The following is a 55234-nucleotide window of genomic DNA, read 5'->3' on the forward strand; positions in this document are numbered from 1 at the left end:
GGCGGGCGGGGTGCGGCGGGGCCGGTGGGGGTCGCCGGGCGGGCGGGTCACCGCTGGGCCCCGGGCGAGGGGCTGCCGGACGCGGTGGCGGGCGGCGCGGGGGCCAGGTCGATGCCGGGGTCGGCGGGGCCGGGGCTCGGCGACGGGGAGGACGGGCCGGAGGCGGCGGGGCGCTGCCAGGGCTCGGTGCTGCTGCGCGGCACCGGCGGGTTGTCCTCGGCCGGCTTGGGCTTGCCGGTGACGCTGCCGTCGGCGCCGAGGAAGACCGGGTCGCCGCCGGGGACCATGCCGAGTTCGCGGGCGCGCTGCTCCAGCGCGTCGGGGGCGGACTGGGCGGCGATGTCCTGCTGCAGGGACTGCTGCTGGTCGGTGGCCTCGGTGGTCTGCCTCTTCAGCCGGGACAGCGTGAACGAGCCTTCGTTGAGGGCGGTGTTGAGCATCAGCAGGCCGAGCAGCCCGGCCGACAGCAGGGTGACCACCAGCACCGCGAACGGGGTGCGCCCCCGCATCGAGCGCGCCCCGGGGCGGACGGTGATCCGCGCCCTGCCCCCCTGCCCGGGGACGCGCCCCCGGGTCCGCTCGCCGGCCACCGGCACCGCTCCACTCCCCTTCGATCCGCTGCTCCCGGCGGCTGGCTACCTCCGGGTCTCTCTGATCCTCTCCGCCACGCGCAGCCGTACGGGCGCGGCGCGCCGGTTCTCCTCGATCTCCTCCTCGGTGGCCAGTTCGGCACCGCGGGTGAGCAGTTTCAGCCAGGGCTGGAGCTCCTCGGGGATCACCGGCAGGCCCGGCGGGGCGGTCGAGGTGGCCCCGGCCTGGAAGTACTGCTTGACCAGGCGGTCCTCCAGCGACTGGTAGGACATCACCACGATCCGGCCGCCCACCGCGAGGGCGTCCAGTGCGCCGGGGATGGCCCGGTCGAGGACCTCCAGTTCGCCGTTGACCTCGATCCGCAGCGCCTGGAAGGTCCGCTTCGCCGGGTTGCCGCCGGTGCGCCGGGTGGCGGCCGGGATGGCGTTGCGGACCAACTCCACCAGACGCGCGCTGGTGGTGAACGGTTCCTTCTCGCGTTCCCGCAGCACCGCGGAGGCGATCTTCCCGGCGAACCGCTCCTCGCCGTACACCTTGAGGATCCGGGCCAGGTCGCCGTGGCTGTAGGTGTTGAGGACCTCGGCGGCGGAGATGCCGCGGGTCTGGTCCATCCGCATGTCGAGCGGGGCGTCCTGGGCGTAGGCGAAGCCGCGGTCGGCCTCGTCCAGCTGCATCGAGGACACCCCGAGGTCGAAGAGCACGCCCTGCACGGCGGGGATGCCGAGGTCGTCGAGGACGCGCGGGATCTCGTCGTACACGGCGTGCACCAGGGTGGCGCGGTCGCCGAAGCGGGCCAGCCGCTCGCCGGACAGCTTCAGCGCCTGCGGGTCGCGGTCGACGGCGACCAGGCGGACCTCGGGGAAGCGGGTCAGCAGCGCCTCGCTGTGGCCGCCGAGGCCCAGGGTGGCGTCCACCACCACCGCGCCGGGTGCGGAGATCGCCGGGGCGAGGGCGTCCAGGCAGCGCTCCAGCATCACCGGGATGTGCCGGGGGGTGGGGCTGTCGGTACTCATACGGGGGCGGGGCCTTCCTCAGGTGCAGGGTGTGCCCGGCCATTCTCGCCTACCGGCCCGCCGGTTCCGCACGCCGCCCGTGGTCCCCGCCCGCTCGCTCGGGGGAAGGAGCGACCGCCCGGCGCCGGGGAAGGTGCGCCAGGTGGGCACGGAGCGGGAGGAGGCCGCGGGCTGCGTGCGGGCCGGTGGCCCGGCGCGGAGGGCGGCCGGGCGCCCGGTTGCCGGGTGCCGTCCGCCGTGCTCCACTGCGCGGCCAGACTATCGCCCACGCCTCGCCAGTCAACGCTCCGCGACGGCGCACCACCCGGCCGGCCCTATCGGTTTGCGCAGGTCGGGCCGGTACTGCGGGCCGTGGGCGGACGGGGCGCGGACCGCTCGCGGCGCGCCGGTCGAACCGGGTCGAAGCCGTCCGAACGGGGTGCGGGACCGGCGGGTAAAGGCTTGCGCAGGTGGGCCCCGCGGACGGCGCGCCGCCACTACCGTCGTCGCCATGGCACCTGTACCCGGCTCCGACCGGCCGTCCGAGACCGACCGCTTCGTGGCGGCCAACCGCGCCTACGCCGAGACCTTCCGGGACGGCGGCATGGACGCCCGCCCGGTGCGGAAGGTCGCGGTGGTGGCGTGCATGGACGCCCGGCTCGACCTGTTCGCCGCGCTGGGCCTGGAGCTCGGCGACGCGCACATCATCCGCAACGCGGGCGGTGTGGTCACCGACGACACGATCCGCTCGCTGACCGTCAGTCAGCGCGCCCTGGGCACCCGCACCGTGGTGCTGATCCACCACACCGGCTGCGGCCTGCTCGGCCTGACCGAGGACTTCCGGCACGACCTGGAGCGCGAGGTCGGCCAGCGCCCGCAGTGGGCGGTGGAGGCCTTCACCGACCTGGACGCCGACGTCCGGCAGTCCGTGCAGCGGGTCCGCACCTCGCCGTTCCTGCCGCACCGCGACCAGGTCCGCGGCTTCGTCTTCGACGTCCACACCGGGCTGCTCCGCGAGATCCGCTGAAACCGTCCGGGCCCCGCCCTCGTCCCAAACCGGGACAGCCTTCGCGTTGTCGCCCGGCCGGGTGACTTCTGGCCGCCGGACAAGGAAGAATGCGCCAAGTATTCGGGGTGGGCCGGGCTCGAACCAGCCGCCCGGCGACTGTTGCACATGGGAGCGTACGGGTGACGACCATCAACGGACAGGGCACGGAGCAGCCGGAGTCGGGCCGCTACGAGCACCGGGAGCCGGTCGGGCTGGCGGAGCTTACGGCGGTGGTCGAGCGGGTCCGGGCGTCCGTCGAGAGCGTGATCGAGGGCAAGCCGGAGGCGGTCCGGATCGCGCTGACGGTGCTGCTCGCCGAGGGCCACCTGCTGCTGGAGGACGTGCCCGGCGTCGGCAAGACCATGCTCGCCAAGGCGCTGGCCCGCTCGGTGGACTGCACGGTGCGCCGCATCCAGTTCACCCCGGACCTGCTGCCGTCGGACGTCACCGGCACCAACGTCTTCGACCAGCACCAGCGGGACTTCGAGTTCCGGCCCGGCGCGATCTTCGCGCAGATCGTGGTCGGCGACGAGATCAACCGGGCCTCGCCGAAGACCCAGTCCGCGCTGCTGGAGTCGATGGAGGAGCGCCAGGTCACCATCGACGGCACCTCCTACGAGCTGCCCTCGCCGTTCATGGTGATCGCCACCCAGAACCCGGTCGAGATGGAGGGCACCTACGCCCTGCCGGAGGCCCAGCGCGACCGCTTCATGGCCCGCATCTCGATCGGCTACCCCAGCCCCGAGGCCGAGTACGCGATGCTCGACCTGCACTCGGCCGCCAACCCGCTGGACGACCTGCAGCCGGTCGCGCACGCCGCCGACCTGCTCAAGCTGATCGAGGTGGTCAAGGGCGTGTACGTCTCCGACCCGGTCCGCCGGTACGCCGTCGACCTGGTCGCCGCCACCCGCAACACCCCCGAACTGCGGCTCGGCGCCTCGCCCCGGGCCACCCTGCACCTGGTCCGCGCGGCCCGCGCGCACGCCGCCCTGGACGGCCGCGACTACGTGCTGCCGGACGACATCCAGGCGCTGGCCGTACCGGTGCTGGCGCACCGTCTGCTGCCCACCTCGGAGACCCAGTTGAGCCGCCGCACGGTGGAGAACGTGGTGCTCGACCTGGTGTCCCGACTGCCGATCCCGCGTCCGCAGGGCCGCTGAGGTGGCGGGCCCCGCCCGGCCCTCCGGGCTGCGCGCCGCCCTGAACGGGCTGACCACCCGGGGGCGTTCGTTCCTGGCCGCCGGCCTGACCGCCGCGCTCTGCGCGTACCTGTTCGGCCAGGACGCGCTGTTCCAGGTCGGCGTGCTGCTGGCGGTGCTGCCGGTGGCGTCCGCGCTGCTGCTGGTGCGCACCCGCTACCGGGTCGCCTCCGGCCGCCGGCTCAGCCCGCAGCGGGCCTCGGCCGGCCAGGAGGCCCGGGTGCACCTGCGGCTGGACAACGTCTCCCGGGTGCCCACCGGCCTGCTGCTGCTGGAGGACAAGGTCCCGTACGTGCTGGGCCCCCGCCCGCGGTTCGTGCTGGACCGGGTCGAGCCGCGCGGCTTCCGCGAGGTGTCCTACCGGGTCCGCTCCGACCTGCGCGGCCGCTACCCGCTCGGCCCGCTGCAGCTGCGGCTGTCCGACCCGTTCGGGATGTGCGAGCTGACCCGCTCGTTCAGCGCCGCCGACGTGCTCACCGTCGTCCCGCAGGTCCAGGCCCTGCCGCCGGTGCGGCTGCCCGGCGAGTCCGCCGGGCAGGGCGAGTCCAACGCGCACGCGCTGGCGCTGGCCGGCGACGACGACGTGATCCCCCGCGAGTACCGGCACGGCGACGACCTGCGCCGGGTGCACTGGAAGTCCACCGCCCGCTACGGCGAGCTGATGGTCCGCCGGGAGGAGCAGCCGCTGCGCGCCCGCGCCACCGTGCTGCTGGACACCCGGGAGACCGCGCACCGCGGCTCCGGGCCGGCGTCCTCGTTCGAGTGGGCGGTGTCCGCCGCCGCCTCGATCACCGCCGACCTGGTGCAGCGCGGCTACCAGACCCGGCTGCTCACCGACACCGGCCGCGCCCACCCGCAGCACGGTGCGAACGCCACCACCGCCGCCGAGTCGATCGGCGTGCTGCTGGACGCCCTCGCCGTGGTCGAGCACTCCGACGGCGGCACCCTGGCCCGCGCCGAGGAGGTGCTGCGCCTCGGCGGCGAGGGCCTGCTGGTGGCGATCGTCGGCGACCTGGACGACGAGCAGGCCGACCGCCTGGTCCGACTGCGCCGCCGGGCCGGCGGCGCAGTCGCCCTGCTGCTGGACACCGGCACCTGGGCGGGTCTTCGGCACCTGTTCCCGGACGCCTCCGACGAGCAGGCCGACTCGCTGGCCGGCCGGCTGCGCGACGCCGGCTGGACCGTCCTGCCGGTCCGGGCCGGCGACTCGCTGCCCGCGCTGTGGCGGGCCGCCGACCGCACCCAGAACTCCGTTCCCTACCGAGACGAGGTCGGCGCGTGACCACCCGGGCCAAGTTGACGCTCTGCGCGGCCCTGGCGACCGCCCTGGCGGCGCTGTGCCTGTCCCCGCTGTTCAAGGACTCCTTCGCGCTGGCCCCGCACGGCCTGCTGATGGTCGTCGCCGCGGCCGGCGCCGGCGCGGGCCTGCGCGCCCTGCCGCTGCCCCGCGCCCTGGTGCTGCCGCTCCAGCTGCTCGTGGTGCTGTACGTGCTGATGCTGACCACCGTGCAGTCCTCGATGAGCATCGGCATCCTGCCCGGCCCGGGCGCGCTCGACGCCGTCTCCCGGCTGCTCGCCGACGGCGGCAGCGACATCCAGGAGTACGCGATCCCGGCCCCCACCACCGACGGCCTGCGGCTGATCGTGGTCGGCGCGGTCGCCCTGGTCGCGGTGCTGGTCGACGCCCTCGCCGTCACCTACCGCCGGGCCGCCGCCGCGGGCCTGCCGCTGCTCGCCCTGTACTCGGTGGGCTGCGGCCTGGCCGGCTCGCCGGGCGGCATGTGGCTGTGGTTCCTGTTCGCGGCGGCCGGCTACCTGATCCTGCTGTACACCGAGGGCCAGGACCGGCTCACCCGCTGGGGCCGGGTCTTCCACGGCACCGGCCGCTCCGCGGTGGCGCTGTCCAACGGCGGCCGCCGGGTCGGCCTGATCGCGCTGGCCGCCGCCATCGTGCTGCCGGCCCTGGCGCCCGCCGCCGGCTCGGGCCTGTTCGACGGCTTCGGCGGCCGGGGCGGCGGCAGCGGGACCGGCAGCGGCGCGGGCGACGAGCGGTCGCTGAACCTGGTCGTCGCGCTCACCGCCAACCTGCGCTCCGGCGACGACACCGAGCTGCTGCGCTTCTCCACCAACGCCACCGACGCCGACCAGCTCTACCTGCGGGTCGCCTCGCTCAGCGAGTTCAACGGCGAGGAGTGGAAGCCCGGCGGCCAGTCCGCGGAGCCGCTGCCGACCACGCTGCCCTACCCCGAGGGCCTGGCCACCAGCGTCGGCACCAGCCAGATCCGCACCAACGTCAAGATCTCCGACCGGCTCGGCACCACCTGGCTGCCGATGCCGTACCCGGTGTCCTGGGTCGAGCTGCCGTCCACCACGAACTGGCGCTTCGACCGCAGCGGCCGCACCGTCAGCGGCGTCAACGGCCAGAAGACCAACGGCCTCTCGTACGCCGTCGGCTCGGTCACCGTCAACGCCACCGCCGCGCAGCTCCGCTCGGCCGGTCCGGCGCCCGCCGAGATCGCCAACCACTACCTGTCGCTGCCGAACAACCTGCCCGCCGTGGTCGGCGACACCGCCCGGACCGTCACCGCCGGCCTCGCCAACCCGTACGACCAGGCGGTCGCCCTCCAGCAGTACTTCACCAAGGGCGACTTCACGTACAACACGAAGATCGAGCCGCGCACCGGGCCGGACGCCATCGCCAAGTTCCTCCAGGACCGCGAGGGCTTCTGCGTGCACTTCGCCGCCACCATGGCCGCGATGTCCCGCTCGCTCGGCATCCCGTCCCGGGTCGCCATCGGCTTCACCCCCGGCACCGGCGACTCCACCAACCGCGTGGTCCGCAGCTCGAACTACCACGCCTGGCCGGAGCTGTACTTCGCCGGCCTCGGCTGGATGCGCTTCGAGCCCACCCCCAACCGGGGCACCGTCCCGCTGTACTCCGTCCCGCAGGTCGCCAACCCCACGCAGCCCAGCGCCCAGCCGAGCGCCTCCGCGACCGACAGCCGGCCCTCCGCCGGCCCGTCCGCCTCCAGCGCCTGCAGCCCGCAGCAGCACCGGATCGGCGACTGCGACGACGAGGCCGCGGTCGTCGAGCACCGCACCACCGCCACCGCCTGGTGGCAGACCTGGCCCGCGCTGCTCCTCGCCGCCGGCCTGGTCCTGCTGCTCGCCGTGCTGGCCACCCCGATGCTGCTGCGCCGCCGGCTGCGCCGCCGCCGTCTCGGCGCCGGCCGCCACGGCCCCGGCGCGGACGGGCCCCGGCTCACCGACGAGCAGGTGCTCGCCGCCTGGGCCGAACTCGTGGACTCCGCCTGGGACCTGGGCCTGCCCCCGGACGAGGCCCGGACCCCCCGGAACGCCGCCCGCCGGCTCGCCGAGGACGCCCACCTCGCCCCCGCCGCCGCGGAGGCCGCCGGCCGGGTCGCGCTCGCCACCGAACGCGTCATGTACGCCCGCGAGTCGGAGCCGTCCCCGCACCTCGGCAGCGACGTCCGCACCGCCCGCGAGGGCCTGCTCACCCAGGCCACCCGGGGCCGCCGCCTGCGCGCCCTGTTCCTGCCCGCCTCCACCGTCCGCCTCTGGTGGCGCACCCAGGACCGGGTCGCCGCGGCCCGCGAGCGGATGGCGGAGCGGTCGGCCAGGGTCCGCGCGACCCTCACCCGCCCGTTCCGCCGCGCACCCAAGGACTGACCCGCAGAGCGGGCCCGCGAAGGGATCCGCCCGGCGAGGAAACGGCCTCGCCGGGCGGACCGCCCGGCGAGGCCGCAGGGACGCACCCGCAGACGGAAAGATCCGCCCGGCGAGGGAAGTACCCTCCTCGGGCGGATCCGGTCGGTTTCCGATCGCGCTGCTACAGGCCGCTCTGCTCGTCGCGGCGCCGCTGCCAGCGCTGTTCCATTCGATCCATGACGCCGGTCTTCCGGCGAGGCGCTGCCGCCTGCCGTGGACCGTGTCCGGCCGGGCCTCGTCGCCACGCGGTCACCGCGAGGACCGCACAGCCCAGCATCACCAGGAACCCGACCACGCTGACCCAGATGACCTGCGCGACCAGGCCTCCCATGAGCAGCGCGACGCCCACCACGAAGCCCGCCACGGCCAGGTATACCCGCCGACGGGTGTAGGTGCGCAGGCCGGTTCCCTCAAGCGCTGACGCGAACTTGGGATCTTCGGCGTACAGCGCTCGCTCCATCTGCTCGAGCAGTCGCTGCTCGTGCTCCGAGAGCGGCACGGAGTCCTCCTACTCGTCGGTCGCGGGGCGACCGGTCCGCCACCCCTGGCTCGGGCCTGTGTGGTCCATATGCCCCACCGGTCTGGCCGTCATGCTTACCGGCTTTACCCAGATCATACGGTCCACGGGCCCGGTTCGGCGTGGTCAATCAGGCGTGGCTCGGGCCACCACGAGGTGGGCCCGCACCTGTGCAACGAGCGGACCCCCCACTTGGTGCCCCTGCTGTGCCGGAGGGTGATCAGACCGCTTCGGCGAGCAGGTGGAGCTGGGTGGCGACGGCGTGGAACGCGGGCTGCTCGGCGGCGGCCAGTTCCAGCTTGAGCAGCGCGTCGAGCGCGCCCGGCTCGGTGTCGACCAGCACGCCGGGGACGAGGTCGGCGAAGACCCGGATGCCGTGCACGGAGGTGACCCGCAGGCCGGCGTCGGCGGCCAGGGCGTCGAGCTGGTCGCCGGTGAAGCGGCGGGGCATCGGGTCGCCGGCGCCCCAGCGGCCGTCGGGGGCGTCCAGCGCGGTGCGGGCGTCGGCGAACTGGCCGGCCACCGCGCGGGCCAGCACGGCGCCGTTGCGGTTGGCGGCGAGCAGGCTGACCAGGCCGCCCTTGCCGAGGGTGCCGACCAGGTGGCCGAGCGCCTCGGCGGGGTCGTCGACGACCTCCAGGACGCCGTGGCAGAGCACCGCGTCGACCGAGCCGGCCGGGACCAGCTCGGGCAGCGTCTGGGTGTCGCCCTGGACGGCGCGCACCAGGTCGGTGACGCCGGCCTCGGCGGCCCGCCGCTCCAGCGCGAACAGGGCGTCGGGGCTGGGGTCGACCACGGTCACCCGGTGGCCGAGCCTGGCGACGGGCACGGCGAAGTTGCCGGTCCCGCCGCCGGTGTCGACGACGTCCAGGACCGGCTGTCCGAGCTCGGCGGAGCGCCGCTCCAGCGCCGACCGCAGCACCTCCCACACCACGGCGGTACGCAGCGCACTGCGGGGACGAGTCGGATACAAGGCGGCACCCCTCTTGGCAGGTCTTCCACGGCGGGAACCCCACCACCCTATCCGGCCGGACCGGGCGGGCCGGGAGCGGCGCAGCGCCGGGCTCAGGGGTGCAGGGCCAGGATCCGCTCCACGATCCGCAGGTACAGGGCGGTGTTGCGGATCAGGTCGTCCGCGTCGCGCTCGCCGGCAGCGCCGGTGATGCCGGCCTCCGCGGCGGCCCGGCGGCGGGCTCCGGCGGCGAAGTAGGCGGCCCACTCGGCGAGTTCGGGGGCGACTTCGGGCAGCAGCTCCCAGGCCGGGCGGATCGCGTGGCGGCGGCGCGGGCTGCTCGGCCGGCCGCGGACGGCGAGCACGGCGGCGGTGGCGCGCAGCGCGGCGAGGTGGGCGGTGGCGTAGCGCTCGAGCGGATCCTGCCTGCTGCGGGCGTGCACCAGGGTGCGGTGCGCGTGGCGGAGCAGTTCGAGTGCGTGCGGCGGGGCGGCGACCCGCCGCAGCACCGGGTGGGCCTCGGCGCCGCGCGCGGAGGGCAGGGTGGGTTGATCGACGGCAGGGCGGGCGACAGGCTCAGGACGACTGATGGTCATGGGTCTCCCCCGTTCACTCCGGACCTTGCCCGGGCCGGTCGGCCCGCGCATGCCTCCATCGTGAACGGGGGGTCTGACAATTCCGGACCGTTCGTGTCCGTCCGGGTCGTCCCCACGGCCGCTCCCCCGGTAGGGGCTGGGCTCCGCCGCCCCGTGTCGGCGGTGCCCGGCCCCCGTCCTGCGGCCGTTGGTCGCGCCCAGGGCCTGTGGTGCGGGCCGCCGGTCCCCCGTCGACGGCGGCCTGCCCCGGGCGCTTCGGGCGGCTCCACCGCGGGGGCCTTCCCGTTGCCCACTACTGTGCCGGTGCGCGGTGACAGCGGGAATCCGTGCGGGTACTCAACCGGGGATCTGAGTACGGATACTCAGACGCCCCCGCCGGTGGGCGGGGACGGGTACGGTGGCGGTTCCCGTCCGAGGTCCGGACGGGCCGGGTGCTGCGAGGGGGCTGGGGTGGAGGCCGTTCCGCTGATCTTCACCAGCGGCTGGGCGAGCGGGATCAACGCCTACGCCGTGGTGCTGCTGCTGGGGCTGTTCGGCCGCTTCGGCGGGGCGGACGCGGTGCCGCCGGTGCTGGAGCGCACCGACGTGCTGGTCGCCGCGGCGGTGCTGTTCCTGTGCGAGGCGGTGCTCGACAAGATCCCGTACGTGGACAGCCTGTGGGACGTGGTGCACACCGTGGTCCGCCCGATCGCCGGCGCGACCGTGGGCGCGCTGCTGGCGGCGCACGACCCGGGCTCGCTGGGCGAGGTCGCGGCCGGCGCGGTCGGCGGCACGACGGCGCTGCTCAGCCACGGCATCAAGGCGGGGCTGCGGATGGCCGTGAACACCTCGCCGGAGCCGGCCTCCAACATCGCGGTCAGCCTGGCCGAGGACCTCTCGGTGGCGGGCCTGGTGTCCCTGGCGGTCTTCCACCCCTGGCTGGCGGCCTCGGCCGCGGCCGTCCTGCTGCTGCTCGGGGCGCTGCTGGTGTGGTTCGCGGTCTCCCGCATCCGGCGGTTCTGGCTACGCCGCAGGGAGCGCAGGCTGGCCCGGGAGGCGGCGCGGGCGGCGGCGGCCTGAGCGGGCCGCCCCGCGCGCCCCGGAGGCCGTGGGCGGCCGCCGGGTGAGGGCCGCATAGGATCTTCTGCCATGGCTCGGATCATCGTCGTCGGCGCAGGCATGGGCGGTCTGGCCGCCGCGTCCAGGCTGGCCACCCTCGGGCACCGGGTGACGGTGCTGGAGGCGGCCGGGACGTACGGCGGGCAGGTGGGGGCGTACCGGCGCGAGGGCTTCGGCTTCGACACCGGGCCCGGACTGCTGGCGCTGCCCGCGGTGTACCGGGACCTGGCGCTGAAGACCGGGCGCGAACCGCTGGAGCAGCTGGTCGGGCTGCGGCCGGTGGACCCGGAGAGCCGGCACCTGTTCGCGGACGGCACCGAGCTGGTGCTGCCGAACGCCTCCCGCGGCGGCGTCGGGCAGGCGCTGGACGCGGCGTTCGGCGCGGGCTCCGGCGAGCGCTGGAACGACATGGTCAACCGGGGCCGCACCGTCTGGGAGGCCACCCGCCGCCCGCTGCTGGAGGAGCCCCGCCCGGCCGTCGACCCCGCCGACCCGTACCCGGCGCCGCCGCGCCGCGGCCTGGCCCGGCTGCTGCCGCGCGGCCGCCACACGCTGGCCGACGTCGCCGCCCGCGAACTGGCCGGCGCGCCCGGCCCGACCGCGCTGCTCGCCGAGTACGCGCTGCGGTACGGCCTGGACCCGCTGGCCGCGCCCGCCTCGGCGACCGTCCTGCCGTACATGGAGCAGTCGTTCGGCGTCTGGTACGTGGCCGGCGGCCTGCGGGCGCTCGCCGACGCGGTGTTCGCGCGGTGCGGGCAGCGCGGGGTGGAGTTCCGCTTCGACACCCCCGTGCGGGCGCTGGAGCGCGCCGGCGGGCGGGTCACCGGCGTCCGCACCGACGGCGGGGTGCTGGACGCGGACGCGGTGCTGTCGGCCGTCCCCGGCCTGGGCGTCGCGGAGCCCGCCGAGCCCGCGCCGGGCCGCTTCACGGTGCTGCTCGCCCTGGACGGCGCCCGCCCCGCCGGCACCGCGCACCGCACCGTGCTGCACGGTGCGGACGTCGCCGCCGAGGCCCGCGCGGTCTTCGCCGACCGCACCCTGCCGGACCGCCCCACCGTGCAGCTGCTCCGCCCCGACGACCCGTCCCTCGTCCCCGGTCCGGACTGCGAGGCGGCCGTGCTGACCGTCACCGTCCCCGCCGGGCTCACCCTGACGGACACCCAGCAGGACGCCTACGCCGAGCGGCTGCTGTCCCGGCTGGCCGCCGCGGGCATCGACCTGCGGGACCGGCTGCGCTGGCGGGAGACCCGGCTGACCGCGTCCGTCCCGGCGCCCGCGCTGGCCGGCGGCCGGCTCGCCCAGGCCAACGAGCCGGGCGAGCCCGGCCTGTACCTGATCGGCGCGCACGCCCACCCCGGCGGCGGACTGGCCCGGGTCGGGATGTCCGCCTCGATCACCGCCGGCCTGCTCGGCCCGGCCTGACGGACCCTCAGTACTGCTGCTGGTAGTACCCGTTGTGCTGCTGCTCGCCCGGCTGCTGCGGAATGTACGGCTGCGCGTACTGCTCGGGCTGCGCGTACTGCTGCTGCGGGTACTGGTAGACCGGCTGGCCGTACTGGTCGTAGCCGATCAGCTGCGGCTGCGGCTGCTGCACCGGCTGGGCGTACGGGTCCTGGTAGCCCTGGTACGCCTGCTGCTGGTGGCCGTAGTCCGGCTGCTGGTAGTAGTACTGCTGCTGGTCGGGCTGCGGCTGCTGCGGGACGACCGGCTCCTCGGCGTAGATGCCCGCGTCGAGTTCCTGGAACTCCTGGTACGCGTACGGCTGTTCCACCACCGGCTCGTCCTCGACCGGGCCGACCTCACCGACCTTCGGAGCCGCCGCGGCGACCGCCGTCGCGGCCGTCGCGCCGCCGGTGGCCGCGGCCAGCAGCGGGACCTTCGCCAACGGGCCGGGCAGGCCGCCGTCCGCGCGCCGCAGCGACCAGCCCACCGGGCGGCCGCGCTTGACGGACGCGGTGACCACCGCCTGCCCCACCGCGAACGCCCCGGCACCCGCGACGATCACCGGCAGGGAGGACTGCGTCATCCCCGCCACCACCCCGAGGAACCCCGCCAGGGCCAGCGCCCGCCAGTGCAGCGCGGCCCGGTTCTGCAGCAGCAGTTCGGCCACCAGCCAGACCGCGACCAGCGCCAACGCGCCATAGAGGAACAGGTGTCCGATGCCCATCCCCGCAACCTCCAGACGCCACCATCACCGCGCGGTTGCGGGCGACTGTACAGCCTCCGGGCAAACACCACCTCATCCCTGCCGGGCCCGACCCGGCAGGCCCTCCCCCACCACGGCCCGCCCGCCCCGGACCGCACACCGGGCGCCCCGGACCCCCGAAGCCGACGCCGGCCCCGACAAGCCCCTTCCCACCCCGGACAGCAAGCCACAGGGCCCCGATCCGGCAGGACGCCACCCACCCCGGACAGCAAGCCACAGGGCCCCGGCGAAACTCTCCCCGCGGCAGCCCTCCCGGCCGCAGGCCGAGCGCCCGGGCCCCGCCCGCAGGGCCGTCAGCGCTTGTGGAGGCCGAGGTTCTGGTAGATCTCCAGCGTCGCGGTGCTGTGGTTGAGGGTGATGAAGTGCAGCCCGGGGGCGCCCTCCGCGAGGAGCCGCTCGGCCATGGCGGTGGCGTGCTCCAGGCCGACGGCGCGGAGCTCGGCGGGGTTGTCGGCGGCGGCCTCCAGGCGGCGCCGGAACTCCGGCGGGAAGTCGGAGCCGGACAGCTGCGGGAAGCGGACGAGCTGGCGGATGTTGGTGACCGGCATGATCTCCGGGATGATCGGCGTCTCGCAGCCGGCCGCGGCGACCCGGTCGCGCAGCCGCAGGTAGTCCTCGACCTCGAAGAACATCTGGGTGATCGCGTAGTCCGCGCCGGCCCGGCACTTGGCGACGAAGTGCCGGATGTCCTCGTCCCACTCGGTGGAGCGCGGGTGCATCTGCGGGAACGCGGCCACGCCGACGCAGAAGTCGCCGATGCTCTTGATGAGTTCGACGAGTTCGTAGGCGTAGCTGACGCCCTCGGGGTGCCGGACCCATTCGCCCATCGGGTCGCCGGGCGGGTCGCCGCGCACGGCGAGCACGTTGCGGACGCCCTCGTCGGCGTACTGGCCGATGATGTTGCGCAGTTCGGCCACCGAGTGGTCGACGGCGGTGAGGTGGGCGACGGGGGTGAGGGTGGTCTCGGTGGCGATCCGGCCGACCAGGTTGACGGTGCGGCCGCGGGAGGATCCGCCGGCGCCGTACGTCATGCAGACGAAGTTGGGGTCGAGCGCCTCGACGCGGCGGATCGCGTCCCAGAGTTTGCGCTCGCCCTCCTCGTTGCGGGGCGGCATGAACTCGAACGAGAAGGAGCGGTCGCCTGCCGCCAGCAGGTCGCGCACGGTCTGCGCGCGGTCGCTTCTGGTGGAGGGAATCCCGAGTGCCATGCAGGCAGGTTAGCCGTCGGCGGCGCGGCCCGGACAAACGACGTCCAGGGACTGAGACAGTGGTTGAGATTTTCGGGCGCCGCCCGGCGGACCGCCCGGGGCGGCGGCGGACCGGGGCACCCAACTGGGGGCGTTAGTCTGACTGTCAGCCCATCTAACCGGAGTCTCAGGTGCCCTCCTCCACCCGTCTTCCCCGCAACCCCGTCGACGCGGAGGACGTGCGCGACCGCGTCAACGCCGCGCTCAGCGCGTTCATGGCCGAACGGACCGCCCTGCTCTCCGGCATCTCCGACCAGCTCGGTCCGGTCGCCGACGCGCTGCGCGAGTTCCTGCTCGACGGCGGCAAGCGGCTGCGTCCGGCGTTCTGCTACTGGGGCTGGCGCGCGGCCGGCGGCGGCGACGACGAGCCCGGCATCGAGCGGGCCGCGGCGGCACTGGAACTGCTCCAGGCCAGCGCCCTGGTGCACGACGACCTGATGGACCGCAGCGACACCCGCCGCGGCCTGCCGGCCGTGCACCGCCGGTTCGAGAACCTGCACCGGGCCAGCGGCTGGCGCGGCGACCGCGAGCAGTACGGCGCGTCCGCGGCGGTGCTGCTCGGCGACCTGCTGCTGATCTGGTGCGACGAGCTGTTCCAGCGCTCCGGGCTGCCGGCCGCCGGGGTCGCCGCCGCCAAGCCCGCGTTCGACCTGATGCGCACCGAGGTCATGCTCGGCCAGTACCTGGACGTGCTGGAGCCGGTCGCCGGCGACTCCACCGACGCGGACGCGCCGGACCGGGCCCGCACCGTGCTGCACTACAAGTCCGCGAAGTACACCATCGAGCGCCCGCTCCAGGTCGGCGCGCTGCTGGCCGGCGCCGGCCCGGACCTGGTCGAGGCGCTCGGCAACTTCGGTCTCCCGCTGGGCGAGGCGTTCCAGCTCCGCGACGACCTGCTCGGCGTGTTCGGCGACCCGGCGGTCACCGGCAAGCCGGCCGGCGACGACCTGCGCGAGGGCAAGCGCACCCTGCTGGTCGCGCACGCGATGCGCGGCCTGTCGGAGCTCGACGCCGAGCGGCTGGACACCCGGCTCGGCGCCCCCGACCTCGATCCGGCCGAGATCGCCGAACTGCGCGACCTGGTCTCCGCCAGCGGCGCCCCGGCGCTCGTCGAGGCCCGCATCGACCAGTTGCTCACCGAGGCGCTGGCCGCCCTGCACGCGGCCCCGATCGCGGACGGCCCGACCCGCGAGGTGCTCCGGGCGCTGGCGGACGCGGCGACGGTGCGCAAGTACTGACGGGCCGTCAGCGGCCCCACCGGCGCCGGGAGGCCAGCGCGGCCAGTCCGGCGCCGGCGGCGTTCAGCAGGACGTCGTCCACCGACGACACCCGGTCCAGCCACAGCACGTACTGGGCGGTCTCGACCAGCACCGAGCAGGCCGCGCCGAGCGCCAGCACCCGCCACGCCGAGGCCAGCGCGGGGAACCGGAGCGGCGCGACGTAGCCGAGGGCGGCGAACACCAGCAGGTTGCCGATGATCTGCACCGTCGCGGTGACCGGGGTGCCGTGGGTGAGGATCTCCCACAGGTCGTGCAGCGGCAGCAGGCTGACCCGGCGGGGCGCGGTGCCCGCCCCCGGGCCCGGCAGCATGATCATCCAGACCCACGGCACCGTCCCGTGCACCATGACGGCCAGCGCGGCCGGCCGCCGCCACGCCCCGGCCCCCGGACGGCGGCGGGCCGCCAGCCACACCAGGGCGGCGGACAGCGGCAGGGCGGCCAGCGACCAGAACACCACGCCGTTGACGGTGCCCAGCCACGGCTGCCAGCCGGCGCGGTGGTGCAGCGGCCGCTGCGCCACGAGGGCGACGGCCGCCGCGAGGAGCGCGACGGGGACCAGCAGCGCCGTGCGGCGGGCGGTGGGGTTCATGCCTCCAGGAGGGCGCCGGGGCCCCGTTCGGTTCCCGGCGGCGCCACTCCCACCGGCCGCTACCGCAGGCGGGCGGCCAGCTGCGCGGCGGCCGCGCCCGGGTCCTCGGCGGCGGTCAGGGCGCGGACGACCACGATCCGGGTCGCCCCGGCGTCCAGGACCTGGTCGAGGTTGCCGAGGTCGATGCCGCCGATCGCGAACCACGGCCGGGCCGGGTTCCGGCCGGCCGCGTGGCGGACCAGGTCGAGGCCGGGGGCGTGGCGGCCGGGCTTGGTCGGGGTGGGCCAGACCGGGCCGGTGCAGAAGTAGTCGACGCCGGGCTCGGCGATCGCCGCGTCCACCTCGGCCTCGGCGTGGCAGGAGCGCCCGATCAGCACGTCCTCGCCGAGGATGGCGCGGGCGACCCGCACCGGCAGGTCGTCCTGCCCGAGGTGCAGCACGTCCGGCCGGGCGCCGTACGCGACGTCGGCGCGGTCGTTGACGGCCAGCAGCTTGCCGTGCCGCTTCGCCGCGTCGGCGAACACCTCCAGGAACTCGAGTTCCTGGCGGGCCTCCAGGTTCTTGTCCCGGAGCTGGACGATGTCGACGCCGCCGGCCAGCACCGCGTCCAGGAAGTCGGCCAGGTCGCCCTGCTCGCGGCGGGCGTCGGTGCAGAGGTAGAGCTTCGCGTCGGCGAGCTGCTGACGGGCCGTCACAGCGCCATGGCCTGGGCGCGGCGCTTGACCTCGGTACCGCGGTTCTCGCGCAGCGCCTGGATCGGGCTGCCGGGCAGCGACGGGTCCTCGGTGAACATCCACTCCAGGATCTCCTCGTCGGAGAAGCCGCAGTCACGGAGCACCGTGAGGGTGCCGACCAGGTGCTTGACCGGGCCGTCGTCCTCGATGAAGTCGGCGGGCACCTGCAGGGAGTTGTTCTCGCCGCGGCGGACGGCCAGCAGCTTGCGGCTGCGCACCATGTCGCGGACCTCGGTGATCACCACGCCCCACCGCTCGGAGATGTCGGGCAGGTACAGCCACGCGGGAACCAGGGCGTCGATCTTGGGATCAATTGTGCTCACGCCCCCAGCCTACCCACGCGCTACGCCGTCGCCGCCTTCAGCTGGACGGCCGGGTCGGCGGCGAGCGCCGGATCGAGCACCGTTCCGCGTTCGATCAGGCGCCGGCCCTGCGCCAGGTCGCGCGGCCGGTCGACGGCGAGCAGCGCGACCGGCGCGCCGTCGCGCAGCCACAGCACCGACCAGGCGCGCTCGGACGGGGAGCCGCGCCACAGCAGGTGGTCGGCGCCGGCGTGCCGTCCCGCGTACTGCACCATGCGGCCGAACTGCTCGGACCAGAAGTAGGGGACGGGGTCGTAGGGCGCGTCCAGGGCGCCGAGCACCGAGGCGGCGACGGCGCCGCCGGAGTGCAGGGCGTGGTCCCAATGCTGGACGGCGAGCCGGGCGCCGAACCGGGCCGACGGGTAGGAGACGCAGTCCCCGGCCGCCCAGACGCCGGGCAGCGCGGTGCGCAACCGGTCGTCGACCGGGATCGTGCCGTCCGGGTCGAGCGCCAGCGGCCCGCCGGCCAGCCAGCCGGTGGCGGGGCGGGCGCCGACGCCGACCACCACCTCGTCGGCGGGCAGGCGGGTGCCGTCGGCGAGCAGCACCCCGCCGTCGGCGGCCCCGGCGACCGCGGCGCCGCAGCGCAGTTCGACGCCGGCTTCGGCGTACCAGTCGGCCATCAGCGTGCCGAGTTCGGCGGGCAGGGCCCCGGCCAGCGGGGTGGCGGCGGCCTCCACCACGGTGACGTGGCAGCCGAGGGCGCGGGCGACGGTGGCGGTCTCGGCGCCGATCCAGCCCGCGCCGACCAGCACGATCCGCCTGCCGGGGGTGAGCGCGGCGCGCAGCGCGTGCGCGTCGTCGACGGTGCGCAGGGTGCGGGCGCCGGGCAGGCCGGGCAGCGTGCGGGGGTCGGCGCCGGTGGCGATCACCAGGGCCCCGTACGGGAGTTCGCCGCCGTCGGTGTGCAGCGTGCCGGCCTCCAGGGCGGTGGCGCGGCGGCCGGTGAGCAGGTCGACGCCGAGGTCGCGCCAGTCGATGTCGAAGGCGGTGGCGTCGGCCTTGCCGAGGAGGACGTCCTTGGACAGCGGCGGCCGGTCGTACGGGAGGTGGAGTTCGTCGCCGAGCAGGGTGATCGCCCCCTGCCAGCCGCCCTGCCGCAGGTTCAGCGCGGCCTGCGCGCCCGCCATGCCCGCCCCGACCACGACGACCCGGTCCGTTGCCCTCAGCTCAGCCACGGCGTCCACCCTAGCCCTCCCGCACGCCCCTGTGGGCGCGGGTGGGCCCGGCGATAAGGTGGGGGTACTACCTCATCACGGGAGCCCGGCGCACCGGGCTGAGAGGCGGGCTGTGGCGGCCCGCGACCGTCCGAACCTGATCCGGGTCATGCCGGCGAAGGGAGAAGAAGCGCTGTGGCACATTCGGACGTGCTGGTGATCGGCGGGGGCGTCATCGGCCTCGGCGTCGCCTGGCGCACCGCGCAGCGCGGCCTGTCGGTCGCGGTGGTGGACCCGTCGCCCGGCGGCGGTGCGGCGCAGGTCGCCGCGGGCATGCTCGCCCCGGTCACCGAACTGCAGTACGGCGAGGAGCCGTTGCTGCGCCTGGGGATGGCGTCCAACGAGCGGTACGGGGCGTTCGCGGCCGAGCTGACCGAGCTCACCGGCCTGGACACCGGCTACCGCCGCACCGGGACGCTGGCCGTCGCGCTGGACGCCGACGACCGCGCGGAGCTGCGCGAACTGCACGCCTTCCACGGCCGGTTGGGCCTGGCCTCGGAGTGGCTGACCGGCCGGGAGTGCCGCCGGCTGGAGCCGATGCTCGCCCCCGGCGTGCGCGGCGGCCTGCACGTCGCCGAGGACCACCAGGTGGACGGCCGCCGGCTGGCCGCCGCCCTGGTCGCGGCGTGCCGGCTGCTGGGCGTGGCCTTCCACCGCACGCAGGCCGCCGAGCTGACCACCGACGGCGAACGCGCCACCGGCGTACGGCTGTCGACCGGCGAGCAGCTGACGGCGGACCGCACGGTGCTGGCGGCCGGCTCCCGCAGCCACCTGCTGCCGGGCCTGCCGGACGGCGTGCTGCCGCCGATCCGCCCGGTCAAGGGGCAGGTGCTGCGGCTGCGCGTCCCCGAGCCGTACGCGCCGTTCCTGTCCCGCAACGTGCGCGCCGTGGTGCGCGGGCAGCACCTGTACCTGGTGCCGCGCGCGGACGGCGAGCTGGTGGTCGGCGCGACCACCGAGGAGCAGGGCCACGACACCACCGTCACCGCGGGCGGCGTGTACGAGCTGCTCCGCGACGCGCACGAACTCGTCCCCGGCATCACCGAGTTGCCGCTGGTGGAGACGGGCGCGGGCCTGCGGCCCGGCTCCCCCGACAACGCGCCGCTGCTCGGCCCGACCGCGCTGCCCGGCCTGGCCGCCGCCACCGGGCACTACCGCAACGGCGTGCTGCTGACGCCCGTCACCGCCGACCTGCTCGCCGACTACCTGGCCACCGGCGAGGTCCCCCCGCTCGCCGCCGGCTTCGCCCCCGACCGCTTCCGCACCGAGGTGCCCGCATGAACACCGTCGCCCTGACCGTCAACGGCGAACCCCGCACGCTGCCCGAGGACACCACGCTGGACGCGGTGGTCGCCGAGGTGTCCGCCGCCAACACCGGCGTCGCCGCCGCCGTCAACGAGGCCGTGGTGCCCCGCAGTTCGTGGCCCGCCACGGCGCTGCGCGCGGGCGACCGGGTCGAGATCCTCACCGCCGTGCAGGGAGGCTGAGATGGCCGACGACCTGCTGACCATCGGCGGCACGACGTTCACCTCCCGGCTGATCATGGGCACCGGCGGCGCCCCCAGCCTGGACGTGCTGGAGCAGGCGCTGAAGGTCTCCGGCACCGAGCTGACCACGGTCGCGATGCGCCGGGTGAACACCGCCACCCAGGGCTCGGTGCTGGAGGTGCTGGCCCGCAACGGGATCCGGATCCTGCCGAACACGGCCGGCTGCTACACCGCCGGCGAGGCCGTGCTCACCGCCCGGCTGGCCCGCGAGGCGCTCGGCACCGACTGGGTGAAGCTGGAGGTGATCGCCGACGAGCGCACCCTGCTGCCCGACCCGATCGAACTCCTGGACGCCGCCGAGACCTTGGTCGACGACGGCTTCACGGTGCTGCCGTACACCAACGACGACCCGGTGCTGGCCCGCAAGCTGGAGGACGTCGGCTGCGCGGCGATCATGCCGCTGGGCTCGCCGATCGGCTCCGGGCTGGGCATCCGCAACCCGCACAACTTCCAGCTGATCGTGGAGTCCGCGAACGTCCCGGTGGTCCTGGACGCCGGCGCGGGCACCGCGAGCGACGTCGCCCTGGCGATGGAACTCGGCTGCTCCGCCGTGATGCTGGCGTCCGCCGTGACGCGCGCCCAGGATCCCGTGCTGATGGCCGACGCGATGCGGCGCGCCGTCGAGGCCGGCCGCCTGGCCCACCGGGCCGGCCGCATCCCGCGCCGCTACTACGCCGAGGCGTCCTCCCCCGCCGAGGGCCTCGCCGACACCCGCGAGCGCCCGGCCTTCTGACGGGCGCGCGCCCGGCGGGTGACCGAATCGAAAGCGGACCCTGCCGGGCGGGCGCGTCCGCGGCCCCTAGACTCCTCGGGTGGACATGACCCTGAACGATCCCCTGCTCGGCGTGCTGCTCGACGGGCGCTACCGGGTCGAGCAGCGGATCGCCGTCGGCGGCATGTCGACCGTCTACCGCGGCACCGACACCCGGCTGGACCGCGCCGTCGCGCTGAAGGTGATGCACCCTTCGCTGGCGGGCGACGCCGACTTCACGGCGCGGTTCATCCGCGAGGCGAAGGCGGTGGCCCGGCTCGCGCACCCGAACGTGGTCAACGTGCTGGACCAGGGCGCGGATCCGCGCGCGGTGTTCATGGCGATGGAGTTCGTCCCCGGCCGCACCCTGCGCGAGCTGCTGCGCGACCGCGGGGCGCTCTCGGTGCGGGCCGCCCTGGACGTCCTGGAGCCGGTGCTGGCGGCGCTCGGCGCGGCGCACCGGGCGGGCCTGGTGCACCGGGACGTCAAGCCGGAGAACGTGCTGATCACCGACAACGGGCTGGTGAAGGTCGCGGACTTCGGCCTGGTCCGGGTGATGGGCGCCGCCGACTCGACCGCCACCGCCGCCACCGAGGCGGGCCAACTGCTGGGCACCGTCTCGTACCTGGCGCCGGAGCAGATCAGCCAGGACGCGGCCACCGACCAGCGGGTGGACGTCTACGCGGCGGGCATCCTGCTGTACGAGATGCTGACCGGAAGCCGCCCGCACACCGGCGAGAACGCCGCCCAGGTGATGTACCGCCACCTGCACGAGGACGTTCCCGCGCCGTCCCGCACCGCCCCGGCGGTGGGCCCGGAGCTGGACGCGATCGTGGCCGCCGCCACCGCCCGCGACCCGCAGGCCCGGCCGTGGGACGCGGTGGAGCTGCTGGCCGCGGTGCAGCGGGTCCGCCGCTCGCTGCCGGCCGCGCAGTTGGACGCGGAGCCGCCGGCGTCCGGCCGGCCGACCCCGCAGTACGGCCCGGGCGAGGCGACCGCGGTGATCAGCGCGCCGCCCGGCCTGGAGCGCACCAGCGTGCTGGAGGTCCCGCCGGACCTGCTGCCGCCGGTCCGACAGGTGAACGACAACGACGCCCGCCCGCGCCGCCGGGCCGCACGCCGCGCCGGACGCGGCCGCGGCCGGCTGCCGCTGGTCTGGTCGGCGGTGGGACTGGCCGTGGTGCTGCTGGTCGGCGGGGTGACGTACGCGCTGTCCAGCGCGGTGTACGCGACGGTGCCGAGCGTGCTGGGGCAGAACCAGCAGCAGGCCGCGTCGATCCTGGACCGGCAGGGCCTGCACGGCTCGTTCAGCCAGCAGTTCAGCGAGTCGGTGCAGGCCGGGCAGGTCATCTCGACCGACCCGGGGGTGGGTGCGCGGGTCCGCAAGAGCGACGCCGTGAAGGTGGTCGTCTCGCGCGGCCCCGAGCGGCTGCCGGTGCCGGAGTTGACGAACCGTCCGGTGGCGGAGGCGACGAAGGCGCTGGCCGACGCCCGGCTGACGGCGGGCACCACCACCGAGCAGTTCAGCGACACGGTGCCGAAGGGCGCGGTGATCTCCACCGACCCGGCCGCCGGAACGGCGCTGGCCCCGAACTCGCCGGTGGCGCTGACCGTCTCCAAGGGCATGCGCCCGGTCCCGGACGTCTCCGGCATGTCCAAGGAGGACGCGTCGAAGGCCCTGCAGGACGCCGGTTTCGTGCCGCAGATCGCCGGCCTGCTCCCGCTGGGCAAGGTGACCGGGCAGTCCCCGGCGGCGGGGACGCCGCGCCCGCAGGGGTCGACGGTGACGATCACCGTCAGCCTGTTCTGACGCCCCGTCGGGCGGCTCAGCGCAGCGGCCCGTCGCCTTCCTGCTCCTGGTAGGAGTAGCGCTGCTCCTGCCAGGGGTCGGCGCGGTTGTGGTAGCCGCGCTCCTCCCAGAAGCCGCGCCGGTCGGCCCGCATGTACTCGACGGCGCGCACCCACTTGGGGCCCTTCCAGGCGTACAGGTGGGGCACCACCAGGCGGACCGGGAAGCCGTGTTCGAGGGTGAGCGGCTGCCCGTCGTGGTGGGTGGCGAACACGGTCGACGGGTCGGCGAAGTCGTCGAGCCGCAGGTTGGCGCTGTAGCCGTACTCGGCCCACACCATGACGTGGGTGACGCCCGGGGCGGGCGGGACCAGGTCGAGGACCGTCCGGGCGGCGACGCCGCACCACTCGTTGCCGAGCATGGAGAACCGGGTGACGCAGTGGAAGTCGCCGCGGACGGTTGTCTTGGGCAGGGCGTGGAAGGCGGTGAAGTCCCAGCTGGTCTTCTCCGCGTCGGCGGTCGCCCCGAACACCTGGAAGTCCCAGCTGTCCGGCTTGAACCGGGGCACCGGCCCGTAGTGCAGGACGGGCCAGCCGCGCTGCCGGCGCTGGCCCGGCGGGAGCCTCGGGTCAGACGGCGGCGGCTGTTCCGATTGGTGCTGACCCATGGCTCCATGGTGACAGACGGCGGTCCGCGAACTGCGCGCGCCCCCACCGCGCGCCGCCGGCCGGGAATCCGTTCCGGCGGAGGGGGGCAACACGACGCAAATCCGCGCAGGCGTTCGGAGCAGATACCCCCGAACGGCCCAATCCGGGCGGTATCGCCGCAGGTCAGCGAATTGCCGTCGAGACGGAAATGTCGATCTCCGAGCCGCCGGTAAGCGTGAACTTACTGGAACTGCGCCCCCGGCGGCTGCCACCATGCGGGCAACCGGGCACCGACCGGAATTACCCGTCAGGAAGGCAGGCCATGCAGGGCGATCCCGAGGTCATCGAGTTCCTCAACGAGCAGCTGACCGCCGAGCTGACCGCGATCAACCAGTACTTCCTGCACGCGAAGATGCAGGAGAACAACGGCTGGACGAAGCTCGCGAAGTACACCCGGCACGAGTCGTTCGACGAGATGAAGCACGCCGAGACGCTGACCGACCGGATCCTGTTCCTGGAGGGCCTGCCGAACTACCAGCGGCTGTTCCACGTCCGCATCGGGCAGACCGTCAAGGAGATGTTCGAGGCCGACCGGCAGATCGAGGTGGAGGCGATCGACCGCCTCAAGCGCGGGATCGTGGTGATGCGCGCCAAGAACGACGTCACCTCGGCGAACATCTTCGAGGACATCCTCGCCGACGAGGAGCACCACATCGACTACCTCGACACCCAGCTGGAACTGCTCGACAAGCTCGGCGAGGCGCTCTACATCGCGCAGCTGATCGAACAGCCGGAGAGCTGACCCGGTCAGGCGGCCTGCGGGGCGGACGGTTCGGCCAGACCGAGCTTCTGGGCCAGCCGGGCGGTGGGGCACGGGCGGGCGCCGTGCTCGCCGAGCAGCGCCTGGATGCGCCGCACGCAGGAACCGCAGTCGGTGCCGGCCTTGCAGCCCCGGGCTATCTGGCGCGGGGTGGTGGCGCCCTCGTCGATCTTCTGCTTGACCTGGGCCTCGGTGACCGCATGGCACATGCACACGTACATGTGCGGCCCCTTCCACCATCGACGCTGTTTACTGAGCCTTACCTTACCTGGTGCTCCGGGTACGAAGAAGGCCCCTCCGTCCCGGATCACCCGGAAACGGAGGGGCCTTCGTCACACCGGCCGGGCCGGGACTACTGGTTGCGGTACATCTCGGCCACCAGGAACGCCAGGTCCAGCGACTGGCTGCGGTTGAGCCGCGGGTCGCAGGCCGTCTCGTAGCGCTGGTGCAGGTCGTCGACCAGCACCTCGTCGCCGCCGCCGACGCACTCGGTGACGTCGTCGCCGGTCAGCTCCACGTGGATGCCGCCCGGGTGGGTGCCGAGCGCGCGGTGCACCTCGAAGAATCCCTTGACCTCGTCGAGCACGTCGTCGAAGTTGCGGGTCTTGTGGCCGCTGGAGGCCTCGAAGGTGTTGCCGTGCATCGGGTCGCTGATCCACACCACCTGGGCGCCGGACGCGGTGACCTTCTCCACCAGGGTGGGCAGGTGGTCGCGGATCTTGCCCGCGCCCATCCGGGTGATGAAGGTGAGCCGGCCGGGCTCTCGCTCCGGGTCCAGGCGGTCGATCAGGGTGAGCGCCTCGTCGACGGTGGTGGTCGGGCCGAGCTTCACGCCGATCGGGTTGCGGATCTTCGAGGCGAACTCGATGTGCGCGTGGTCCAGTTGGCGGGTGCGCTCGCCGATCCACACCATGTGGCCGGAGACGTCGTACAGGTCGCCGGTGCGCGAGTCGGTGCGGGTCAGCGCCGTCTCGTAGTCGAGGATCAGCGCCTCGTGCGAGGAGAAGAACTCGACCGTCTTGAACTCCTCCGGGGCCACCCCGCAGGCGTTCATGAAGGCCAGCGCCTGGTCGATCTCCCGGGCCAGCTGCTCGTAGCGCTGGCCGGCCGGCGAGTTGCGCACGAAGTCCTGGTTCCAGGCGTGCACCTGGCGCAGGTCGGCGTAGCCGCCGGTGGTGAAGGCGCGCACCAGGTTCAGCGTCGAGGCGGACGCGTTGTACATCCGCTTCAGGCGCTCCGGGTCGGGGATCCGCGACTCGGGGGTGAACTCGAAGCCGTTCACCGAGTCGCCGCGGTACACCGGCAGGGTCACGCCGTCCCGGGTCTCGGTGCTCTTCGAGCGCGGCTTGGAGTACTGGCCGGCGATCCGCCCGACCTTCACCACCGGCACGGACGCCGCGTAGGTGAGCACCGCCGCCATCTGGAGCAGGGTCTTGAGCTTGTTGCGGATCTGGTCGGCCGACACGGCGTCGAACGCCTCGGCGCAGTCACCGCCCTGCAGCAGGAACGCCTCACCACGCGCGACGGCGCCGAGCCGGGCGCGCAGCTGGTCGCACTCGCCGGCGAAGACGAGCGGCGGATAGGAGGCGAGCTCCGCAAGGGTCTTGCGCAGAGCCTCTTGGTCCGGCCATTCAGGCTGCTGCGCCGCGGGCAGGGACTGCCAGGAGTGGTTAGTCACGGTCACAGGGGCAAGGCTACGGGGTCGCTCAACCGGATTGGGGACGCCGCCCGGTGGGTGAGACAGGTCGTGGACATCCCCCCGGCCCGCCGCCCGGTGGGCTATGGTCTGCTCCATGACCGCGACGCACACCTTCTCCTGGTGGTGGGCCAGCCCGTTGGGCGGCCCACGGATCGCGCGTCCCTAGAGACGATCGACGGCCGCCCTTCGGGGCGGCCGTCGGCGTCTGTGTCCAGCGTCACGGCCTTCCCGTAGGGCGGCGGCAGAGCCCGCAGCCAACCCCCGGAAGGACCACCGCAGTCGTGACCACCACCGCAGCCGACCTGCTCGCCCGGCTCACCGCGCCCGGCGCCCCCGCCTTCGCCCTGCTGCACCGCCGCGCACCCCGGCTCGCCCCGGACACCGTCGAGCTGCTGCTCGGCACCGTCTCCGAGCACGACACGCTCGCCGCGCTCCCGGTCCGGCACGGCGTCCCCGCCGACGGCCCCCGGCACGACCTGCTGGCCCTGGTCCCGTACGCCCAGCTGCGCGAACGCGGCTTCGCGGCCCGCCAGGACGGCACCCCGCTGCGCGCGCTGGCCGTGGACGAGCAGTACGCGCTGCCGCTGGCCGAGGTGCTGGCCGCGTTGCCGGACGCGCCGGTCGAGCTGCGCGGCGGCGGGTTCGACCTCGGCGACGAGGAGTACGCCGAGATCGTCCGCACCGTCATCGAGGACGAGATCGGGCGCGGCGAGGGCGCCAACTTCGTGATCCGGCGCGACTTCCGGGCCGCCCTGGACGGCTTCTCCACCGCCACCGCGCTGACCCTGTTCCGCCGCCTGCTGGAGCACGAGCGCGGCGCGTACTGGACGTTCCTGGTGCACACCGGCGACCGGGTGCTGGTCGGCGCCTCCCCCGAGGTCCACGTCCGGCAGTCCGGCGGCACCGTGGTGATGAACCCGATCTCCGGCACCTACCGCTACCCGTCAACCGGGCCCACCGCCGACTCCCTCCTCGAATTCCTGCGCGACCCGAAGGAGTTGGAGGAGCTCACCATGGTGGTCGACGAGGAGCTGAAGATGATGTGCGCGGTCGGCGACCTCGGCGGGCAGGTGCTCGGGCCGCGCCTGAAGGAGATGTCGCACCTCGCGCACACCGAGTACGAACTGCGCGGCCGCACCTCGCTGGACGTCCGCGAGGTGCTCCGGGAGACCATGTTCGCCGCGACCGTCACCGGCAGCCCCGTCCAGAACGCCACCCGGGTCATCGACCGGTACGAGCGCGGCGGGCGCGGCTACTACTCCGGCGCGCTGGCGCTGATCGGCCGCTCCGCCAGCGGCGGCCAGCAGTTGGACTCGCCGATCTGCATCCGGACCGCCGACATCGACCCCGCCGACGGCTCGCTCGTGGTCCGGGTCGGCGCCACCCTGGTCCGGCACTCCGACCCGTACTCGGAGGTCGCCGAGACGCACGCCAAGGCGGCCGGCGTGCTCGCCGCGATCGGCGCCCGCCCGGGCCGGCCCGCGAAGGCCGCCGCCGCCCGGCCCCGGCTCGGCGAGGACCACCGGGTGCAGGCCGCGCTGGACTCCCGCCGGGCCGGACTCGCCCCGTTCTGGCTGCGGCTGCAGCAGCCCGCGCTGCCGCGCGAGGACCGCGACGCGCTGGTGGTCGACGGCGAGGACACCTTCACCGCGATGCTCGCCCACCTGCTGCGCTCGCTGGGGCACACCGTCACCGTGCTCCGCCACGACACCCCCGGGCTGCGCGAGCGGGCCGCCGCCCACCCCGGCCCGCTGGTGCTCGGCCCCGGCCCCGGCGACCCCGCCGACCCGGCCGACCCCAAGATGGCGCTGCTGCGCCCGGTCGTCGCGGACGCCCTGGCCGCGGCCCGGGACGGCTCCCGGACCGCCCCGCTGCTCGCGGTCTGCCTCGGCCACCAGCTGCTGTCCGCGCAGCTCGGCCTGCCGCTGGCCCGCAAGGCCGTGCCGTACCAGGGCGCCCAGGAGGCCGTCGACCTGTTCGGCACCCGCCGCACCGTCGGCTTCTACAACACCTTCACGGCCCGCTGCGACGATGCGGCGGCGCTGCGGTTGGCCGCCGAGGGCGTCGAGGTGGCCCGCGACCCGCGTACCGGCGACGTGCACGCCCTGCGCGGCCCGGGTTTCGCGGGCGTCCAGTTCCACCCCGAGTCGGTGCTCACCAGGGACGGCGTGGAGATCGTCGCCGAACTGCTGCGCACCGTCCCGGCAGTGCACGGCCGACCCTTCGGCCGCACCCGCAACATCCCCTGAAATGCGTAGTGCGGACGCGGAGTTGACTGATATTCATATCCTGCTTCGCGAGCGGGCATGGAGGGGGACATGGCGCATTCGACAGAGCACGACACGGTGGAGATCGTCCTCGACGACGGCACCGTCCTGCACGCGGCCGTCCGCGCGGGCTCCCAGCCGACGGCCGGGGACGCGGGGGCGGTCTCCCGGGCGGTGACGCACAGCCTGGGCGACGTCCGGCGGACGGTCCGCGCGGTGGGCCGGTGGGCCCGGGACACCGCGCGGGAGGCCGGCGACCCGGACTCCTTCGAGGTGGAGTTCGGGCTCACCCTGGGCGTGAAATCCGGCCAGTTGATCAGCGTCCTGGCGGAGGCGTCCGGCGAGGCCAGCCTGGTGGTGCGGCTCGGCTGGTCGCGCCCGGACGATCGCCCCGCCGAGTGACGGCGCACGGCGCGCCGGCCGCCGCGCTCTGGCTGGCCGGAGCGGACGGGGAGTTCCTCGGCAGCGGCTTCCACCTCGGAGCGGGCCGGGTGATCAGCTGCGCCCACGTGGTGGCCGGGCGTCCGACGCTCACCGCCCGCCACGCCGGCGCCGCGCACCCGGCCCGGGTGGTCCTGCTGGCCCCGCCCGAACGCCCGCCCGGCGCGGCCGCCCACCCGCCGCCGGACCTGGCGGTGCTGGACGTCCCCGGCCTGGCGGGGGCACCCTCGGTGCCGCTCTCCGACCGGGACATCGTGAACGGCGCCGCCGCGCTGGTGCACGGCTTCGCGGTGAACGAGGTGACCCACGAGGTCGGCCCGGAGTCCGCCCAGCTGACCGTGGCGGGCCCCTCCGGGCTCGGCCTCCGGGTCCAACTCGGCTCGATCCCCTTCGGGTTGAGCGGCAGCATGGCGATCGACGGCAACGGCCGGGTGATCGGCGTGGTGAAGGCCACCGCGCACACCTCCGAAACCAGGGGCGGCTGGATCACCCCGGTCTCCGCCCTGCTCCCCCTGCTCGGCGAACGCCCGCCCGCGCCGCCGGGCCGCAAAGTCACCGCCCACGCCTGCGCCCGCCTGCTGGCCGACGTCGACCTGCTCCAGGATCCGCCGGCCCGCCTGGCGCTGATCCAGTACGTCAACGCGGAACTCGGCCCGACGGCGGGCATCAGGGTCCCCTACAACGCGCTCGCCTTCCTGCACCTGAGCGGCATCGCCGCCGCCTGCCTGAACCACCGCGACCCGACCACCGCCCTGCGCGCCCTGCTGAACGCCGCCTTCACCATCTGCGGCCCGCAACAGGCCCTCGACGACCTCGCACAGCTGCTGCACATCGACCCGGAGGGGTGAGACATGGACCGCTGCACCAGGGAGACCCGGCACATGCTGCAGCGCATCCTGTCGGGCTGGTACGAACTCGCCGAGCCACTCACCGACTTGGAACAGTACCTGGCCGAACACACCGGCTACGTCGTCCAAGTGCGCCCCAACAACCTCGCGCGCTCCGCCCGGCGGATCGCCAAGTACCTGGCCGAGGACCACGCCCAGCCCGCCGCCGCCATCTCCCACCTGCACGACTGGCTGACCTGGACCATGGGCCACCAACTGCGCGGCGCCTGGGTGGGGTTCCTCGCCCAGGCGCAGGGCGCCCCGGGGCTGCGCGCGAGCCAGCGCGCCGACCTGGTGGTGATCGCCGAGGTACTCCAGTTCTCGACGCAGTCGCCGCAACGCCTCTCCCGCGGCGATCTCTTCGACCTGGCCGCGCAGGCCCTGACCAGTGGCAGCCCGGATCGCCTGCTGCTCGAACTCGGGCGCGTCGAACCCCAGTTGGCCCAGCTGGCCCGGAAGGAGGTGGAGCGCTCGCGTTCCCCCCTCTCCTACGGGCGCTCGCCCCGGCGTTGGACGGTGCTCACGGCCGGGGCCGTCCTGCTGGCCGCCGCAGGCGTGGTGACGGCGGCACTGCCGGACGACCCGCCGCCGCTGCCCGGTCGGGCGGTGGTCTGGTCGAAGACCGAGTTCGGCCCGACCGACCCGTCCTGGGCCGAGGTGGACGTCCCGGCCGACGCGACCCGCCTGGTGCTGCACCCCGCGCTGACAGATCCGGACCCCGGCCAGGGGGCCTGCCCCGGCCTGCTGATCGCCCTCCAGGCCGAACCGGGCGGGCACACCGCCTGGCAGCCGCTGGACCGGCCGCTGTCCGTCGCCGTCCCGGCCGGCCAGTCCAAGCTGCGCATCACCCTGAGCCTGAACGGGGAGTCCGCGTGCAGGCGGCACATCGACACCCAGCGCGTCGACTTCGAGCGATAGGAGTTCCCGTGCACATACCGCGCCCCGCCCGCCTGGCAGCCTGCCTGCTCCTGCTGTCCGCCGCCGCGTTCGGCTGCTCCGAGGACAGCAAGCCGGACCCGTTCGACGCCGACCCGATCAAGATCGGCTTCAAGGACGGCCGCCCCGGCATGTCCGTCCTCACCGGCAAGGGCGACTACGTCGGCTTCGAACCGCACGTGGCCCAGAAGGTGGTGCAGGGCCTGCTGCACCGCGACTTCACCTCGCTGCCGGTGACCACCGCCAACTGGAAGGAAGCCCTCCTCGACGGGAAGACCAACCACAACAAGGTCGACCTGGTGATCGCCGACATCTCCGAACAGGACAGCCTGAAGAACGACTTCGACCTGGCCGGCCCCTACCTGCAGACCCCGCTCGGCGTCCTGCTGAAGGCCTCCGACAGCCGCGAGGTCAACAAGGCCGAGGACCTCCGCCCGCTCGCCGTCTGCGCGCAGGAGTACACCACCGCCTACAACACGCTGGTCGCCAACGGCGGCCGGCCCCCCGTCACCGCCACCGACCTCAGCGGCTGCATCGACCGCCTCGACGACGGCACCGCCGACGCCGTGCTCGCCGACTTCGTGGTCCTCCAGGGCATCGCGGTCAACTCCGGAACCGGCACCTCGCACGCCTACCGGGTACCGCGGAACGCCCGGATCGGCCGGCCGCAGTACCTGATGATGATGCTGCCCAAGGGGCACCGGAAGGCCTGCGAGCTGCTGCGCCAGGCGATCGCCGACTACCTCAACGACACCGACTGGACCACCACGCTCAAGGAGAACCTCGGGCTCACCGACTTCACCAACGAGGAGATCAACGACACCTTCCACCCCGTCACCACCTCGGTCGGCGACCGCTGCTCGGCCTAGCCCAGCTCCTCGTCCAGCCCCTGCTCGATCGCGTACCGCACCAGCTCGACCCGGTTGTGCAGCTGGAGCTTGCCCAGGGTGTTCTGGACGTGGTTCTGCACGGTGCGGTGCGAGAGCACCAGGCGGTCGGCGATCTGACGGTACGACAGGCCCTTGGCGACCAGCCGCAGCACCTCGGTCTCCCGGGGGGTGAGTTGCGGCGCGGCCGGCTGCGCGGGCGTTCCGGGCTCGGTGGCCAGGCGGCGGAACTCGCCGAGCACCAGTCCGGCCAGCCCGGGGGTGAAGACCGGGTCGCCGACCGCGGTGCGGCGCACCGCGTCGATCAGCTCCTCGCGGCCGGCGGACTTCACCAGGTAGCCGGTGGCCCCGGACTTCACCGCCTCCAGCACGTCGGCGTGCTCGCCGCTCGCGGACAGCACCAGCACCCGCACCGCCGGGTCGGCGGCCACCACCTGGCGGCACACCTCCACGCCGGGAAGCGCCGGCAGGTTGAGGTCCAGCACCACCACCTGCGGGGCGCTGGCCCGGGCCCGGCGCACCGCCTCCTCACCGTCCCCGGCGGTCGCCACCACCGCGAACCCGGCCTCCGCCAGGTCCCGGGCCACGCCCTCGCGCCACATCGGGTGGTCGTCCACCACCATCACCCGCACCGGCTGTTCAGTCATCGCCACCCCTCCGCGGCCACCGCAGTTCCACCTCGACGCCCTGGCCGGGCACCGAGTACAGCTCGGCGCTGCCGCCGAGGTCCAGCATCCGGCCGCGGATCGACTGCGCCACGCCGAGCCGGCCGTCGCGCTGCGCCTGCGCCAGCCGCTCGGCGGGGAAGCCCGGGCCGTCGTCGCGGACCGAGACGGTGACGGCCTCCGGCTCGTCCTCCACCAGGATCCAGGCCCGCGCGCCGTCGCCCGCGTGCTTCCGGACGTTGTCGAGCGCGGCCGCCACCGCGGCGGCCAGTTCGGCGGCCACCTGCGCGGGCAGCACCACCGGCGTGGCGGGTGCGGCGACGCTGATCCGCTCGTCCGCGTGCCGGGAGATCAGCGGGCGCAGGTCCGCCTCGCCGTCGGCCTGCTCGGGCAGTTGAGTGCCCGTCATCAGGGCGCGCAGGGCCCGTTCCTGTTCTCCCGCCAGGCGGCCGAGCTCGGCGGAGTCGCCCTGCTGACGGTGCACCAGGGCGAGCACCTGCAGGACGCCGTCGTGGATGTCCCGGGACAGCCGTTCGCGTTCCCGGGTGGCGGCCTCCACCTGCAGGGCGCGGGTGAGCACCGCCTCGCTGGCCCGGGCGAGTTCGATGACGTAGCCGATCGCGCAGCCCGCGACCAGCAGCAGCACGATGTTGTGCAGGTTGTCGGGGCTGATCCCGCCGTGGCCGAGGATGTTGGCGGCGCCGATCACCGCCCCGGCGAACGCGGCGGGCCGCCAGCCGCCCTTGCCGGCGAAGCCCAGCACGGTGCCGGCCGCCCAGATGGTGGGCAGCGTCGGCGCGCCGGCGTGGACCCGGGCGGGGGTGTCGATGAAGCCGCTCATCACGATGCCGAACACCGCGAACAGCAGGTCGGTGCCGAGCACCGCCCAGGTGCAGCGCTTCGGGCCGGCGAACGCCCGGGTGCTGGCCAGCGTCCACAGGGTCAGTGCGCCCAGGTAGATCCAGCCGGACACCGGGTGCAGGAACTCCCGGTACGCGGTGAAGAACCGCAGCACCGCGTAGCCCAGCGCCAGCACCCGGAAGTACCCCATGGCGCGCCACATCGGCAGCTCCACCGACATCCCGCCGGCCACCACGGCCGCGGCCGGCCCCGACGGGGCCGGCCTGCCGTTCCCGGACCGGGCCGGGACGGGTCTGTGCTCCTGCACTGCAAGCCCCCCTGACGGCCGGTCAGGCCCCGGCGTCCTTCTCCTGCTCGGCTGCCTTCTCCGCCTGCTCGGACTTCCCCGCCTGCTCGGCTGCCTTCTCCGCCTGCTCGGCCTTCTCCGCTGCGGCCTGCTCGGCGGCGGCCTGCTTCTCGGCCTTCTGCTGCGCCTTGCGGTCCGCGTCGGCGGCCTTCTTCTCCTCCGCGAGCTGGCGCTTCGCGGCGGTCGCGTAGATGTCCACGTACTCCTGGCCGGACAGCCGCATGATCTCGTACATCACCTCGTCGGTGACCGAGCGGAGGATGAACCGGTCGTTCTCCATGCCCTGGTAGCGGGAGAAGTCCAGCGGGCGGCCGATCCGGATGCCGGGCCGGACGCCGAAGTTCGGGATCACCTGGCCGGGCGGCTGCACCTTCTCGGTGTCGATCATCGCGACCGGGATCACCGGCGCGCCGGTGGCCAGCGCGACCCGGGCCAGGCCGCCGACCTTGCCGCGGTACAGCTTGCCGTCGGGCGAGCGGGTGCCCTCCGGGTAGACGCCGAACACCTCGCCGCGCTCGATCACCGCGATGCCGCTGCGGATCGCGGCCTCGCCGGCGCCGCGGGCGCCCGAGCGGTCCACCGGCAGCTGGCCGACGCCCTTGAAGAACGCGGCGGTCAGCCGGCCCTTGATGCCGGGCGTGGTGAAGTACTCGGCCTTCGCGATGAAGGTCACCCGCCGCTTGAGCAGCGCGGGTAGGAAGAACGAGTCCGAGAAGGACAGGTGGTTGCTGGCGAGGATGGCCGGACCTTCGTCCGGAATGTTCTCCTCGCCCTCCATCCACGGCCGGAAGAAGATCCGCAGCAGCGGCGCGACGATCATCTTCATCAGTCGGTAGAACAACCGGGGCCTCCTGTTGTGCGGACCGGACGATCCTAATGCTTGCGCCCGCGCACCCGTGCACCGGCGATCCGTCCGCCCCGCCCAGGGCCTCTGTACGGGGCTTGCCGCCCGTGGGACGATCGAGCCACCCTCACCCTGCCCCGCACTTCCAGGAGTCCTGCCGATGCCGCTGCTGCCGGGAGCCGAGCCGTACCGCCACGACGGCGGTCCGGTCGGCGTGCTGCTCGTCCACGGTTTCACCGGTTCCCCGCAGTCCATGCGCCCGTGGGCCGAACACCTGGCCGCCGCCGGGCTCACCGTCGCCGCCCCGCTGCTGCCCGGCCACGGCACCCGCTGGCAGGACCTCGGGGCGACCCGCTGGGAGGACTGGTTCGCCACCGCCGACGCCGCCCTCGCCGAACTGGCCGCCCGCTGCGAGCAGGTCTTCGTCTGCGCCCTGTCGATGGGCTCGGCGCTGGCCCTCAAGCTCGCCGAGAAGCACGGCGACCGGATCTCCGGACTGGTGCTCGTCAACCCGTCGGTGCGCTCCGACAACCCCGGGACGGTACTCCTTCCGGTGCTCCGCCACCTGGTGCCGTCGCTGCCCGGCGTCGCCGGGGACATCGCGCTGCCCGGCGCGGTCGAGGTCGGCTACGACCGGGTTCCGCTGCACGCCGCCTGGTCACTGGCCAGGCTGTGGAAGAGCGTTCAGGCGGGAATGCCCGCCGTCACCCAACCCGTTCTGCTGTTGCACAGTCCGCAGGACCACGTGGTCTCGCCGAGCAACTCGGCGATGGTGCTCGCCCGGATATCCTCGACCGATGTGACGGAGCTGCTGCTCGACCGCAGCTTCCACGTGGCCACGCTGGACCACGACGCCGGTCTGATCTTCGAGGCGAGCCTCGACTTCGTCCGGCGGCTGGCACCGGCAGCGGCGGTCGATGCCGGGAACCACTCGGGCTGAAAGGCCGATAGTGAACGAGACCAGCAAGGCGAACGACGACGAGGACCTGCCCCGCGACGACCCGAAGGCGGCCGAGTCCGCCGAAGCAGCCGCGCCCGAGCCCGCCCCGCGGCGCCCCGCCGCCGGCAGCCAGGCCGAGCAGGACGCGATCTTCGCCGCGCTGGTCGCCCAGTTCGACGAGCCGGTGGACGCCACCGACCCGGTCTGGCCCGACGCGGAGAACGTCCCCGAGCGGCCCGTCCGGCGGCCGAGCGCGCCCACCGGCCCCACCGGCCTCGGCGACTTCACGCCCCGCCCGGTCCCCCGCCCCGCCGACGGCGGCCCGCGCGACTACTCGCTCGCGGAGGACGAGGACGAGGACCACTTCGTCCCGCCGGAGCCCCCGCCGCTCCCGCCGGCCGACACCACCGCCAAGTTCGCCTGGCTGGCCGTCCTCGGCGGGCCGGCGCTGATCCTGTTCGACGCGGTCGTCTGGCGCGAGGTCTCCGGCTGGCCCGCCTGGGTCGGCGGCCTCGCCTTCCTCGGCGGCTTCGCCACCCTGGTCTCCCGGATGAAGGACCGCGACGAGGACGAGCCCGAGGACCCCAACGGCGGCGCCGTCGTCTGACGCCCGCGCCGGGCACCGGGGCCGACGACCGCTCGGCCCCGGCCCGCACGGCCCGTCAGGGCGCGGGGATCCGCAGCGCCGCCAGCACCGGCAGGTGGTCGGTCGCCGCCCGCAGGTCCGCCTCCGAGACGCCCGGCAGCGGGTACGGCACTCCGCAGCCCAGCACGTCGATGTCGGGCGTGGCGAACACCCCGTCGATCCGCTGGTACGGCAGCGCCGGCACCGAGGTGAGCGTGCCGCCCCACGGCGCCTTCGCGTGAGCGTCCGTCAGCTCCTCCGCGAGCGCCCGCCAACCCGGGCCCTCCGGCGGCTCGTTGAAGTCCCCGGCCACCACCGAGGGCTCCCCGGGCCGGAGGTGGCGCCGCAGCAGCTCGAACTGCCGCAGCCGTTCCTCGGGTTGAAGGCTCAGGTGGCAGCTGGTCACCGAGAACGGGCGCGACCCGCCGATCCGCAGCAGCGCGCTCGCGAACCCGCGCGCGTGCAGCCCCCGGATCTTCGGCAGCAGCACGTCCCGCAGCTCCACCACGTCCACCCGCAGCTTGCCGAGCAGCAGCGGGCCCGCGGCGACGCGGCCGCCGCCGGCCAGGATCACCATCCCGGTCCGGTGCGCGAGCCAGGCCGCCGCCTTCTCGCTCTTCCAGTAGCGCGGCGACTCCTGCACGCACACCACGTCCGGATCGCACGCCCGGATCACCCGGGCCACCGCCGCGCGGTCGTCGCGCAACGACCGCACGTTGTAACTCATCACCCGCACCCGCCGCGCGCCGTCCGGCTCCACCCCGGAGGACGCCAACGCAACATCAGTGTCCGTCACCTGACAGACAGTAACGTGCGGCGGAGGGAAAGCACCACCAGGGGCGCGGGGAACCGCGCGGGGCGGAAGGCACCCGTCGACCGGATCGCGCCACGCGCCACGACGCGCGGGCGCCTGCGGCCCGACCGAGCGGGTGCCCGGCGGTTCACCGCACTCAGCTGCGCGCCAGGTCCGCCGCCCCGGCGATGCCCGCCGCCGAACCCATCGACGCCAGCACGACGTTGGCCTTCGGCCGCGCCGGACCGCCCGTCAGGTACGTGCCGAACGCCGCCGCGACCGGGTCGAGCAGCAGTCGGCCGGAGTCGGAGACGCCACCGCCGAGGACGAAGACGGCCGGGTCGAAGAGCGCGGCGAGGTCGGCCATGCCGCGGCCGAGCCAGTCGGCGATCTCCGCGTAGCAGGAGAGGGCCAGCGGGTCGCCCTCCTCCGCGGCCTGGGTGATGTGGATGCCGCGGATGGTCTCGGCGACGCCGTCGTTGAGTTCGAGCATCCGCTTGCCGGCGATCGGGTCGGCGGCGGCCTTCTCGCGGCCGTAGCGCCGCAGCGAGCGCCCGGAGCCGTACTGCTCCCAGCAGCCGTGGCCGCCGCAGCCGCAGGGCAGGCCGTCGGGGACCATGTTGAGGTGGCCGATCTCGCCGGCCACGCCGAACCGGCCGCGGTGCAGGCGGCCGTCGAGGACGATGCCGCCGCCGATGCCGGTGCCGACGGTGATCAGGACCATGTCCTCGTACTCGGCGGCGGCGCCGAACCGGAACTCGGCCCAGGCCGCGCAGTTGGCGTCGTTCTCCACCACGGTGGGCAGGCCGGTGAGCTCCTCGACGCGCTGCTTGAGCGGCTCGTTCTCCCAGGCGATGTTGGGCGCCATCAGGACGGTGGAGCGGTCCCGGCTGACGAAGCCGGGCGCGCCGACGCCGACGGCGGCGACGTCGGGGTACTGCTCCTTCAACTCCCGTACGCCCTGGGCGATGGCGTCGACCGCCCACTGGGGGTCGGCCGGGGTGGGCACCCGGGTCTTGGCCAGAATCTCGCCGGACTCGTCGACCACGCCTGCTGCGATCTTGGTACCGCCGACGTCCACGCCGATGGTCAGAGCCATGTGTCCCTCAGCTATTCACTCGTTCCCGCTCAGCGGGAAACGGTACCGGCTGAGGGGTGCCCACGTACACAGTCCGGCCTACATTATCCGAAGGCATTTCGCGGCGAACTTGGCCGTATGCCTTCAGAAGTCATATCGACCGTCCCGTTCGGTGATGGCTCGAAACCATAACGTGACGCTGACGAAGCACCGGCTTAACTACTTGTCGGAGGCCCCTTCGGCCCCGTCGAGGTCCACCCGCTCGGTCTCGGCGTGTTGGGGCGCCGACCAGCGCTGTTCGTGGCCGGCCACCGCGGCCCGGTAGGCGGCCAGCAGCTCCCCGCCGGCGGCGGCCAGGTGGCCGTACACCTCGGGGTTGGACTCGCGCAGTCGGCCGCCGATCTCGACGGCCTTGCCGCCGAGCGCGGTAGCGAACTTCCGCACCTCTTCCACCAGCGGCGCGAAGTCGCCCGTCCCGCCCGGCTGTTCCGTACCCATCACACGCTCCCGTCCGAAGGATCCCGCTGCCCGCGCGGCCACAGTGCCGGATCGGGGGTGAACCGCACCGACAGCGTCCCGTCGACCAGGCCGGCCCCGCTGACCGTGCAACGGCGCAGCGCGGACGGGAGTGCCACGACCCGCCGGTAGCTTCCGGCGCCGAGGACCAGTTCGTCGCCGCGGCGCAGCAGTTCGAGGTCCTCGCGGTCGGCGCCGGGCAGCGGGAGGTGCCATATCAGCAGGTTCTCGGCGGCCAGCCGGTCCTCGGTCCAGGGCTCGCCGGACGCGGGCACGCCGGGGGCGCCGGCCCGGTAGAGCTGCTCGGCGAGCGCCTCCAGGCTGCCGTCGGGCTGCCGGGCGGTCAGCAGCGGGACGTCCAACTGTGCCGCCAGGTCGGCGAGTTGCTCGCGCTGCCGGGCGGCGGTGCGGGCCAGCCACGGGTCCGGGGAGTCGACCGCCGAGGCGGGGTGCGCGCCGTGCGCGACCACCGCGTCCAGCGGCAGGCCGTGCAGGGCGAGCCCGGCCCGGATCCGGGCGAGCGCGCGCGGCGCGGGGCGGGCGGCGTCCAGCACCAGGCGGACGGTGGTGCCGGGCGCGGTGACCGCGGCGCCGGCCTCGGCCAGCGCGGCGGAGGCGGCGGCCCGGGCCTCGAACAGCTTGTCGGTGGGCATCGGGACGCCGGCCAGGCCGGCCAGCAGCGGGCGCAGCGCGCGGGCCGCCTGGCGCTGTTCGGGCAGCAACCTGGCGAGGTAGCGCTCCAGTTGGGCGGGCAGGGCCAGGGTGGCGATCAGCTCGGCGGGCGCCGGGGCGGCGACCACCAGCACCTCGGCCTCGGCCCGGGCCAGCGCGCGCAGCAGGGCGAGGGCGCGGGTGCCGGGCAGCGGGGTGAGCTCCTCGGGGTCGAGCGGCTGGGCGCCGACCAGGTCGAGCGCGGGGGCGAGCCGGTCGCGGTAGCCGTCCAGGGCGGAGCGGAACGCGGCCTGCTCGTCGATCCGGACGGCGGCCAGGCACCGTTCCAGCCCGACGGGCTCGGAACCGAGCCGGACGCCGAGCAGGTCGTCGACGGCCCGGTGCGGGTCGTCCGCGGCCAGCAGCAGGGTCTCGCTGCCCTGCCGGGCGTGGTGCAGGGCGGTGGCGGCGGCGATCCTGGCGGACTCCGGTCCGCTGATCAGTACGGTGCGGGTGGCCACGGGCCCGGTCAGCCCTCGACGCGCTTCTTCAGGCCGGCCAGCGCCCGGTCGATGATGACCTTCTCCGCCTTGCGCTTGATCATGCCGAGCATCGGGATCTTGACGTCCACGGCCAGCTGGTAGGTGACCTCGGTGCGGCCCTGGCCCGCAGGGGCGAGTCGGTAGGAGCCGTCCAGGGCGCGCAGCATCTGGCTCTTGACCAGGGTCCAGCCGACCTCGCGGTCGCCGTCCCAGGTGTAGGCGAGCACGTGCTCGTCGCGGATCGCGCCGGCGTCGAGCAGCAGCCGCACCTCGGCGGCGCGGCCGTCCGGTCCGGTCTGCAGGACCTCGATCTCCTTCAGTTCGTCGGTCCACTCCGGGTAGCCGGCGAAATCGGCGATCACCGCCATCACCTCGGCCGGGGTGGCGTCGATGACAATGCTCGACCTGGTGTGCTCCGCCATTGCGGCCTCCGCGATCTCCCTGTGCTGCTGTTCGCCCAGCAGAGGCTATCGCGGGCGGGGCCGCGCGCTTCCCGCGCGGGGCACCTACCGGCGGGTCACCTGCGGACTGCCGTAGGGTTCCCTTCGGTCCGTCCCACGTCCGACCTGCGATGTGACGATTGGAACAACGAGGCCGACCCCTCTGGTCGAACTCACCTACCCAGCAGTAACGTCCAGTCGTCCCGCAGCGTCGCAGACGAGGAGCAGTCTTGCTCGAGGAGTTCAGCCTTCCGGCCCGCTACCAGGTCCCGAGTGAGGGCAACCTCGCCGACCTGGTCCACCAGAACGCGGAGCGGCACCCGGGCGTCGCTGTGCTCAGTCGCAAGGCCGACGGGCAGTGGCAGGACCTCACCGCCGCCCAGTTCCTCGCCGAGGTGCACGCCGCCGCCAAGGGCCTGATCGCCGCCGGCGTCGGCCCCGGCGACCGGGTCGCCGTGATGTCCCGCACCCGCTACGAGTGGACGCTGCTCGACTTCGCGATCTGGACCGCCGGCGCGATCACCGTCCCGGTCTACGAGACCTCCTCCGCCGAGCAGGTCCAGTGGATCCTCGGCGACTCCGGCGCGCTCGCCGTGATCACCGAGACCGACCAGCACGCCGCCGTGGTCGCCCAGGTCCGCGAGGCGCTGCCCGAGCTCAAGCACGCCTGGCAGATCGAGCGCGACGGCATCGCCGCGCTGGTCCGCGGCGGCCGGGACGTCGCCGACGAGGTGATCGCCGAGCGCCGCGTGATCGCGAACGCCGACTCGATCGCCACCCTCGTCTACACCTCCGGCACCACCGGCCGCCCCAAGGGCTGTCAGCTCACCCACGGCAACTTCCTCGCGGAGCTCGGCAACGTCACCGCCCGGATGCCCGAGCTGTTCGTCACCGGCGAGTCCTCGGTGCTGCTGTTCCTGCCGCTGGCCCACGTGCTCGGCCGGATCGCCGAGATCGCCGCCGCCATCGCCCCGGTCAAGCTCGGCCACGTCTCCGACATCCGGAACGTCACCGACGAGCTCGGCTCCTTCAAACCGACGCTGATCCTCGGCGTCCCCAGAGTCTTCGAGAAGGTGTACAACACCGCCCGCGCCAAGGCCCAGGCCGACGGCAAGGGCAAGATCTTCGACCGCGCCGCGGACACCGCCATCGCCTACAGCCGCGCCCTCGACGCCGGCGGCCCCTCGCTCGGCCTGCGGATCAAGCACGCGGTCTTCGACAAGCTGGTCTACGTCAAGCTGCGCAACGCGCTCGGCGGCCGCTGCAAGACCGCGATCTCCGGCGGCGCCCCGCTCGGCGAGCGGCTCGGCCACTTCTACCGCGGCATCGGCTTCACGGTCCTGGAGGGCTACGGCCTCACCGAGTCCTGCGCCGCCACCACCTTCAACCCGAACGACCGGGCCAAGATCGGCACCGTCGGCCAGCCGCTGCCCGGCTCCGCGGTCCGCATCGCCGAGGACGGCGAGGTCCTGCTCAAGGGCCCGAACATCTTCACCGGCTACTGGAACAACCCCGCCGCCACCGCCGAGGCCCTCCGCGACGGCTGGTTCGCCACCGGCGACATCGGCACCCTCGACGACGACGGCTACCTCACCATCACGGGCCGCAAGAAGGAGATCATCGTCACCGCCGGCGGCAAGAACGTCGCCCCGGCAGTGATCGAGGACCGCATCCGCGCCCACGCGCTCGTCGGCGAGGTCATGGTGGTCGGCGACCGCAAGCCGTTCATCGCCTGCCTGATCACGGTCGACGACGACTTCTTCCCCCGCTGGAAGGCCCTGAACAACAAGCCCGCCGGCGCGACCGTCGCCGACCTCCGCGAGGACCCCGACCTCCTCGCCGCCCTCCAGGCCGCCGTCGACGACGGCAACCAGGCCGTCTCCCACGCCGAGGCCGTCAAGAAGTTCCGCCTCCTCACCACCACCTTCACCGAGGCCAGCGGGCACCTCACCCCGTCCCTCAAGCTCAAGCGCAACGTCGTCCTCAAGGACTTCGCCGCCGACATCGAGGCCCTCTACACGAAGTAGCGGACCGGCGGACGCGGAGAACCGGGGCGCGTCGGGGCCACTCCCCCGCGCCCCGTCGCGCCCGCCCTACCGCACCTCCAGCAGGCCCGTGAGCCGCTCCGCCAGCATGTCCCAGCGCCAGGCGTCGTGGACCCACTTGCGCCCGGCCTCCCCCATCTCCCGTCGCAGCTCCGCGTCCCCCAGCAGCCGCACCAGCCGCTCCGCCAGGACGCCCTCCCCGCCCTTGCCGGGCACCACGAACCCCGTCTCCCCCTCCCGCACGGCGTCGGGCGCGCCCCCGGAGTCCCCGGCGACCACCGGCAGCCCCGTCGCCGAGGCCTCCAGGTAGACGATCCCGAGGCCCTCGACGTCCAGCCCGCCCCGGCGGGTGCGGCACGGCATCGCGAAGACGTCCCCGGCCCCGTAGTGCGCCGGGAGCTCCTCCCACGGGACCGCGCCGGTGAAGACGACCGAGGAGCGCACGCCGACCGAGTCCGCGAGCTTCTCCAGCTCGCCCCGGTACGGCCCGCCGCCGACGATCAGCAGCACCGCGTCGGGCTGCGCCGCGAGCACCTGCGGGAAGGCCCGGATCAGCGTGTCCTGCCCCTTCCGGGGAACCAGCCGCGAGACGCACACCACCACCGGGCGGTCCGTCAGGCCGAGCCGGGCCCGGACGGCGTCCCCGCCGGAGTCCGGCCGGAAGGTCGACTCGTCCACCCCGGGCGGCAGTTGGACCATCCGCGCGGCGGCCCGCGGCCCGACCGCCCGGGCGATCCGCGAGCGGGTGTACTCACCGAGGTAGGTGAGGACGTCCGTGTTGCCGCCGATCCGCCGCAGCAGCTGTGCGGAGACCGGCAGTTGGGCCCACGCGGCCTCGTGCCCGTGGGTCATGCCGAGCAGCCGCTCGGCGCCGGCCCGGCGCAGGGTGGGGGCCATCAGCCCGAGCGGGGCGGCGGCGCCGAACCAGACGGAGGTGCACTTCTCGGCGCGCAGGATCTCGACGGCCCGCCGGGTGGTCCGGGTGGTGGGCAGCATCATCCTCGTGCGGTCGCGGACGACCGGGAAGGGCTGGGCGGCGTCGAACTCCGCGACCTCCCGGCCGTCGCGCCAGGTGGAGGCGTACACCACGACCGACCCGGCGGGCTGCCGGACGGCCATGTTGTGGACGAACGCCTGGATGCCGCCTGGCCTGGGCGGAAAGTCGTTGGTGACGATGAGGGTTCTGTTCATGTGCCGCGGCTCGCTCGGTCAGGGGGTGCTCGGAGTACCTGTGAGTGGTCCGTACGATAGGTCACCGTGCCCGTCCCCCGGGAACGCGGCCCGTACCCGCCGGCGGCGGCGCGGCGGGACCGTCGCAGGACCGGAAGGTTCGGACACGGTTCGGAGAAGTTTGAGGACACCGCCGCAACCGATGCGGTGTCCTGGTGGTCCTTACCGGTACCCCCGGCGCGCGTGCCAGGTACCGGTACGACGCGACGACCCGAAGGAGCGTAGTGGAGTCAGCCCAGGCCGAACGGCCCGGCAGTTCGGAGCCCCCGGCGCTGTCTGCCTCGTCCGGTTCCGTGCCGAGCCGTCGTCCGCTGTGGGCCCTGGCGGCCGGCTGGACGGTCTCCCGGACACTGCTCGTGCTGGTCGTCACCGGCGTGCTGCGGATCGCCAGCACGGACGTGACGGCGGACGTCTCGGTGATCTACCACAGCTGGTACGAGGTGCTGCGCACCGGCACGTTCCCGCTGGACGACGTGACCTGGCAGTACCCGCCGGGCGCGGCGCTGGTGATCCTGCTGCCGGGCCTGTTGCCCTGGTCGTACCTGGTGTCGTTCTTCGTGGTGTGCGCCGTGGTGGACGCCGCGGCGATGGGCCTGCTGATGCGCGCGGGCACCCGCCGGGGCCGCAGCTACCTGGGTGCCTGGTACTGGGTGGTGGGCGTGCCGCTGCTCGGGCCGACGGTGTACTGCCGGTACGACATCATCGTGACGGCGCTGGCGGTCGCGGGCCTGCTGGTGGCGCTGCGCCGCCCGGTGCTGAGCGGCGTCCTGCTGGGCCTGGGCGGCCTGTTGAAGATCTGGCCGCTGCTGGCCCTGATCGGCACGCCGCGCGGCCGCCGCACCCGCCGGGCGTGGACCTCGGCGGCGGCGTTCGCGGCGGCCCTGGGCTTCCTGCTGACGGCGGGCATGAACGGGGCGTTCGAGTTCCTGAAGTTCCAGTCGGAGCGCGGGATCGAGATCGAGTCGCTGGGCGCGCTGCCGCTGCACTTCGCGAAGCTGGCGGGGTCGTGGAACGGCACCGTGACGATGAACTACGGCTCGGTGGAGTTCCTCGGCCCGTGGGTGCCGGTGATCTCCAAGGTGATGGTCGGGATGACGGTGGCCGGTTTCGGCTGGCTGCTGGTCTGGCGGCTGCGGGCGGCCCGCTGGACCTCGGCGACCACCTTCGACGCGGCGCTGTGCGCGCTGCTGGTCTTCACGGCGACCAGCCGGGTGATCAGCCCGCAGTACATGATCTGGCTGGTCGGACTGGCGGCGGTGTGCCTGACGGTGCGCGGCAGCAGCCAGCGGCCGGTGGCGGTGCTGGTGCTGGTCGCGACGGTGCTGACCACCTTCGAGTTCCCGGTGATGTTCGGCATGGTGAACCGCAGCGAGCTGCCCGGCGTGCTGGTGCTGACGGCCCGGAACCTGGTGCTGCTCGCGGCCACCGTGCTGTCGGCGTACCGGCTGTGGCGCTCCACCCGGCGGCGCGAGGCGCTGACCACGGTGGTGCTGCCGGCCGGGCGGGTGAGCCCGCAGTACCCGGTGCGGCCGGGCATCGCCTACGAGCAGGACCTGTTGGACGACCTCACCCCGGCGGACCGCGCCTGACGCTCCACCCGCCCTCCCACTGCCCTGCAAGTTTCTGAAAGCGCTTGCAGGGCAGTGCTTTTGGCTGCCACCATCGCCGGATGATCGACTACGACATCCTGATCGTCGGCGGCGTCGGCGTGGACACCATCGTGCGGGTGGACCGGCTGGAGGTCCCGCCCGGCCGCGACTCGGTGGGCGTGCCCCCGGTCCTCGACTACCCGGCGCACACCGGGAACGGCGTCGCACTCGCCTGCCACGCGCTGGGCCTGCGCACCAAGCTCGCCGACTTCCTCGGCGAGGACCCGCAGGGCGCCCTGGTGCTGGCCGAGTACGCCCGCCGCGGCCTGGACTTCAGCCACCTGCCCGCCCCGGCCGGCACCCCGCGCAGCGTCAACCTGGTCGACGCGGACGGCCTGCGGTTCTCCTTCTACGACGGCCGCCACCCGGCGGACGCCCGGCTGCCGCGCGAGTTCTGGCTGCCGCTGCTGGAGCGCTCGCGCCACGTCCACCTGTCGATCACCGGCGTCAACCGGGACATGTACCCGGACGTCGAACGCCTCGGCCGCTCCAGCTCCACCGACCTGCACGCCTGGGACGGCGAGAACGAGCACCACCGCCACTACGCGCTCCGCTCGGACGTGGTGTTCCTGTCCGCTGCGCGCCTCGCCAACCGCCCCGAGGCGGTGATGCGGTCGGTCCTGGAACAGGGCCGGGCCGAACTGGTGGTGGCCACCGCGGGCGCGCACGGCTCGTTCCTGCTCACCCGCGAGGACGAGGCGCCCCGGCACTTCCCGGCGGTGGACCCGGGCGCGCCGATCGTGGACAGCAACGGCGCGGGCGACGCGTTCGTCTCCGGCTTCCTGCACCGCCGGCTGGCGGGCCGCCCGGTCGAGGAGTGCATGCGGGCCGGCGCGGCGGCCGGCGCGTTCGCCTGCACCACGGCGGGCACCCACACCGCTTTCCTGGACGCGGCGGGCCTGGAGCGGGCGCTCGCGGGCTGAGCCGGTCAGGCCCCGAGGGTGGCCACCTCGGCCTCCCAGTCCTTGGTGAACTCGGCGACGCCCAGGCCCAGTTCGGCCCGGAAGGCGCGTTCGAGTCCGCCGCTGCCGTTCTGCCCGACGGCCCGGTACAGGGCCACCAGCCGCTCCGGGCCGTACCGCCGGGCGATCAGGTCGCAGGCCAGCCAGGACAGCTCGTAGGCCTGCGCGATGCCGGCCGAGCCGGCGGTGAACGCGTCGTCGGCGGGCAGTCCGCCGGGCAGCCGCCCGGCCCGGACGTCCTTGGCGAGTTCGGGGGCGATCTGCCGGACGGTCCGCCCGGCGCCCTGGTAGCCGGTGTAGTCGGCGACGCCCTCGGACAGCCACAGCGGCGTCCACGGCCTGGTGTCGGCCCGGGTGGCGACGTGGGTGGCCTCGTGGGTGACCACCACCCGCCGCCCGAGGTCGCTGAGCTGCCGGTACGCGTCGGGGTTGACCACGATCCGGTCGGCGGGGGTGTGCGTCGGCGCGCCGCCGACCGCCAGGGTGACTGCGGCTATCCCCTGGTAGGCGTCCGCGGAGACGTCCATCCGGCGGGCGAACTGCTGGACGGTGAGCGGTAGTTCGAGCAGCAGCCGGCCGGGCTTCCAGGGCCCCCAGACGGATTCGACGACCGGCATCGAGCGGTCGGCGAGGGCGGCCAGGTCGGCGAGTCCGGCGTCCTCGCCGAGGCCCAGCACCAGGCAGTGCTGCCCGCTCGCGGAGTGGACGGCGCCCAGGTCCCAGGGCGCGGCGGCACCGGTCGGCACCTCCCGGGCCACCCGCCAGCCGGTCCGGTCCCGGACGAGTTCGACCTGCCGTTCCAGCAGCGCCGGGTAGTCGTCCACGCCGGAGATCCGGTAGCCGAGCTCGGCGCCGACGGTCAGCCGGTCCACGCCGGGTGCGGGCTCGGTCAGCGTGGTCGGCCGCAGCGTGTACTCGGTGAACCGGATCGCGGCGGTCCGGGCGAGCAGCTCCCGGTCGGCCTCCTCGGCGCCCGGGGCCGTCGGCAGCCGGCCGGGGTCGCGCAGCAGGATCGCCTCCGCGCGCTGCGCCAGCGCCCGCGCGACGGCCTCCCGGGTGCCGGCCGGCGTGCCGGGGCCGGGCGGGGCGGCGGCCGCGCCGGGCCGCTCGGCGGGCCGGACCCGGGGCAGCGAGAGCTGGGCGGCGCACCCGGCGGCGGCCAGCAGGGCGGCCCGCCGGGACAGCGGCGCACCGACCCGCCGCGGGGCCTGCGGCAGGTCGGTGACCAGGGGCTCGTGCTGGTTCAGACCCGCACCACCGAGTTGACCGGCATCGCGCTGACGCTCTCGTAGCGGACCCGGGCGCCGGGGTGGGGCGCGTGCACGACGACACCGCCGCCGGCGTACATGCCGACGTGGTGCCTGTCCTTGAAGAAGATCACCAGGTCTCCGGGCCGGGCTTCGGCGAGGCTCACCCGCCGGCCGGCCGAGGCCTGCTCCTGCGAGGTCCGCGGCAGGGTCACTCCGGCCTGCCGCCACGCCCAGTACATCAGACCGGAGCAGTCGAACGTGCCCGGCCCGGTGGATCCGTACACGTACGGGGAGCCGATCTTCGAGACGGCGGCGCGCAGCGCGGCCGCGGCGCGTTCGGAGGCGGGGGGCTGGTCGCCGAGGTCGAGCCGGTCGGCGCCGCGGGCGGCGCGGGCCTGGGCGTCCCGGGCGTCCTCGTCGGCGAGCCTGGCCCGGTCGGCAGGGCCGAGCCGGCCCAGCAGCCGCTGGGCCTGGGCGAGGCGGCTGCGGACCTCCTCCTTGGCGGCGGCCAGCCGGTCCCGGGCCTGTTCGAGTTCGGCGAGCTTGGCGGTGGTCTCCTGGCGGCGCTGGTCGAGCCGGCGCTGCCGTTCCCGCAGGTCCCGCAGGATGTCGTTCTGGCGCTCGGTGGCCTGGCCGAGCGAGCGGGCGCCGGACAGGTAGGCGGCCGGGTCGTTGTCGAGCATCAGCCGGACGGTGGGGTCGATGCCCTGGGAGCGGTACTGGGCGGCGGCGACCGCGCCGAGGTCGGCGCGCAGCCGGTTGAGCTCGTCCTGTCCGGCGGCGACCTGCCCCTGGAGCGCGCCGGCCTCGGCCTGCAGCCGTTTCTGCTGCTCCAGCGCGGCGTTGTACCTCTCGGAGGCCTGCTCGGTCTCCTCGTACAGCCGGTCGACCTGCGCCTTGACCTCGCCGCGGTCCGGCGGGTCGGCCGGGGTGGCGGTGGCCGGGCCGACGCCGAGCTGGAGCACGCCGGCCGCGGCGGCCGTGAGCGCCAGGACGCGGGCGAGGCGCTGGACACCGGGCAGTGGGGGGCGACGGTGCACGGACACGTGCGACGACTCCGTTCCTGCGGCCGGCCTCCGCCGCCGCCCGCGGGTCGGGCGGCCGTCCGCACGGGGGGCCGGGGCAGAGGTTAGCGAGTCGGACGGATCCAGTCCAAACCCCGACAGCACCGAATATTTGACCGCGAATCGGACACCGGAACGAGCCCGCCGGGAACGGAAACGGCCCGGCGCCCCGCGCGGGGTACCGGGCCGGAGGCTCCGACGGTCCGTCAGATCCGGACGATCTTGTTGATCGGCATCACGGTGGCCGACTCGTAGCGGACCTGCGCGCCGGTGTGCGGGGCGTGCACGATCTGCCCGTTGCCGACGTACATGCCGACGTGGTGCTGGTCGCCGTAGTAGATGATCAGGTCGCCCGGCCGGGCGTTGGCGATGTTGGTGCCGAGGCTGGTGCCGGCGCCCGCCTGGGCCTGCGAGGTGCGCGGGATGGACACGCCCGCCTGGGCGTACGCCCACTGCATCAGACCGGAGCAGTCGAAGGTGGTCGGCCCGGCCGCACCGTACGAGTACCAGCTGCCGAGCTTGGACAGCGCGGCGCTCATCGCGGCGCCGGCGTAGCCGGCCGGGGCCGGGGCGGCGAGGTCGGCGCGGACGGTGTCGCGGGAGGCGCGCTCGGCCTGGCTGCGGGACTCGGAGGCGGCCTTGGCCTCGGCCGCGGCGAGCTCGTCGCGCTCCTTCTGGGTGAGCGTGTTGAGCAGCTCCTGCGCCTTGGCCAGCTTGGCCTGGACGTCCTCCTTCTCGGCCTTGAGGGCCTTGGTGGTGGTGTCCAGTTCGGCGAGCTTCTGCTCGGCCTCCTTGCGCTGGCCGTCGAGCTTGGCCTGCTCGGCCTTGAAGCTCTTGAGCAGGTCGGCCTGGGTGGCGCCGACGGTGCTGAGCGCGCCCGCCTGCCCGAGGAAGGTGTCGGGGCTGCTGGACAGCATCAGCTGCATGGTCTGCGGGATGTTGCCGCTGCGGTACTGCTCGGCGGCGATGGTGGCCAGGCTCTCCTGGACGGTGGTCACCTGGTCCTGCTGGCGGGCCAGCTGGTCCTGCAGCTGGGAGACCTGCTTCTGCAGGTTCTGCTGCTTCTCGACCGAGGCGTTGAGCGCTTCGGTCTTCACCTCGGCGTCTTCGTTGAGCTGGTCGACCTGCTGCTTGACCTGGTCCTTGGTGGGGGCCGGGTCGGCGTGCGCACCGGTCTGGGCGGACAGCGCCACGGCGGTGGCGGCAGCGGCAGTGAGAATCGAGACCCGGGCACGGCCGACGGGCTTGGGACGGCGATGGGACGCCACGAAGGCGGACTCCTTCTTCCTCACACCGCCTACCGGGTGAGCTGACGGGTTCGGGCCGGAAGAGATGCCCTACGGCGCCTCACCGCCCGCTGTCGCGGCCGACCCGGCGCCGATTCACCCCGGGGGAACGTGGTTCCCCGGCTCCGTTCGACAGCACCCCCGCAGGGGATCCCCGTCGGCGGATCGCGTTCTGACGACCCGCCCGCTGCGTCACGGACTCGGCGGCGACCTCCGCCGTCGCCCCCCATGGGCGATCGACTCTGCGGCGGTCGAGGCACGACCCTAGTAACCGATCCGTGATCCGTTCAAATCCTTGTCAGAAAAAAATCTGATTCTGAGTCAATTTCGATTGGGAAACTGACCGAAAGTAAGGGATTCGTTGCGCAGCGCGCAGCTTTTCCCTCCATTCGGCGCAGAAACGCAACGCCCGGACGTGTCGTAGATCACAGCAGGATCTCGACCCGTCCGGGCGTGTCACGTTGCGTCAGTTGTCGCCCTATAGGGCGTATGTCCGATTCTTCGGGGCGTCAGACCCGGCGGATGGTGAGGATCGGCAGGGTGTCGGCCTTCATGGTCTTCACCACGTCACCGGTGCGCGGCGCGTGCACCACCAGGCCGTTGCCGATGTACATGCCCACGTGGTGCGCGTCGTTGTAGTAGATGACCAGGTCGCCGGGCTGGGCGTTGTGCCAGTCCTTGCCCACGTTGGTGCCGACGGAGGCTTGCGACTGCGAGGTGCGCGGCAGCGAGACGCCGGCCTTCGCGTACGCCCACACCATCAGGCCGGAGCAGTCGAAGGTGTTCGGGCCGGTCGCGCCCCACACGTAGGCCGAGCCCTGCTTGCTGAGCGCCGCCGACACCGCGGTCGCCGCGTAGCCGCTGGCCGGCGGCAGGCTGGCCGGGTCGACCCGGGACGAGCTGCGCGAGGCGGCGCCGTCGCCGCCGCGCAGGATCGCGGCGCGGTCGGCGGCGGACAGCTGGCTGAGCAGCTTCTGCGCCTGCTGCAGCTTGTTCTGCACGTCGTTCTTGGCGTCGTTGAGCGCCTGGGTGGAGCTGTCCAGCTCCGCCAGGACGGCCGCGGCCTCCTGCTTCTGCTGGTCCAGCCGGCGCTGCTGGTCCTTCAGCGACCGAAGGGTCTCGGCCTGGGTGCTGGCGGCCTGGTCGAAGGAGGACGCCTGGTCCAGGTACTTGTCCGGGTCGGAGGAGAGCATCAGGCGCATCGACGGGTCGACGCTGCCCTGCCGGTACTGGTCGCCGGCCACCGCCGCCAGCCCGGAGGCCAGCTCGGTCAACTGCTCCTGGCCGCGGGCCACCTGGTCCTGCAGCTGGTCGGCCTGCTTGCGCAGCTGGTCGGCCTTCTCCTTGGCGCCGTTGTACTTCTCGGCGGCCTGCTCCTGCTCCTCCAGCAGCTTGTCGACCTGCGCCTTGACCTCGTCCTTGTTCGGCTGGGCCGGCGCGGCGTGCGCGCTCACCTGGGCCGACAGGGCGACCGCGGTCGCGGCGGCAGCGGTGAGCACGGTCACCCGGGCGCGACTCGGCTGCTTGGGACGGCGGTGGGAGGCCAAGGGGGGCTCCTTCTTCCTGCTGGACTCACCTGTTCGGGCGATAGTCCGGAATATAGGTTTGACGCCAGACCCTAGTGAAGTCCCCGCCCCCGCGTCCACTCCCCGGAGGCTCCCGGATCCGCTTCCCCGGCCCCTTCACCACACCGACACACTCCGGCCGCCCGAACGCCCCTGACCTGCCGTCAGTCCGGTCAGCTGCGCGACAGCCGGTTCAGCAGCAGCACCGAGGCCACCGGACGGGCGCCGGCCTTGCGGACCCCGTCCGCGACCTCCTTGTCGGTGGAGACCACCACCACCGGCCGCCCCTGCGGCTCGGCCCGCACCAGGCGGCGGATCAGCTCGTCCGCGGTCTCCCCGGTCCGGCTGAACCGGACCCGCACGCCGCGCGGCGGGGCCATGATCACCGGCACGTCGAGGTCCTGGCCGTCGAACACGCAGGTCACCTCCGCCTGGGTCCGCTGCGCCAGCATCGCCAGACCGCCCAGCAGCCTCAACCGCTGCTGCTCCAGCGGAAGTTGCGGGTACCCGGTCTTGGTCACGTTGTAGCCGTCCACCACCAGGTGGACCTGCGGGATGGCCAGCAGCTGGTCCAGCAGCGCCGGGTCGTCCTCGGCCAGGCCGCGCCGGGCCACGTCGTGCGGGGAGGCCGAACCGGGCTCCACCGCCTCCACCAGGTCGGCCGGGCGCAGTGCCGTCACCGGCAGCGCCAGCTCCCGCTGCAGGCCCTGCGCGGACTGCAGCACGGTGTCCAGCAGCAGGCGCAGCCGCATGTCCTCGACGCTGCGGCCCTCCCGGGCGGTGCGCCGGCCGTTCTCCACCGCGGCCTCCAGTTCGGCGACCCGGTGCCGCAGCCGGCGGGCCTCGCTCTCGGCGGCGCTGCGCTCGGTCGCGGCGGCGGCCCGGGCGGCCTCCAGCTCGGCGGCCAGCCGGCGGCTCTCGGCCTGCGCCCGGCGGGTGTCGGCCTCCAGCGAGCGGACCTTCTTGCGCAGCGAGTCGGCCTCCCGGCGCACCCCCTCGGACTCGGCGCGGTGCCGCTCCAGTTCGCCGCGGGCGGCGGAGCGGGCCTCGGCGAGTTCCTCCTGCAGCTTCTCGGCGAGCCGGACCGCCTCGGCGGCGACGCCCTCGGCGTCGACCCGCTCGGCCTGCTCGCCGGCCTCCTCGACCAGCCGGGACCAGCCGGCCGGCCGCACCAGGTAGGCGGCGGCGGCCACGTCCATCGGATCGGCGGCGGCCGGCACGGTGCCCGCCTCCAGCGCGCGCACCAGGTCGGGCTGGCCGAGCCGCAGCCGCTCGGCTATCCGCAGCCGGAACGCCGGGTCCGACTCCAGCGCGGCGGCCAGCGCGGTCGCCGCGTACTTGGCCCGCCGGGCGGCGGTGAACTTGGCGTACGGGCGCAGCGCCGCGGGCAGTTCGCCGGCCGCGATGCCGCCGAGCGCGTCGGAGGCGATGCCGACCACCCGGCGCCGCACGCCCTCGGGCAGCACCCGGACGGCCATCTCGCCGTTGCCGTCCTCGGAGCCCGGGGCGGCCTCGGCCGTCGCGGTCCCGTCGGTCCGCCGGACCGGAGCGGGCGCGGTCCCGTCCGTGCCCGCGGGCGCGTTCGCTGCCTCCGCCACTGTTCTCGGCTCCGATCCTGGTCCGGGGGCGGGCCCCGGCGGGTGCCGGGGCGATGGAATCCGCCGCTGCTTGCAATTGTCCCGTCTACCGTGCCGCACCGACAGCACCCCGCCGACGAGTCCGCCCCGCGCCCCGGTCCGGGGACGGACGGGGACGCGGGGCGGTGGAAGTGCGTCAGCCCTGCTCGGGGGCGCCGTCCGTGAGCTCCTCGGCGCCGGGGCGGGCCACCAGCTCGACCTGGTCCACGGCGTTGCACCAGCGGCAGCGCACCGACTCGATGGTCTCGGAGAGCACCTGGGTCTCCTCGACCTTGGAGTCGCCGGACAGGTCGAAGTGCAGGAAGTCGATCACCCGCGAGGAGCGGGTGACGTCGAAGCGGGTGAGGTTGCCGCACAGGGTGCAGCGCCAGCGGGTTTCGGCGGTCGGCGCGGCAATGGTCATCAGTGGTCCCTCTCGGCTGGTCCCGGTTTCCGGGCCTCCAGCCTATTGCCTGCGCCCCGGGGGCCGGGTCACCGGTCCACAGCCCGGACGCTCACCCGGACGGAGCAGCGCCCGGTGTCGCGGGTGCGCCCCCGAGGAATGCTCACCGGCATGGTGCTCTCCGCCCCCGCCCGGGCCGGTTCGCCGGCGGCCGAGCGGGCCGCCCGCACCCCGGTCGTCAGCTACCTGCTGATCGCGCTGTCCGCGCTGGTCCTGCTCGTCGGCCCGTCCGGCCCGAATCCGCGGTACGGCAGCGGCGACGCCCGCGCGTGCGCCGAGCAGCGCTACGAGCACCGCTGGGGCGCGGTGCCCGCCGAGCTGCTGGGCGGCCGCCCCCTGACGGCCGATCAGCTCTCCGCGCTGCCCCCGGCGGCGGCGGGCTGCGTGCTGCCGCCCACGCCCGGCAAGGTTCCCGAACTGTCGGTGCTCACCTCGCTGTTCGTCCACGCGGGCTGGCTGCACCTGGCCGGCAACCTGCTGTTCCTGTTCGTCTTCGGCCCGGCCGTGGAGGCCCGGCTCGGCCGGTTCCGCTTCCTCACCGGCTACCTGGCGATCGGCTACCTGGCCACCTACGGCTACGCCGTGGCGGAGGCGCACACCGCGGACGGGATGCGGGCGCTGGTCGGCGCGTCCGGTGCGATCGCCGGGGTGCTGGGCGCGTACCTGCGGCTGTGGCCCCGGGCCCGGGTGACCGCGCTGGTGCCGGTGCTGCTGTTCCTCCCGCTGCGCCTGCCGGCCTGGCTGGTGCTCGGGCTGTGGTTCGCGCTGCAGGGCTGGTCGGTCGGTTCCGGCGGCGGCGGGGTGGCCTATCTGGTGCACGTGATCGGCTTCGTGACGGGCTGGCTGTTCGCCTGGGCCGCCCGTCCGGCGGGCGATACCCTGGGCGCACCTTCTCGAACAGGAGTTGCTCAGTGATCACCGCGATCGTCCTCATCAACACCAGCGTCGACCGGATCCCCGAGATCGCCGAGGCGATCGCCGCCATCGAGGGCATCAGCGAGGTCTACTCCGTCACCGGCACCTACGACCTGGTCGCGATGGTGCGGGTGCGCAACCACGAGGACCTGGCCGAGGTGATCCCCGGCCGCCTCAACAAGATCCCGGGCGTCTCCAACACCGAGACCCACATCGCGTTCCGCACCTACTCGCAGCACGACCTGGAGGCCGCGTTCTCGCTCGGCCTGGACGAGTAGCCGCTCAGCGCTGCCGGCCCCGCTCGATCTGCTCGGTGGCGACGCAGCGCCCGCCCTCGTTGCGGTAGCTCCACCGCGCGCCGTCGGTGACCAGGTCACGGACCGCCGCCAGGAACCGGTCCAGGTGCTCGACGGGGGTGCCGGCGCCGAAGCTGACCCGGATCGCGTTCAGGCTGCGCTCCCCCGGCAACGACGGCTCCGGGGCCCCGCACTGGCTCGGCGCGGCGTCCTCGCCGCCGAGCAGGGTCCGCACCAGCGGGTGCGCGCAGAACAGCCCGTCCCGGACGCCGATGCCGTACTCGGCGGACAGCGCCGCCGAGAAGTGCGAGCTGTTCCAGCCGCGCACCACGAACGACACCACGCCGACCCGGTCGGCGTCCTCGCCGAACAGGCTGAGCACCCGCACCTCGGGGATCGCCGCCAGACCCTCCGTCAGCTTCGCCACCAGGGCCCGCTCCCGGGCCTCCAGCTCGTCGAAGCCCGCCTCGGTCAGCGCTCGGCAGGCCGAGGCGATCGCGTACGCGCCGATCACGTTCGGCGAGCCGGCCTCGTGCCGGGCCGGGCCGGTGTGCCACTCCACCGCGACCGACCCGTCCAGCTCCCGCGCCACCGTCCGGCTCGCCCCGCCGCCGGCCAGGTACGGCTCGGCCGCGTCCAGCCAGTCCGACCGGCCGGCCAGCACGCCGGCGCCGAACGGCGCGTACAGCTTGTGGCCGGAGAAGGCGATCCAGTCGACGTCCAACTCCCGCACCGAGACCCGGTGGTGGGGCGCCAGCTGGGCCGCGTCCAGGACCACCCGGGCGTCGTACCGGTGCGCCACCGCGGTCAGCTCCCCGACCGGCCACAGCTCGCCGGTGACGTTCGACGCGCCCGTGACGCAGAACAGCTTCGGACCCTCGGCCGCGCCGAGCAGCGCCTCCTCCAGCGCGGCCACCGCCTCGGCGTGCGAACGCGGCGCCCGAAGGTAACGGACCGTCAGGCCCTCGCGGCGCCACGGCAGCAGCGACGCGTGGTGCTCGGTCTCGAACGCGAACACCTCGGTCCCGGCCGGCACCGCCCCGGCCAGCAGGTTCAGCGAGTCGGTGGTCGCCCGGGTGAACACCACCTGGTCGCCGTCCCGCAGGTCCAGGAACTCGCCGACGGTCCGCCGGCTCTGCTCGAACAGGTCGGTCGACAGCTGCGACAGGTACCCGGCGCCCCGGTGCACGGACCCGTAGTACGGCGCGTACGCCGCCACGTCCTCCCACACCCGGGCCAGCGCCGGGGCGCTCGCCGCGTAGTCCAGCGCCGCGTACCCGACCTTCTCCCCGGAAGCCAGCGGAACCTCGACGTCCCGGCCCAGCACGGCCAGCGGCTCGCAGATCTCGGTGGTCACGGACACGGGTGCACTCCTCCACGGGACAAGGACCCCGGGGGTGCGACGCCGGAAGTCCGCGCTTGCCGCGCGGACGGATCGCCACGCAGCCCGGTCCTCACCCAGGGCACCCCGCCACGGACGGAGGGTTGCCGGACAGCAAGCTGGGGCTTGTCGCTGCCACTCATGACCTGCGCAGCACGATACACGAGCGCCGCGCCGACTCAA

General features: G+C 74.2%; 54 protein-coding genes and 3 riboswitches. Of the genes, 24 read left to right on the top strand and 30 right to left on the bottom strand.

Annotated features, from left to right (window positions below):
- Window positions 1-47: 47 nt before the first annotated feature.
- The gene (locus ACFV1L_RS27140) at window positions 48-509 is read right to left on the bottom strand and encodes a septum formation initiator family protein (RefSeq protein WP_380370433.1); all 462 of its coding nucleotides are present in this window, start codon (window positions 507-509) and stop codon (window positions 48-50) included.
- A 126-nt stretch (window positions 510-635) separates the two neighbouring features.
- Window positions 636-1604 carry a 16S rRNA (cytosine(1402)-N(4))-methyltransferase RsmH gene (rsmH, locus tag ACFV1L_RS27145; protein ID WP_380370435.1) on the bottom strand — a complete coding sequence of 323 codons (969 nt, stop codon included), beginning with the start codon at window positions 1602-1604 and terminating at the stop codon, window positions 636-638.
- A gap of 490 nt (window positions 1605-2094) precedes the next feature.
- On the opposite strand from rsmH, the gene ACFV1L_RS27150 reads away from it, so the two are divergent.
- From ACFV1L_RS27150 to ACFV1L_RS27165, 4 genes are all read left to right on the top strand, one after another.
- Window positions 2095-2610, top strand: a complete 516-nt coding sequence (locus tag ACFV1L_RS27150) for a beta-class carbonic anhydrase (RefSeq protein WP_380370437.1) — start codon at window positions 2095-2097, stop codon at window positions 2608-2610.
- Window positions 2611-2843: 233 nt separating this feature from the next.
- Window positions 2844-3791, top strand: a complete 948-nt coding sequence (locus ACFV1L_RS27155; protein WP_380370548.1) for an AAA family ATPase — start codon at window positions 2844-2846, stop codon at window positions 3789-3791.
- Window position 3792: 1 nt separating this feature from the next.
- Complete coding sequence (locus ACFV1L_RS27160) at window positions 3793-5112, top strand: DUF58 domain-containing protein (RefSeq protein WP_380370439.1); 1320 nt, start codon at window positions 3793-3795, stop codon at window positions 5110-5112.
- Window positions 5109-7520: a transglutaminaseTgpA domain-containing protein gene (locus ACFV1L_RS27165; protein ID WP_380370441.1), complete on the top strand. Its 2412-nt coding sequence runs from the start codon at window positions 5109-5111 to the stop codon at window positions 7518-7520. Before ACFV1L_RS27160 ends, ACFV1L_RS27165 begins: the two co-directional genes overlap by 4 nt.
- A gap of 160 nt (window positions 7521-7680) precedes the next feature.
- Here the strand turns inward: ACFV1L_RS27165 and ACFV1L_RS27170 are convergent, their stop codons facing one another.
- From ACFV1L_RS27170 to ACFV1L_RS27180, 3 genes are all read right to left on the bottom strand, one after another.
- Window positions 7681-8058, bottom strand: a complete 378-nt coding sequence (locus ACFV1L_RS27170; RefSeq protein WP_380370443.1) for a DUF3040 domain-containing protein — start codon at window positions 8056-8058, stop codon at window positions 7681-7683.
- Between the two features lie 238 nt (window positions 8059-8296).
- Entirely contained in the window at window positions 8297-9049 is a 753-nt protein-coding gene (locus tag ACFV1L_RS27175; protein ID WP_380370445.1) for a methyltransferase domain-containing protein, read from the bottom strand.
- 92 nt (window positions 9050-9141) lie between these two features.
- Window positions 9142-9624 (bottom strand): SAV_6107 family HEPN domain-containing protein, encoded by a 483-nt coding sequence (locus ACFV1L_RS27180; RefSeq protein ID WP_380370447.1) that lies wholly within the window; start codon window positions 9622-9624, stop codon window positions 9142-9144.
- A 450-nt stretch (window positions 9625-10074) separates the two neighbouring features.
- Between ACFV1L_RS27180 and ACFV1L_RS27185 the strand changes: the two genes are divergently transcribed.
- Together ACFV1L_RS27185 and ACFV1L_RS27190 are read left to right on the top strand one after the other, a co-directional pair.
- Entirely contained in the window at window positions 10075-10683 is a 609-nt protein-coding gene (locus ACFV1L_RS27185; RefSeq protein WP_380370448.1) for a DUF4126 domain-containing protein, read from the top strand.
- 69 nt (window positions 10684-10752) lie between these two features.
- The gene (locus tag ACFV1L_RS27190; RefSeq protein ID WP_380370451.1) at window positions 10753-12144 is read left to right on the top strand and encodes a phytoene desaturase family protein; all 1392 of its coding nucleotides are present in this window, start codon (window positions 10753-10755) and stop codon (window positions 12142-12144) included.
- A 7-nt stretch (window positions 12145-12151) separates the two neighbouring features.
- On the opposite strand, the gene ACFV1L_RS27195 is transcribed toward ACFV1L_RS27190, so the two are convergent.
- Together ACFV1L_RS27195 and metF are read right to left on the bottom strand one after the other, a co-directional pair.
- Entirely contained in the window at window positions 12152-12889 is a 738-nt protein-coding gene (locus tag ACFV1L_RS27195) for a hypothetical protein (RefSeq protein ID WP_380370454.1), read from the bottom strand.
- Window positions 12890-13221: 332 nt separating this feature from the next.
- Window positions 13222-14136 (bottom strand): methylenetetrahydrofolate reductase [NAD(P)H], encoded by a 915-nt coding sequence (gene metF, locus ACFV1L_RS27200; protein WP_380370456.1) that lies wholly within the window; start codon window positions 14134-14136, stop codon window positions 13222-13224.
- Window positions 14137-14306: 170 nt separating this feature from the next.
- Between metF and ACFV1L_RS27205 the strand changes: the two genes are divergently transcribed.
- On the top strand, window positions 14307-15413 hold the full coding sequence (locus tag ACFV1L_RS27205) for a polyprenyl synthetase family protein (RefSeq protein WP_380370458.1): 1107 nt from the start codon (window positions 14307-14309) through the stop codon (window positions 15411-15413).
- A 7-nt stretch (window positions 15414-15420) separates the two neighbouring features.
- Here the strand turns inward: ACFV1L_RS27205 and ACFV1L_RS27210 are convergent, their stop codons facing one another.
- From ACFV1L_RS27210 to ACFV1L_RS27225, 4 genes are read right to left on the bottom strand one after another with little or no spacing between them, the layout of a single operon-like run.
- Window positions 15421-16044, bottom strand: coding sequence for a VanZ family protein (locus tag ACFV1L_RS27210; RefSeq protein WP_380370459.1), 624 nt, complete (start codon window positions 16042-16044; stop codon window positions 15421-15423).
- A 59-nt stretch (window positions 16045-16103) separates the two neighbouring features.
- A complete protein-coding gene (thiE, locus tag ACFV1L_RS27215) occupies window positions 16104-16739 on the bottom strand; it encodes a thiamine phosphate synthase (RefSeq protein WP_380370462.1) in 636 nt (211 codons plus the stop codon).
- On the bottom strand, window positions 16736-17101 hold the full coding sequence (locus ACFV1L_RS27220) for an Rv2175c family DNA-binding protein (RefSeq protein WP_380370464.1): 366 nt from the start codon (window positions 17099-17101) through the stop codon (window positions 16736-16738). The genes thiE and ACFV1L_RS27220 overlap by 4 nt, the downstream gene beginning before the upstream one ends.
- 20 nt (window positions 17102-17121) lie before the next feature.
- The gene (locus ACFV1L_RS27225; protein WP_380370467.1) at window positions 17122-18327 is read right to left on the bottom strand and encodes an NAD(P)/FAD-dependent oxidoreductase; all 1206 of its coding nucleotides are present in this window, start codon (window positions 18325-18327) and stop codon (window positions 17122-17124) included.
- A 58-nt stretch (window positions 18328-18385) separates the two neighbouring features.
- Window positions 18386-18498, top strand: a riboswitch (TPP riboswitch).
- Here ACFV1L_RS27225 and thiO point away from each other — a divergent pair.
- The 4 genes from thiO (at window position 18493) to pknB (ending at window position 22465) form a co-directional block, all read left to right on the top strand.
- On the top strand, window positions 18493-19638 hold the full coding sequence (thiO, locus tag ACFV1L_RS27230; RefSeq protein WP_380370469.1) for a glycine oxidase ThiO: 1146 nt from the start codon (window positions 18493-18495) through the stop codon (window positions 19636-19638). (Overlaps the previous riboswitch by 6 nt.)
- Window positions 19635-19844: a sulfur carrier protein ThiS gene (gene thiS, locus ACFV1L_RS27235; protein WP_035861722.1), complete on the top strand. Its 210-nt coding sequence runs from the start codon at window positions 19635-19637 to the stop codon at window positions 19842-19844. The genes thiO and thiS overlap by 4 nt, the downstream gene beginning before the upstream one ends.
- 1 nt (window position 19845) lies before the next feature.
- Window positions 19846-20637, top strand: coding sequence for a thiazole synthase (locus tag ACFV1L_RS27240; protein ID WP_380370472.1), 792 nt, complete (start codon window positions 19846-19848; stop codon window positions 20635-20637).
- 85 nt (window positions 20638-20722) lie between these two features.
- Window positions 20723-22465 carry a Stk1 family PASTA domain-containing Ser/Thr kinase gene (gene pknB / locus ACFV1L_RS27245; protein ID WP_380370551.1) on the top strand — a complete coding sequence of 581 codons (1743 nt, stop codon included), beginning with the start codon at window positions 20723-20725 and terminating at the stop codon, window positions 22463-22465.
- Window positions 22466-22481: 16 nt separating this feature from the next.
- Here pknB and ACFV1L_RS27250 read toward each other — a convergent pair whose 3' ends face one another.
- Entirely contained in the window at window positions 22482-23111 is a 630-nt protein-coding gene (locus ACFV1L_RS27250; protein ID WP_380370474.1) for a sulfite oxidase-like oxidoreductase, read from the bottom strand.
- A gap of 302 nt (window positions 23112-23413) precedes the next feature.
- Between ACFV1L_RS27250 and bfr the strand changes: the two genes are divergently transcribed.
- Window positions 23414-23893: a bacterioferritin gene (bfr, locus tag ACFV1L_RS27255; RefSeq protein ID WP_035861732.1), complete on the top strand. Its 480-nt coding sequence runs from the start codon at window positions 23414-23416 to the stop codon at window positions 23891-23893.
- Between the two features lie 5 nt (window positions 23894-23898).
- Here bfr and ACFV1L_RS27260 read toward each other — a convergent pair whose 3' ends face one another.
- Together ACFV1L_RS27260 and ACFV1L_RS27265 are read right to left on the bottom strand one after the other, a co-directional pair.
- Window positions 23899-24132, bottom strand: a complete 234-nt coding sequence (locus ACFV1L_RS27260) for a bacterioferritin-associated ferredoxin (protein WP_035861735.1) — start codon at window positions 24130-24132, stop codon at window positions 23899-23901.
- A 131-nt stretch (window positions 24133-24263) separates the two neighbouring features.
- Complete coding sequence (locus ACFV1L_RS27265; RefSeq protein WP_380370477.1) at window positions 24264-25595, bottom strand: class II 3-deoxy-7-phosphoheptulonate synthase; 1332 nt, start codon at window positions 25593-25595, stop codon at window positions 24264-24266.
- Window positions 25596-25891: 296 nt separating this feature from the next.
- On the opposite strand from ACFV1L_RS27265, the gene ACFV1L_RS27270 reads away from it, so the two are divergent.
- The 5 genes from ACFV1L_RS27270 (at window position 25892) to ACFV1L_RS27290 (ending at window position 31010) form a co-directional block, all read left to right on the top strand.
- Window positions 25892-27859 (top strand): anthranilate synthase family protein, encoded by a 1968-nt coding sequence (locus ACFV1L_RS27270; protein WP_380370479.1) that lies wholly within the window; start codon window positions 25892-25894, stop codon window positions 27857-27859.
- 69 nt (window positions 27860-27928) lie between these two features.
- Window positions 27929-28279 (top strand): CU044_2847 family protein, encoded by a 351-nt coding sequence (locus ACFV1L_RS27275; RefSeq protein ID WP_380370482.1) that lies wholly within the window; start codon window positions 27929-27931, stop codon window positions 28277-28279.
- The gene (locus ACFV1L_RS27280) at window positions 28276-29166 is read left to right on the top strand and encodes a trypsin-like peptidase domain-containing protein (protein WP_380370484.1); all 891 of its coding nucleotides are present in this window, start codon (window positions 28276-28278) and stop codon (window positions 29164-29166) included. Before ACFV1L_RS27275 ends, ACFV1L_RS27280 begins: the two co-directional genes overlap by 4 nt.
- A 33-nt stretch (window positions 29167-29199) precedes the next feature.
- Complete coding sequence (locus ACFV1L_RS27285) at window positions 29200-30123, top strand: hypothetical protein (protein WP_380370486.1); 924 nt, start codon at window positions 29200-29202, stop codon at window positions 30121-30123.
- 8 nt (window positions 30124-30131) lie between these two features.
- A complete protein-coding gene (locus tag ACFV1L_RS27290) occupies window positions 30132-31010 on the top strand; it encodes a transporter substrate-binding domain-containing protein (RefSeq protein ID WP_380370488.1) in 879 nt (292 codons plus the stop codon).
- Here the strand turns inward: ACFV1L_RS27290 and ACFV1L_RS27295 are convergent.
- The 3 genes from ACFV1L_RS27295 to ACFV1L_RS27305 all read right to left on the bottom strand — a co-directional run bounded on the left by ACFV1L_RS27295 (window position 31007) and on the right by ACFV1L_RS27305 (window position 33726).
- A complete protein-coding gene (locus ACFV1L_RS27295; RefSeq protein ID WP_380370491.1) occupies window positions 31007-31675 on the bottom strand; it encodes a response regulator in 669 nt (222 codons plus the stop codon). The two genes, ACFV1L_RS27290 and ACFV1L_RS27295, sit on opposite strands and share 4 nt — an antisense overlap.
- Complete coding sequence (gene macS / locus ACFV1L_RS27300) at window positions 31668-32774, bottom strand: MacS family sensor histidine kinase (protein WP_380370493.1); 1107 nt, start codon at window positions 32772-32774, stop codon at window positions 31668-31670. The genes ACFV1L_RS27295 and macS overlap by 8 nt, the downstream gene beginning before the upstream one ends.
- Before the next feature lie 109 nt (window positions 32775-32883).
- On the bottom strand, window positions 32884-33726 hold the full coding sequence (locus tag ACFV1L_RS27305) for a lysophospholipid acyltransferase family protein (RefSeq protein ID WP_380370553.1): 843 nt from the start codon (window positions 33724-33726) through the stop codon (window positions 32884-32886).
- Window positions 33727-33904: 178 nt separating this feature from the next.
- Between ACFV1L_RS27305 and ACFV1L_RS27310 the strand changes: the two genes are divergently transcribed.
- Together ACFV1L_RS27310 and ACFV1L_RS27315 are read left to right on the top strand one after the other, a co-directional pair.
- On the top strand, window positions 33905-34684 hold the full coding sequence (locus tag ACFV1L_RS27310; RefSeq protein WP_380370495.1) for an alpha/beta hydrolase: 780 nt from the start codon (window positions 33905-33907) through the stop codon (window positions 34682-34684).
- A gap of 10 nt (window positions 34685-34694) precedes the next feature.
- On the top strand, window positions 34695-35291 hold the full coding sequence (locus tag ACFV1L_RS27315) for a hypothetical protein (protein WP_380370497.1): 597 nt from the start codon (window positions 34695-34697) through the stop codon (window positions 35289-35291).
- Between the two features lie 55 nt (window positions 35292-35346).
- Here ACFV1L_RS27315 and ACFV1L_RS27320 read toward each other — a convergent pair whose 3' ends face one another.
- The 5 genes from ACFV1L_RS27320 to ACFV1L_RS27340 form a co-directional block, all read right to left on the bottom strand.
- The gene (locus tag ACFV1L_RS27320; protein ID WP_380370500.1) at window positions 35347-36105 is read right to left on the bottom strand and encodes an endonuclease/exonuclease/phosphatase family protein; all 759 of its coding nucleotides are present in this window, start codon (window positions 36103-36105) and stop codon (window positions 35347-35349) included.
- A 154-nt stretch (window positions 36106-36259) separates the two neighbouring features.
- Complete coding sequence (locus tag ACFV1L_RS27325) at window positions 36260-37201, bottom strand: ROK family glucokinase (RefSeq protein ID WP_380370501.1); 942 nt, start codon at window positions 37199-37201, stop codon at window positions 36260-36262.
- A 198-nt stretch (window positions 37202-37399) separates the two neighbouring features.
- On the bottom strand, window positions 37400-37678 hold the full coding sequence (locus tag ACFV1L_RS27330; protein WP_380370502.1) for a DUF5304 family protein: 279 nt from the start codon (window positions 37676-37678) through the stop codon (window positions 37400-37402).
- Complete coding sequence (locus ACFV1L_RS27335; protein ID WP_380370504.1) at window positions 37678-38868, bottom strand: ArsA family ATPase; 1191 nt, start codon at window positions 38866-38868, stop codon at window positions 37678-37680. Before ACFV1L_RS27335 ends, ACFV1L_RS27330 begins: the two co-directional genes overlap by 1 nt.
- Before the next feature lie 8 nt (window positions 38869-38876).
- Window positions 38877-39311, bottom strand: coding sequence for an SRPBCC family protein (locus tag ACFV1L_RS27340; protein WP_380370505.1), 435 nt, complete (start codon window positions 39309-39311; stop codon window positions 38877-38879).
- Window positions 39312-39559: 248 nt separating this feature from the next.
- Here ACFV1L_RS27340 and ACFV1L_RS27345 point away from each other — a divergent pair, with 248 nt between their 5' ends.
- Window positions 39560-41356: an AMP-dependent synthetase/ligase gene (locus tag ACFV1L_RS27345; RefSeq protein WP_380370507.1), complete on the top strand. Its 1797-nt coding sequence runs from the start codon at window positions 39560-39562 to the stop codon at window positions 41354-41356.
- 66 nt (window positions 41357-41422) lie between these two features.
- On the opposite strand, the gene ACFV1L_RS27350 is transcribed toward ACFV1L_RS27345, so the two are convergent.
- The gene (locus tag ACFV1L_RS27350; RefSeq protein ID WP_380370508.1) at window positions 41423-42565 is read right to left on the bottom strand and encodes a glycosyltransferase family 4 protein; all 1143 of its coding nucleotides are present in this window, start codon (window positions 42563-42565) and stop codon (window positions 41423-41425) included.
- 263 nt (window positions 42566-42828) lie between these two features.
- Between ACFV1L_RS27350 and ACFV1L_RS27355 the strand changes: the two genes are divergently transcribed.
- Both ACFV1L_RS27355 and ACFV1L_RS27360 read left to right on the top strand, forming a co-directional pair.
- The gene (locus tag ACFV1L_RS27355; protein ID WP_380370509.1) at window positions 42829-44193 is read left to right on the top strand and encodes a glycosyltransferase 87 family protein; all 1365 of its coding nucleotides are present in this window, start codon (window positions 42829-42831) and stop codon (window positions 44191-44193) included.
- A gap of 80 nt (window positions 44194-44273) precedes the next feature.
- Window positions 44274-45176, top strand: coding sequence for a carbohydrate kinase family protein (locus ACFV1L_RS27360; protein WP_380370511.1), 903 nt, complete (start codon window positions 44274-44276; stop codon window positions 45174-45176).
- 5 nt (window positions 45177-45181) lie between these two features.
- Here the strand turns inward: ACFV1L_RS27360 and ACFV1L_RS27365 are convergent, their stop codons facing one another.
- From ACFV1L_RS27365 to ACFV1L_RS27390, 6 genes are all read right to left on the bottom strand, one after another.
- Complete coding sequence (locus tag ACFV1L_RS27365; protein WP_380370513.1) at window positions 45182-46087, bottom strand: hypothetical protein; 906 nt, start codon at window positions 46085-46087, stop codon at window positions 45182-45184.
- A 371-nt stretch (window positions 46088-46458) separates the two neighbouring features.
- On the bottom strand, window positions 46459-47511 hold the full coding sequence (locus ACFV1L_RS27370; protein WP_380370515.1) for an NlpC/P60 family protein: 1053 nt from the start codon (window positions 47509-47511) through the stop codon (window positions 46459-46461).
- Window positions 47512-47735: 224 nt separating this feature from the next.
- Window positions 47736-48797, bottom strand: coding sequence for an NlpC/P60 family protein (locus tag ACFV1L_RS27375; protein WP_380370517.1), 1062 nt, complete (start codon window positions 48795-48797; stop codon window positions 47736-47738).
- A gap of 10 nt (window positions 48798-48807) precedes the next feature.
- Window positions 48808-48988: riboswitch (cyclic di-AMP (ydaO/yuaA leader) on the bottom strand.
- Between the two features lie 336 nt (window positions 48989-49324).
- Window positions 49325-50362 carry an NlpC/P60 family protein gene (locus ACFV1L_RS27380; RefSeq protein ID WP_380370520.1) on the bottom strand — a complete coding sequence of 346 codons (1038 nt, stop codon included), beginning with the start codon at window positions 50360-50362 and terminating at the stop codon, window positions 49325-49327.
- Between the two features lie 191 nt (window positions 50363-50553).
- On the bottom strand, window positions 50554-51858 hold the full coding sequence (locus ACFV1L_RS27385) for an NYN domain-containing protein (RefSeq protein WP_380370556.1): 1305 nt from the start codon (window positions 51856-51858) through the stop codon (window positions 50554-50556).
- A 295-nt stretch (window positions 51859-52153) separates the two neighbouring features.
- Complete coding sequence (locus ACFV1L_RS27390) at window positions 52154-52420, bottom strand: hypothetical protein (protein ID WP_035861796.1); 267 nt, start codon at window positions 52418-52420, stop codon at window positions 52154-52156.
- Window positions 52421-52570: 150 nt separating this feature from the next.
- On the opposite strand from ACFV1L_RS27390, the gene ACFV1L_RS27395 reads away from it, so the two are divergent.
- Both ACFV1L_RS27395 and ACFV1L_RS27400 read left to right on the top strand, forming a co-directional pair.
- Window positions 52571-53374, top strand: a complete 804-nt coding sequence (locus ACFV1L_RS27395; protein ID WP_380370522.1) for a rhomboid family intramembrane serine protease — start codon at window positions 52571-52573, stop codon at window positions 53372-53374.
- Complete coding sequence (locus ACFV1L_RS27400; protein ID WP_035861801.1) at window positions 53371-53652, top strand: Lrp/AsnC ligand binding domain-containing protein; 282 nt, start codon at window positions 53371-53373, stop codon at window positions 53650-53652. Before ACFV1L_RS27395 ends, ACFV1L_RS27400 begins: the two co-directional genes overlap by 4 nt.
- A gap of 4 nt (window positions 53653-53656) precedes the next feature.
- Here the strand turns inward: ACFV1L_RS27400 and ACFV1L_RS27405 are convergent, their stop codons facing one another.
- Window positions 53657-55033, bottom strand: a complete 1377-nt coding sequence (locus tag ACFV1L_RS27405) for an aminotransferase class V-fold PLP-dependent enzyme (RefSeq protein ID WP_380370525.1) — start codon at window positions 55031-55033, stop codon at window positions 53657-53659.
- A gap of 47 nt (window positions 55034-55080) precedes the next feature.
- Window positions 55081-55198: riboswitch (SAM riboswitch) on the bottom strand.
- Between the last annotated feature and the right edge of the window lie 36 nt (window positions 55199-55234).

This window comes from Kitasatospora sp. NPDC059646 (genome assembly GCF_042734615.1).
GTDB lineage: Bacteria > Actinomycetota > Actinomycetes > Streptomycetales > Streptomycetaceae > Kitasatospora.

What these genes read in the sequence shown, in the direction of transcription:
- ACFV1L_RS27330 (WP_380370502.1), bottom strand. Translation starts at nt 37,678, where the DNA reads ATGGGTACGGAACAGCCGGGCGGGACGGGCGACTTCGCGCCGCTGGTG.
- ACFV1L_RS27260 (WP_035861735.1), bottom strand. Translation starts at nt 24,132, where the DNA reads ATGTACGTGTGCATGTGCCATGCGGTCACCGAGGCCCAGGTCAAGCAG.
- ACFV1L_RS27190 (WP_380370451.1), top strand. Translation starts at nt 10,753, where the DNA reads ATGGCTCGGATCATCGTCGTCGGCGCAGGCATGGGCGGTCTGGCCGCC.
- ACFV1L_RS27150 (WP_380370437.1), top strand. Translation starts at nt 2,095, where the DNA reads ATGGCACCTGTACCCGGCTCCGACCGGCCGTCCGAGACCGACCGCTTC.
- ACFV1L_RS27275 (WP_380370482.1), top strand. Translation starts at nt 27,929, where the DNA reads ATGGCGCATTCGACAGAGCACGACACGGTGGAGATCGTCCTCGACGAC.
- ACFV1L_RS27325 (WP_380370501.1), bottom strand. Translation starts at nt 37,201, where the DNA reads ATGGCTCTGACCATCGGCGTGGACGTCGGCGGTACCAAGATCGCAGCA.
- bfr (WP_035861732.1), top strand. Translation starts at nt 23,414, where the DNA reads ATGCAGGGCGATCCCGAGGTCATCGAGTTCCTCAACGAGCAGCTGACC.
- macS (WP_380370493.1), bottom strand. Translation starts at nt 32,774, where the DNA reads ATGTCGGTGGAGCTGCCGATGTGGCGCGCCATGGGGTACTTCCGGGTG.
- pknB (WP_380370551.1), top strand. Translation starts at nt 20,723, where the DNA reads ATGACCCTGAACGATCCCCTGCTCGGCGTGCTGCTCGACGGGCGCTAC.
- ACFV1L_RS27385 (WP_380370556.1), bottom strand. Translation starts at nt 51,858, where the DNA reads ATGGCCGTCCGGGTGCTGCCCGAGGGCGTGCGGCGCCGGGTGGTCGGC.
- ACFV1L_RS27310 (WP_380370495.1), top strand. Translation starts at nt 33,905, where the DNA reads ATGCCGCTGCTGCCGGGAGCCGAGCCGTACCGCCACGACGGCGGTCCG.
- metF (WP_380370456.1), bottom strand. Translation starts at nt 14,136, where the DNA reads ATGGCACTCGGGATTCCCTCCACCAGAAGCGACCGCGCGCAGACCGTG.
- ACFV1L_RS27390 (WP_035861796.1), bottom strand. Translation starts at nt 52,420, where the DNA reads ATGACCATTGCCGCGCCGACCGCCGAAACCCGCTGGCGCTGCACCCTG.
- ACFV1L_RS27285 (WP_380370486.1), top strand. Translation starts at nt 29,200, where the DNA reads ATGCTGCAGCGCATCCTGTCGGGCTGGTACGAACTCGCCGAGCCACTC.
- ACFV1L_RS27250 (WP_380370474.1), bottom strand. Translation starts at nt 23,111, where the DNA reads ATGGGTCAGCACCAATCGGAACAGCCGCCGCCGTCTGACCCGAGGCTC.
- ACFV1L_RS27295 (WP_380370491.1), bottom strand. Translation starts at nt 31,675, where the DNA reads ATGACTGAACAGCCGGTGCGGGTGATGGTGGTGGACGACCACCCGATG.
- ACFV1L_RS27305 (WP_380370553.1), bottom strand. Translation starts at nt 33,726, where the DNA reads ATGAAGATGATCGTCGCGCCGCTGCTGCGGATCTTCTTCCGGCCGTGG.
- ACFV1L_RS27210 (WP_380370459.1), bottom strand. Translation starts at nt 16,044, where the DNA reads ATGAACCCCACCGCCCGCCGCACGGCGCTGCTGGTCCCCGTCGCGCTC.
- ACFV1L_RS27240 (WP_380370472.1), top strand. Translation starts at nt 19,846, where the DNA reads ATGGCCGACGACCTGCTGACCATCGGCGGCACGACGTTCACCTCCCGG.
- ACFV1L_RS27140 (WP_380370433.1), bottom strand. Translation starts at nt 509, where the DNA reads ATGCGGGGGCGCACCCCGTTCGCGGTGCTGGTGGTCACCCTGCTGTCG.
- thiS (WP_035861722.1), top strand. Translation starts at nt 19,635, where the DNA reads ATGAACACCGTCGCCCTGACCGTCAACGGCGAACCCCGCACGCTGCCC.
- ACFV1L_RS27395 (WP_380370522.1), top strand. Translation starts at nt 52,571, where the DNA reads ATGGTGCTCTCCGCCCCCGCCCGGGCCGGTTCGCCGGCGGCCGAGCGG.
- ACFV1L_RS27360 (WP_380370511.1), top strand. Translation starts at nt 44,274, where the DNA reads ATGATCGACTACGACATCCTGATCGTCGGCGGCGTCGGCGTGGACACC.
- rsmH (WP_380370435.1), bottom strand. Translation starts at nt 1,604, where the DNA reads ATGAGTACCGACAGCCCCACCCCCCGGCACATCCCGGTGATGCTGGAG.
- ACFV1L_RS27350 (WP_380370508.1), bottom strand. Translation starts at nt 42,565, where the DNA reads ATGAACAGAACCCTCATCGTCACCAACGACTTTCCGCCCAGGCCAGGC.
- ACFV1L_RS27340 (WP_380370505.1), bottom strand. Translation starts at nt 39,311, where the DNA reads ATGGCGGAGCACACCAGGTCGAGCATTGTCATCGACGCCACCCCGGCC.
- ACFV1L_RS27195 (WP_380370454.1), bottom strand. Translation starts at nt 12,889, where the DNA reads ATGGGCATCGGACACCTGTTCCTCTATGGCGCGTTGGCGCTGGTCGCG.
- ACFV1L_RS27180 (WP_380370447.1), bottom strand. Translation starts at nt 9,624, where the DNA reads ATGACCATCAGTCGTCCTGAGCCTGTCGCCCGCCCTGCCGTCGATCAA.